This is a genomic window from Mycolicibacterium gadium (assembly GCF_010728925.1).
Classification (GTDB): domain Bacteria; phylum Actinomycetota; class Actinomycetes; order Mycobacteriales; family Mycobacteriaceae; genus Mycobacterium; species Mycobacterium gadium.
Genome location: NZ_AP022608.1, coordinates 5582766 through 5639778, shown reverse-complemented (window position 1 = coordinate 5639778; position 57013 = coordinate 5582766). Strand labels below are relative to the sequence as shown.

Genomic DNA, 57013 nt, shown 5'->3' with positions numbered 1-57013 from the left:
ACTGGCGCACCGACCTGGTGTCGTTCCTCCTGGGGTGCTCGTTCACCTTCGAATGGGCCCTGGCCGCGGCCGGGTTGCCGATTGCGCACCAGTTGCAGGGCGTCAACGTCCCGATGTACGTCACCAACCGACGGTGCACTCCTGCCGGTCGTTTCGACGGGCCGCTTGTGGTGTCCATGCGGCCGTTCCCTCCCGATGCCGTCCCGCTGGCCGTCGAGATCTCCGCCCGCTTTCCCACCATGCACGGCGCTCCGGTGCACATCGGCGACCCGGCCGAGATCGGAATCCGCGACCTCGCGACACCGGACTTCGGCGACGCGGTCCGGGTGGGCGCGGACGAGGTGCCGGTCTTCTGGGCCTGCGGCGTGACTCCGCAGGCCGTCGCCATCGAGGCCCGGCCGTCGCTCGCGATCTTCCACGCGCCGGGCCACATGTTCGTCACCGACCGACGCCACGACACCTTCGATTCTCCAGGAGCGTCATGACCACACATGAAGCGCTCGACCGGCGCGACACCGACCCGGCAGCAGTGCGTAAAGCGGTGCGCGGCGCCGCGATCGGGAACACCGTGGAGTGGTACGACTTCGCGATATACAGCACCCTCGCGACCTACATCGCCGACAAGTTCTTCCCGTCCGGCGACGAGACAGCGGCACTGCTCAGCACCTTCGCCGTCTTCGCCGCGGCATTCTTCATGCGCCCGCTCGGCGGATTCTTCTTCGGCCCGCTCGGTGATCGGATCGGCAGGCAACGGGTACTCGCCCTCGTCATCCTCTTGATGTCGGCATCGACATTCATGATCGGCCTGGTGCCGAGCTACGAGTCGATCGGGGTCATCGCACCGCTGGCGCTGTTGCTTCTGCGCTGTGTCCAAGGGTTTTCGGCCGGAGGCGAATACGGCAGCGGTGCATGCTATTTGGCTGAGTTCGCTCCCGACAAGCACCGCGGCTTCGTGGTGTCCTTCCTGGTGTGGTCGGTGGTCGTCGGGTTCCTGCTGGGCTCACTGACGGTCACCGGTCTCGAAACGCTGCTCTCGGAGAGCGCGATGGACTCCTACGGATGGCGGATCCCCTTCCTCATCGCCGGCGTGCTGGGTGTGGTCGGTCTCTACATTCGGCTGCGGCTCGGCGACACGCCGGAGTTCGAGGATCTGCGCGAGAAGGGCGAGGTCGCGTCCTCTCCGCTGAAGGAAGCCCTCACGACGTCGTGGCGGCCGATTCTGCAGATCGCCGGCCTTGTGGTGATCCACAACGTCGGCTTCTACATTGTCTTCACCTATCTGCCAACGTATTTCACCAAGACGCTCGAGTTCACGAAGACCAATGCGTTCATCTCGATCACCATCGCAAGCATTGTCGCGATCATTCTCATCCCGCCGTTGGGCGCGCTGTCGGATCGGATCGGCCGAAGACCCTTGCTCATCGCGGGTGCGGTCGGATTTGCGGTGTTCGCCTATCCGTTGTTCTTGCTGCTCAATACCGGATCGCTGGCCGCGGCGATCACTGCGCACGCCGCCCTGGCCGCCATTGAATCGGTCTTCGTCTCGGCGTCGCTGGCGGCCGGAGCGGAACTGTTCGCCACCCGCGTTCGCTCCAGCGGATACTCCATCGGTTACAACGTGTCGGTCGCGATCTTCGGTGGCACGGCCCCGTATGTGGCGACCTGGTTGGTGGCCAGGACCGGTAACGAAATCGCGCCCGCCTACTACGTGATCGCGGCGGCGATCATCACTCTCGCCACCATCATGACCATGCGCGAGACCGCCGCTCGGCCGCTGCGGCAGAAGGTGGGCACATAGCGCACACCGATCGAGCGCCAGACCCTCTGCAAGGGACGCCATTAGCGCAGACTCGACGGCATGTCGCCGACACAACCGCCGGAAGCGTCGGGCCGGGTCACCTCTCCCCTACGCGTCGCGATGGCGAGTTTCATCGGCACGACGGTCGAGTTCTACGACTTCCTCATCTACGGCACCGCGGCCGCACTGGTGTTTCCGAAACTGTTCTTTCCCAACGTGTCACCGGCGTCGGGACTGTTGTTGTCGTTCGCGACGTTCGGCGTCGGCTTCGTCGCCAGGCCGCTCGGCGGAATCGTGTTCGGTCACTTCGGCGACCGACTGGGCCGCAAGCGCATGCTCGTCTACTCCCTGCTCATCATGGGCGGCGCGACGGTTCTCATGGGCCTGCTGCCCACCTACTCTCACATCGGCTTGGTCGCACCGATTCTGTTGACGGTGTTGCGTCTTGCGCAGGGCTTTGCCGTCGGGGGCGAATGGGGCGGTGCCACGCTGATGGCCGTCGAGCACGCGTCGGCTGACCGCAAGGGGTTGTACGGGGCGTTCCCACAGATGGGCGCTCCGGCAGGCACCGCGACCGCGACACTGGCCTTCTACCTTGCATCCCTGCTGTCCGACGAGCAGTTCACGGCGTGGGGGTGGCGCATCCCGTTTCTCGCGAGCGCCGTGCTGATCGCCATCGGTCTGGTGATCCGATTGTCGATCTCCGAGAGTCCGGACTTCGACGCGCTACGGCACCGGTCGGCAGTCGCGCGGGTGCCGGCCGCCGCCGCGGTCCGCAAGCATTGGAAGCAGATTCTGCTCGTCGCCGGTGCGTATCTGTCGCAGGGCGTGTTCGCGTACATCTGCGTGGCCTATCTCGTGTCGTACGGCACGACGGTCGCCGGAATCGACCGGACTGAGGCACTTCTGGGAGTCTTCATCGCCGCTGTGGTGGCCGTCGCGACGTATCCGTTGTTCGGCGCGCTGTCAGACACCTATGGCCGCAAGCCTGTCTTCCTGACCGGCGTGGTGCTGATGGGCATATCGGTGGCGCCGGCGTTCGCGTTGATCAACACCGGCAACCCGACGCTGTTTCTCGCTGCGCTGCTGCTGGTGTTCGGGCTCGCGATGGCGCCGGCGGCCGGGGTGACCGGTTCCTTGTTCAGCCTCGCGTTCGACACCGATGTTCGCTATAGCGGCGTATCGATCGGCTACACCCTGTCCCAGGTGCTCGGCTCGGCATTCGCACCGACGATCGCGACCGCTCTGTACGCGGCGACGAAGACGAGCAACGCGATCGTCGCCTATTTGGTTGCGGTGTCGGTGATCTCAGCGGTATCGGCGTGCTTCCTGCCGGGGCGTTGGAGGCGAGACTTCTAAGCCTTGGTTAACTGTTTCTCGGCGTAGAGCCGGGCCCACTCCCTGCGGGGCCGAATCGACACGTCGACATCGGTTGCCTTCGCGCGCAACGCCCCGACGCTCGCCTGCTCCCTTGGGGTGAGTGCGAACGGATCCCAATTGAAGAAGTTGCACGCGTTCTGCCACGTGATCTTGTTGATGTCCGTGTCGTCAGCGCCCGCGGCGTTCAGCTCGGCGAGCACCTGCTCCGGCGCGTCGGGCCAGAAGCAGTCGGAATGCGGATAGTCGCACTCCCACGCGATGTTGTCGATGCCGATCTCATGGCGCAGCTTCAGCGACGTCTTGTCGGTGACGTAGCACGCGAGTGAGTGCTCGCGGAACACATCACTCGGCAGCTTGTCGCCGAAGTCGCGCCGCAACCACTTCTGGTTGGTGTAGTGCCGGTCGCTGCGATCGAGATAGAAAGGAATCCAACCGATTCCGCCTTCGGAGAACGCGAACTTGAGATCCGGGTAGCCGCGCATCGCGGGGCCCCACAGCAGATCCTGGGCACACATCGCCGACACCTGAGTGGCCAGGATGATCAAGTTGTCGATCGGCGCGTTCGGCGCCATGCTGATTGCGCCGAAACCGGTGCCGATGTGCAGGCACATGACCACGTTCTCTTCGGACAGCGTGGTGAACACCGGGCCCCAGTAGTCGTCGTCGTGGTAGCTCGGAAGTCCTTCCAGGTGCGGCAGTTCCGGCATGGTGACCGCCCGGCAGCCCTTCGCGGCAACCCGGCGGATCTCGGCGCACATCGCCTGCGGGTTCCACGTCGGCAGCACGGCGATCGGAATGAAGCGGTCCGGGTAGCTGCCCGCCCACTCGTCGATGTGCCAGTCGTTGTACGCCGACACCATCACCAGCGTGACTTCTTCGCGGTGCATGTTGAGGTGCCTAGCCGAGAAGCCGGTGAAGGTCGGGAAATTCATCGACGCCAGGATGCCGTTGCGGTTCATGTCCCGGACGCGCTCGTGGACGTCGTACACCCCGGGTCGCATCTCGGCGAAACCGGCGGGGTCGCGTCCCCACTCCTCGGCCGGCCAGGACACCACCGCATTGAGCCCACTGACACCCTGCGGCCTGCCCTGGTACATCCACTGATCGACACCCTTTTCGTCGGTGACGACGATGGGTGCCTCGTCCTTGTACTTGGCGGGGACGTGGTTGAGGAACATGTCGGGCGGTTCCACCACGTGGTCGTCGATGCTCACCAGGATCAGGTCGTCGGTCTGCATAACCAACTAGTACCGTCTATTGACATGACCGGCTCTGCGACTTCGGACAGAGATTTAGCCCAAACGGCCAAAGTCCCCCGCCGAGTCATCGAACTCCGTCGCGGCGGCAAGGCGCTCGGCGGCAGCTATCTCTATGAGGGTGACGGCCTGATCACTGGATGGCACTCCCATGAGGTGCACCAGATCGAGTACGCGCTGCACGGGGTCGTCGAGGTCGAGACCGATTCGGCGCACTACCTTCTCCCCCCTCAGCAGGCGGCGTGGATCCCCGCGGGCCTCGAACATCAGGCCGTGATGAACCCCGATGTGAAGACCGTCGCGGTGATGTTCGATCCCGCGCTGGTGGCCGACCCGGGCGATCGCGCACGCATCCTCGCGGTGTCGCCGTTGATCCGGGAGATGATGATCTACGCGCTGCGGTGGCAGATCGACCGTGCCGACGTTGACGCCCAATCAGACGGCTTCTTCCGCACCCTCGCCGATCTGGTCGCCGAAGCCCTCGACCATGAGGCCCCGCTGAGCCTGCCGACGTCCGAGCACCCGATTGTCGCCGCAGCGATGGCATACACGAAGGCACACCTCGCTTCAGTGAGCGCTGACGAGGTGAGCCGCGCGGTATCGGTGTCCGAACGTACGTTGCGGCGACTGTTCGGCGACACGCTCGGGTTGTCATGGCGCACATATCTCTTGCACGCGCGGATGTTGCGCGCGATGGCGTTGCTGGCCGCGCCGGGGCAGTCGGTTCAGGCGACCGCGTCGGCCGTCGGCTTCGACAACCTCAGCTCATTCACGCGTGCCTTTGCGCAGTTCAGCGGAGAAACGCCGAGCGCCTATCGCAAAAGGGTTGCGGACGAATAGGTTCGAGTACGCTCACTCGTCGTCGCGAGGATGCGGAAACAGACCCTCGCGCAGCAGGGTGTTCACCGATTTCTGCCACCTGTCGACCTGCTCGGGCGATTTGAACGCGTCTGGAATCTGCCGCTCGATGTGCCCTCGCACGATGAGGGTGCCGAGCGCCAGGACGAGCGAGTTCAGCGCCGCCCAGGTGACGTCGATGTCGTCGCGAGCTTCGCCGCTCTCCTTGCGCGCGGTCCAGCGCGCCATACCGAAGGCGGAGAGCGTGTCCCAGATCGTGATCCCCAGCTGGCTGCCGTCGATGAGCGCGCGACCGAAGTAGTCGACGACGTCGGGATGCTCGAGCAGAAGTGTGGTGACCCGGCTGCCCATGTCGGCGATCGAGTCTTTTGCGTGCGGCGCAGTCACTGGCCGAGCGACCACGGCGATCACGACACCCATCACGTAGTCGTCGACGGCCTTGATGAGACCGGCCTTCGTTTCGAAGTGATGCTGCACCAATCCGAGGGAGACACCGGCTTCAGCTGCGACCGAACGCAGCGACGTCCCCGCAGCGCCCTTCGTCGCGAAACTCTTCAACGCCGCCTGGCGGATCCGCTCGAGTTTCTTGAGTTCGTCGCCGCCGAGGTGGTCGCGCTCCGTCACCGCGGTCATCGAGAGGTGCTCTCCGTACTCACGGGCCCAGATTAGACAATACGAACGTATTGTGTCTACCATACAAACGTATTGTTCGCGATCGATGCAGACGGGGAGGCCAGAGCAGTGCACGTCCAGGCACAGCTGCGCGCTGTCAATGCGCCCCGGGCACCAGCCGTCCTCGATGACTCGGTGATGGCGCCCTGTACGCAAGACCCGGATCGATGGACGACGACCGCCGATGAGGGCGCCAAGGCGCTGTGCCGCGCCTGTCCCCTGCGGTGGAGATGCGCTCAGGAAGCATGTTCGACACCGGGCGCCGAGGGAGTGTGGGCCGGCATCCTGATCCCCGAAGCGGGCCGCGCCCGCCGCTTCGCGCTCAAGCAGCTGCGGTCGCTGGCGGAGCAGAACGGTTACCCGGTACGAAAGACGGGTTAGCTGGCCGAGTGCGAGGATGGTCATTCATGACCCGCTGGCACCCGCTCGAACCCGCCGACGCCGATTTCCTGACCTCGGCACCGCACATCTTCCGCTATCAGAAGCGATTCGCCGCCTCACCTGAAAAGGTCTGGGAATCACTGGTTTCCGATGAGTCACTGGCCGCCTGGGGGCCGATGATCAAAGACGGCACGTGGACGTCGCCGCGTCCATTCGGCGTGGGTACCACCCGTGACGTCACCGCTCCCGGTGGGTCCGTCATGCGGGAGCGCTTCTTCCGTTGGGAGGACGGTTGCCGCAAGTCGTTCTATGTCTACGAATGCGCGATTCCCTTCTTCAAGCGCTTCGCCGAGGACTACCTGGTCGAGCCCGCCGGAGGCGAGACAATGTTCACCTGGACGCTTGCGATTGAACCCAAGCCCGCGTTCAAGTTGCCGGTCGCGGTGTTGGCACCGGTGCTGAAGGCCGGCTTCGGGCGAATTCCGGCAGGCGGCCAGACGTACTTCGCGAAGCACGGCTGAGCCAGCGATGAGTGCGCTGTCCGAACAGACCCGGTGGATGGACGCGACCGATCAGGCGGCGCTCGTCGCATCCGGAGAGGTGTCGCCGGTCGAGCTGTTGGAAGCGGCGATCGAGCGCATCGAACGCATCGACCCCCAGCTCAACGCGGTCGTGATCCGCTGGTTCGACCACGCCCGGGAGGTCGCCGCCGCCGATCTCCCCGACGGTCCGTTCCGCGGCGTGCCGTTCCTGATCAAGGACCTGTTCGCCGACTACGCCGGGCAGCGGATCAGCAACGGCAACGTCGCCTTCAAAGAGGCGCACGTCATCGCCGACGCGGACACGACGCTCGTCAGCCGCTACCGCGCGGCGGGACTGGTGATCGCGGGCCGCACGAACAGCCCGGAGCTGGGCAGTGTGCCGACCACCGAGCCGGTCGCCTGGGGTGCGACGCACAACCCGTGGGATACGACGCGCACGCCCGGTGGGTCGAGCGGTGGCGCGGCCGCGGCGGTGGCATCGGGAATGGTGCCGTTCGCGCATGCCAGCGACGGCGGCGGGTCGATTCGCATTCCCGCGTCGTGCTGCGGGCTGGTCGGGCTCAAGCCGAGTCAGGGTCGGATCACGCTCGGGCCGGTCCGTGACGAGAGCGGTTTGGCGGTCGAGCACTGCGTCAGCCGCACCGTGCGCGACACCGCCGCCCTGCTCGACGCGACGCGCGGTCCTGGTGTCGGCGACACCGTGATCGCGCCGGCGCCCGCGCGTCCTTACGTCGAGGAGCTGGGCACAGATCCGGGCCGGCTGCGGATCGGCATCCTCGATCACCACGCGCAGGGCGGGCGGGTGGATGCCGAAGTCACCGCCGCGACGCAGGCCGTCGGTCGGCTGCTCGAATCGTTGGGTCACCACGTCGAGGTGGCGTGGCCGAAGGCGTTGGAGGACGAGACCCTCGGCTCGAAGTTCGGCGCGATGTGGAGCACGAATATGGGCATGTCGCGGCTGCGGTTCGAAGGACTGCTCGGCCGTCCGCTCGAAGATCATGAGCTGGAGCCGATGAATCAGGCCCAAGCCGATTTCGCGAAACACTTCGGTGCCATTGATTACGCGCTGGCCCTCGCCGGTGTCTCCCAGTTCCGCCGCGCGATGCAGTCGTGGTGGCATGAGGGGTGGGATCTGCTGCTCACGCCGACGGTTGCCGAACTGCCGCTGAAGCTCGGCACGATCGTCAACGATTCCGACAACCCGATGGCACCGATGCGGCGCGCGGGCGAGTTCGTACCGTTCACTCCCCCGTTCAACACCAGCGGCCAGCCGGCGATCAGCCTTCCGCTCGAATGGACGGACGAAGGCCTACCGGTCGGCGTGCAGCTCGTTGCGGCGTACGGGCGTGAGGACGTCTTGATTCGCGTGGCAAGTCAGCTCGAACAGGCGCAGCCCTGGGCGCACCGCACGCCAGAGATCTGAGCGAAAGAGTGCGGGCGGGGGGACTCGAACCCCCAAGCTCTTCCGAGCAATGGCACCTAAAGCCATCATGTTTGCCAATTTCATCACGCCCGCGATGTGCCGATCGTATCCAATCCGCCGCAGCGGACTTGTCGGACGTCAGGCCTAGCTTGGTAGCAAGTCCGACGAAAGTGGCAGGTCGTGCGATCTGCCGAAGAGTTCCACGCTGCGCAGCGCCTCATCGCAGACGGCGTCAACGACTGCGCAATCGCGCGCCAGCTCGGCATCCCGCGCACAACTGTGCGGGATTGGCGATGCAGACCACAGGTCTGGCGCAGGCTCAAAAGCGGACCTGGTTGCGGCGTCGACCACGACTTCTCCGCGCTTCCGGTTGCCGCGTACTGCTACGTCCTGGCGATGTATTTGGGTGACGGCTCGATCTCGCGAGCAACTCGCGTGTGGCGTATACGCATCACGCTCGACCAGAAGTACCCCGCAATCATCGAGCGCTGCTGCCAGGCCATCGAGATTCTCATGCCGGGCCAACGGGCGGGGATTGTGAAACGCGTCGGCTGCGTTGACGTTTCCCTCTTCTCGAAGCACTGGCCGTGCCTACTCCCCCAACACGGCCCCGGAGTCAAGCACAAGCGACGCATAGCCCTCGAACCGTGGCAACAAGCGCTCGTCGACCAAGCCACCGAAGAATTCGTCCTCGGACTGATCCACAGCGACGGCTGCCGGGTCGTCGCGAATGACCGCGGCGTCGCCAGCGTGCGCTACCACTTCTCGAACCGATCCGAAGACATCCTCGGGTTGTTCACCGCCGCACTCGACAAGCTCGGTATTCACTGGACGCGGTCGACCAAGCACATCGTGTCGATCTACCGAAAGGCCGATACCGCCCGATTGGACGAGTTCATCGGCCCGAAGACGCGCGCGGTACCGTTGGAAGGTGTCCACTACGCGGCGTAGCAGGCCGGCGCTCGTCGCGTTGGCGGTGCTCGGCGCCGCCGGCTGCCTGGCCCTGGCCTGGTGGCAGTGGACCCGCTTCGAGTCCGCGTCGGGCACCTTCGTCAACCTCGGCTACGCCCTGCAGTGGCCGCTGTTCGCCGGCTTCGTCGTCTACGCGTACTACAAGTTCGTGCGCTACGAGGAAGCGCCGCCGGAGCCGAAGCGGCACGATGAGATCACCGAGATACCCGCGGGCCTGCTGCCCGAACGACCTACCGCGGCGACCCGACCCGACGACGACCCCGTGTTGAGCGAGTACAACGCATACCTCGCCGACCTCGCCAAGGAAGACAAGGAACGACCGACGACATGACGGAGACCACCGGCACCCCCGTTGAAAGCATCCGCAAGGCGCTGATGGGCTACCGCGTCACCGCGTGGATCACCGGCATCTGGCTCATCGCGCTCTGCTACGAGATGGTGATGAAGTACGGCTTCGGCGTGGAGGGCCTGAACTGGATCGCGGTCGTCCACGGGTGGGTGTACTTCGTATACCTGCTCTTCACCGCCAACCTTGCGGTGAAGGTGCGCTGGCCGATCGCCAAGACCATCGGCATCCTGCTGGCGGGCACCATTCCACTGGTCGGCATCATCGTCGAGCAGATTCAAACCAGAGAGATCAAGCAGAAGCACGGTCTGTAACCGTCAGGTCAGGTGCTTGAGCACCTCTTCGGCCAGTCGCTCACCACGATCCTCCTGCAGGAAGTGTGACGCGCCCTCGATCCTCACCTGCTCAGTCGCGCCGGGAATCAGATCGCAAAACGCTTGCCCCGCTTTCGGGTACGGGAAGATCGGATCCTGATCGGAGAACGCGACCAACGCCGGCTTCTGCCACCGCGACAGCTCATCGGCCACCGCACTCATGACCAGTGCTCCCGGTGCGTCTTCGGTAAGCGGCACCAGTAGCGGGAACTGCGCCGCACCGGCCTTCGACTCAACCGTCGGGAACGGCGCATCGTAAGCAGCGACGACATCCTCGGGAAGCTCTGTGGCCGTAGCGCCCTGGATCACGAAGCCGACCGGCAGATCCGGGTTCTTCTCGGCAAAGTCTCGCCACGCCATGAACCCCTTCGAGACCCGCCCGGTGAACAGCCCGGTGTTGAAGATCGCCAGCGCACCAACACGATCGGCGTTCTCCACGGCCCAACGCAGTCCGATCGCGCCGCCCCAGTCCTGCACCACCACGATGGCGTCACTCAGATCCAGACCCGCCAGCACGCGCGACGTCAGCTCCGTGTGGCGGTCGTAGGTGTACCAACCGCGATCGGTGGGCTTGTCCGAACGTCCGAAACCCGCGTAGTCCGGCACGACCACGCGGTGGCCGGCCTCCACGAGAGGACCGACCATCTTGCGATAGAGGTACGCCCAGCTCGGCTCTCCGTGAAAGCACACGATCGGCCTGCCGCCGCGCGGCCCCTCGTCGAGGTAGTGCATGCGAAGGCCGTCGACATCGACGTAGTTGGGCGCGAAGTCGTAGCCCGGCAGATTCTCAAAGCGTTCGTCCGGCGTCCGGAAGACCTCAGTCATGCAGACAACGTAGACCCGAGTTGACCGACCGGTCAACTATGTAGAATCAGCGCATGGCACGTACGTCGGACGCGCGCGAGCGGATAGTCGCGACGGCCGCACGGCTGTTTCTCGAACGCAGCTACCAGGCCGTCGGCGTCGACGAACTGTGCCAGGCCGCCGACGTCCGCAAGGGCAGCTTCTACCACTACTTCTCGTCGAAATCGGAGCTGGCGAAGGCGGTGATCGACCTGCATGCCGAGGTCTTCGCACGACGGTTGTCCGGCTCACCCGCCGCGACGCCGGCGCAGAAACTACATGCGATCCCCGACGCGATCGGCACGATCCAGGCCGCGCTGCAAGCTCAGTTCGGGCGGGCGGTCGGCTGCCCGTTCGGGAACTTCGCCGCCGAACTATCGACCACCGACGACGATCTGAGAACGCATCTCGCCGGCGTGCTGGGCGCGATGGAGCGCCACCTCGCCAGAGCGTGCCACGACGCGTCCGATGCGGGCGTACTGCGCGACGGCACCGACCCCGACCGGCTCGCGCACGCACTGCTGGCGCAGTACCAGGGAATCATCCTGCTCGCCAAGCTCAACGACTCCGGCGTCGACACGCTGGCGCCCGCACTGCACGACTTCATCGATGGCTACCTCGTCGATGCGCCCACTTCTGCAGGCACGCGGTCCTGATCGGCATCGGTCACTGGGATCAACGCTGCGAGGACGCCCGCGAGTATCGCCATTCCTGCTGCGATCAGCAGACTGATCCGAAACGCCGTCAACGACGGAAACTCCTGACCCGCAATGGAAATCGTCAATCCGGTCAGGACCGCACCGACCACGGCGCTCGAGATCGACGTTCCCAGCGCTCGCGCCAGCGCATTGATGCCGTTCGCTGCGGCCGTCTCCGACATCGGTACCGCGGCGTTGATGAGCGCGGGCAGCGACGAGTAGGCGAACCCCACGCCGACACTGACCAGCACGTTGAACAGGCACAGCTGCCATGCACCACCGAGCAACACGAAACCCGCCAAGTACGAGGCCGCGATGATCGCGCAGCCGAGCACCAGCGTGAACCTCGGCCCTCGGGCGGCGGCGATCCTGGACGCGACCGGCGAGGCCACCATCATGGCCAGGCCGCCCGGCGCCAGCCACAGCCCCGCTTCAACCATCGAGAGCCCCAGCCCGTAACCGGTGGTGACGGGCACCTCGAGGACCTGCGGGCCGATCAACGCGAGCGCGAACATCGCGAAACCGACCGCCACGGAAGCGACATTCGTCATCAGCACCGGCCGCTTGACCGTGGTCCGCAGGTCGACCATCGGCGAGTCGATGCGCAGCTGCCACCACCCGAACATCGCGAAGATGACGATCGATGCGGCGAACATCCCCAGCGTGGTCGCGCTACCCCAGCCCCAGTTGCCGCCCTTCGATATTCCGAGCAACAGCGTCACCAGACCGGCCGCAAGGCCGAGCGCGCCGAGCGGATCGAGCCGGTCGGACGACGCCGCCGCCGGAATTCGCGGCACCAGCACCGCGAACAGAACTCCGGACATCGCACCCAAGATCGCCGCGAACCAGAACACCGCGTGCCAGTCGAAGTGATCGGCGATGATCGCCGCCAATGGCAATCCGAGTGCCGCACCCACGCCGAGCGATGCGCTCATCAATCCCATTGCGGTGCCGACGCGGTGGGCGGGTACGCACGTCCGCAGCACACTGATTCCGAGCGGGACGATCGGCACACCGAAGCCCTGCAGCGCGCGGCCGATGACCACCGGCACCCACGCGCTGGTCGACGCCGCGATCAGGGAACCGAGGGTCATCAGGATGGCGCAGGCGATCAGCAGGCGTTTGGGGCCGTACATGTCGCCGAGCCTGCCGACCACCGGTGTCGCCACGGCCGCGACGAGCAGCGTCGCCGTGATCACCCACGATGCATTGGACGCGCTGGTGTTGAGCAGCTTCGGCAGCTCGGGAATCAGCGGGATGACCAGTGTCTGCATCAACGACATGCAGGTACCGGTTGTCGCCAGCACAGCGACCACTACGGCGGGATGACGAGTGCGCCCGACGTCCGGCGTAGTGAGGCGGCGCATCACCGGGATGCTACCGATTAGGCTGGCTATACAAAATTTGCGTGCTGCTAGCCGGCCAACTCCCGCAGCGCGGGCACCAGTAGCGCCAGGGCCCGGCCGCGGTGCGACGCGGCATCCTTCTCGGCGGGGCTGAGCTCCGCTGCCGTGCGCGTGGATCCCGACGGCAGGAACACCGGGTCGTACCCGAATCCGCCGTCACCGCGTGGTTCTCGCACGATGGCGCCGGGCCATTCACCACGCACGACAACTTCACCCACGCCGGACACCAACGCGCACGCCGACACGAACGCCGCGCCCCGGCGCGAGTCCGGCACATCTGCCAATTGCCCCAACATCAGGGCGGTGTTGGCGGCATCGTCGCCGTGACGGCCGGACCACCGCGCCGACAACACGCCGGGCATTCCATTCAACGCCGCCACCTCGAGACCCGAATCATCGGCGACCGACGCGATCCCGGTAGCCCGAAACGCGTCACGCGCCTTCGCCAACGCGTTCTCCTCGAACGTCGCGCCGGTCTCCGGCGCCTCGTCGAACGGCGCGACGTCATCGAGCGACAACAGCGTCAGTTCCGAGAGACCCGCCCCCTCGAGCACGCGGTGCAGCTCCGCCAACTTCTTGCGGTTGCGGGTGGCGACGAGTAGATCCGTCACGGCTTGATCCCGAACACCAGACCACCGTAGACGCCCGCTTTTGTGAGTCCGCTAACAGTCTGCTTGCAACAGCTAGCAGTGGGGGTACCGCTAACTCATCACGGCACGGACAACACGGTCGGTCGTGAACAAGCGAAGGGGAACCAAGTGGCTGAGAACAACAGCGGACCCATTGAGGCCGTGCGCGGCATCGTTTCGGGCGCGATCGGATTCACCAAGCAGGTCATAGGACTGATTTTGAGCCGAAGCGAGCTTCAGGAAGAGGGTCGCGCCCAGGTCGAGAAGGCCTCGCACCAGCTCGATGCAGCGCGTGCAGAGGCCGAAGCCGAGGCCGCTCGCACCAAGGCCAAGGCACAGGAATCGCGCCAGAAGGCCGCCAGCAACTCGAAGTAATCGACGCGGAGAAGCACCCTCGGCTCGCATGAGCCGGGGGTGCTTACTCGTTCTCGAGTCCGGTCAGCTGCCGAACGCTTTCTTCGCCGGCTCGCCGGACTCCGGCAGCTCACCCGGATAAGGCAGTTCCAATGCCTCGCGCTGGATGTCGAAGATCTGCTCACAGGCGGCCATCGCGGCGTCCAGCATCTTGTCCAGCGTCGAGCGCGGGAACGTCGCGCCCTCGCCAGTGCCCTGGATCTCCACGAGCGTTCCGGTGTCGGTGGCGACGACGTTCATGTCCACCTCGGCGCGCGAGTCCTCCGTGTAGGGCAGGTCGACGCGGACGCGGCCGTCGACCACTCCGACACTGACCGCCGCGATCGCACACGACAACGGCCGCGGATCCGACAGCTTGCCGCCCGCACCCAGGTACGTCACCGCATCGGCCAGCGCGACGTACGCCCCGGTGATGGCCGCGGTGCGGGTGCCTCCGTCGGCCTGCAGCACATCGCAGTCGATAGCGATGGTGTTTTCACCGAGCGCACCGAGGTCGATGCACGCACGCAGCGACCGCCCGACGAGCCGGCTGATCTCCTGCGTACGGCCACCGACGCGGCCCTTGACCGACTCACGGTCGGAACGGTCGTGGGTGGCGGCGGGCAGCATCGCGTACTCGGCGGTCAGCCAGCCCTGTCCCGAACCCTTACGCCAGCGCGGCACACCTTCGGTGACGCTCGCCGTGCACATGACCCGGGTTTGGCCGAACTCCACGAGTACCGAACCGGCGGGGTGAGTGGTGAAGCCGCGGGTGATGCGGACCGGTCGCAGCTCGTCGTCAAGCCGACCATCTTCTCGTCTGGACACGGGGCAACCCTATCGGGTGGGCCCGACGCCCCGGCCAAGCCGGCAACGCGGGTCTGAAGCTAGGACTTGGCGATCTCGAATGACTCCCCGCACACCACGGCGTGCACCGGACCGTCGAACTCGGCCTTGGCCTCGCTGATGACATCCTCACGGGACGTCCAGGGCGGGATGTGCGTCAGCAGCAGTTCGCCGACGCCCGCATTGGCTGCGGCCCGGCCGGCTTCTGTTCCCGACAGGTGCAGCCTCGGCGGCCGCTCCGGGGAATGCGTCCACGACGCCTCGCACAGAAACACGTCGGCTCCCCGGGCGAGGTCGATCAGCGCATCGCAGTAGCCGGTGTCACCGCTGTACACCAACGTGGCACCCGCCGGGTCGGTGATCCGGAAGCCGTAAGACTCGGTGGGATGGCAGACGAGGCGAGGCACGACGTTCAGCGTCCCGAGGTCTACCGCCCGGTTGTCCACCCAGTGCCGGATGTCGAAGATGTCCGAGAAGTCGTCGATCTCTCCGCCCTCGGGCGACGACGCGGCGCCCAGCCGAGCCCACGTATTGGCCGGCCCGTACATCACGCCGCGCTCCTGCGCCGGCGACGGGTGATAGCGCCGCCATACGAACAGGCCCGGCAGGTCAAGACAATGGTTTGCGTGCAGATGCGAGAGGAGCACGTACACGGAGTTGGGATCGGCGTACCGCTGCAGCGCACCGAGCACGCCGCCACCGAAATCGAGGACTAGCGGTGGGGTGTCCGGAGCGGTGACCAGGTAGCCGGACGCTGGCGAATCAGGCCCGACAACACTGCCGGAGCAACCGAGTACGGTGATTCGCACACTCACTAGCTTGCCATGCCCACCATCCGCAAGACGAAAACATCGCTGGTTTGCGTGACCGAATTCATTTTTGGACTTTGACAGTGTGCTGAACAGGGCGAACACCGTCGATTGTCGGCCCGAGGAACCGACCCGCGAGTGTGGTGAACGCCTCAGGATCGCCGGTAGCCTCGAAACGACGTCGAACCGCGGGCCCCGCCTCGCCCGAATGCGGATGCAGCAAATCTGATTGGCTGAGTACGCGCAGCAAGTCCTTGGCGGTCTCTTCGGCGCTGGACACCAGTGTCACGTGGTCGCCCATCGCGAGTTGGATCAGACCCGACAGCATCGGGTAGTGCGTGCACCCCAGCACCAGCGTGTCCACCTCAGCGCGCTGGAGGGGCTCGAGATACGCCTCCGCAAGGCCGAGCACCTGGCGTCCACTTGTCACTCCCCGCTCGACGAAGTCGACGAATCGGGGGCACGCCACCCCGATCACCTCGGTGTCGCGCGCCGCCGCGAACGCGTCGTGGTAGGCGCCCGACGCGATGGTCGCCTCCGTCCCGATGACGCCGATGCGGCCGTTGCGGGTAGCGGCCACGGCACGACGGACCGCGGGCAGGATCACCTCGACCACGGGCACCGGCGCGTAGCGCTCCCTGGCGTCGCGCAGGCATGCCGACGACGCCGTATTGCACGCGATCACAAGCGCTTTGACACCGCGGGACACCAGATCGTCGCCGATCGCCAGCGCATGCCCGCGGATCTCTGGAATGGTGAGCGGACCGTAGGGACCGTTGGCGGTGTCCCCGACGTAGATGATGTCTTCGTCCGGTAGCTGGTCGATGATCGCGCGGGCGACCGTCAACCCGCCGACACCGGAGTCGAAGATCCCGACGGGCGCGGTTGCAGAATTCACGGCGTCAGGTTGTACGGGTTCTTCGCGGTGACCTTGCGACGTTCACGCGCCTTGCGTTCAGGCCCGGACAGCAGGTACGCCGCGACGACGCCGGCGATCGCACCGCACAGGTGGCCCTGCCACGAAACGCCGGGGGTGCCCGGCAGGACCCCGAACAGCACGCTGCCGTAGACCAACAGGACCACGACGCCGACGACGATCTCCCACATCTTGCGCGTGAAGAATCCGAATACGATCAGGAAGGCCAGCCAGCCGAAAATGAGCCCCGAGGCGCCAATGTGGTTGGTCTCGCAGCGCACGCCGACGTATGGGCAGTGCGCACCGATGTTGCCGAGCAGCCACGTGCCGAGGCCGCCGAGAATCCAGACGATGGCCGTAGCGAAGATGAACCGCGACAACCCCGCGAGCGTCATCAGGAAGCCGAGGATGAGCGCCGGAACGGTGTTGGCGATCAGGTGATTCCAGTCCGAGTGCAGCAGCGGCGCCCAGATGATCCCCCATAGCCCGTCGCTCTCCAATGGCCGAATGCCGTTGCTGTCCAGGCGATGACTGGTCAACGAGTCCCACAACTCGATGACCCACAGCAGCACGACGAAGCTGATGATGGTCACACCGCCGACGATCCAGGCGGGCCGCTTCTTCGGCTCCGCCGGCGTCCCCGGGTATCCCGAACCTGTCAAGCCCATAACTGCCCTTCCAACGCGACCTCCGCGTCATCCAGGCTACCGGCGTACGCGCCGGTCGACAGATACTTCCACCCGGCGTCGGCGACGACGAACGCGATGTCGGCCTGTTCCCCCGCTTTGAGCGCCTTGGTCGCCATGCCGAGCGCGGCGTGCAGCACGGCACCGGTGGAGATGCCGGCGAAGATGCCTTCCACCTGGACGAGCTCGCGCGTGCGCTTGACCGCGTCGTAGGAACCGACGGAGAACCGGGTGGTCAGCACCTCGGCGTCGTACAGCTCGGGGATGAACCCCTCGTCGATGTTGCGCAGGGCGTACACACCCTCGCCGTAGCGCGGCTCGGCGGCCACGATCTGCACATCGGGCTTCTGCTCGCGCAGAAATCGTCCGGTGCCCATCAATGTGCCGGTGGTCCCGAGGCCCGCCACGAAGTGCGTGATCTCCGGAAGGTCGGCCAACAATTCGGGGCCGGTGCCCTCGTAATGCGCAAGGGAGTTGGACTCGTTGCCGTACTGATACAGCATGGTCCACGAAGGATTCTGCAGCGCAAGCTCTTTCGCGTGAGCGACGGCAGTGTTCGACCCGCCCTCGGCCGGGGAGTAGATGATCCGCGCTCCGTAGAGCTCCAGCAGTTGCCGTCGTTCTATCGACGTGTTCTCGGGCATCACGCAGATCATCTGGTAGCCCTTGAGCAGCGCCGCCATTGCGAGCGATATGCCGGTGTTGCCACTGGTCGGCTCGAGAATCGTTGCGCCGGGCTGTAATTCACCCCGCCGCTCGGCATCCTCGATCATCCGTAGCGCGGGCCGGTCCTTGATGGAGCCGGTCGGGTTGCGGTCCTCGAGCTTCGCCCACAACCGCACGTGCGGAGCGCCGTCCTCGTCACTCCAGCGGGGCGACAACCGCTGCAGGCCCACCAGCGGCGTATTGCCCAGCGCCTGGATCAGGGAGTCGTGTCGGGTCACTCAGCCACCTGCGACGGCGGGCAGGATCGTCACCGAGTCGCCGTCGGAGATCGCGGTGTCCAGCCCTCCGGAGAACCGCACGTCCTCGTCGTTGACGTAGATGTTGACGAACCGGTTCAGCTTGCCGGGATTGGCACTGTCCATCAGGCGATCGGAGATGCCCGAGTAGTTCGCTTCGAGATCGCTGATCACCGCGCTCAGGGTGGCGCCGTCCGCGGCGACGCGCTTCTCGCCGCCGGTGTGGGTGCGCAGGATGGTCGGGATCGACACGGTGACAGACATGGGCCGGTCACTCCTTTCAGAGTTCTAGTACTGCTCGACGATCTTGACGGGTTCCTCGGTGACGACGCCGTCGAGGATGCGGTAGCTGCGCAACTCGTGCTCGTCGGGGTCGCGCGTCGACACCAGGACGTAGTGGGCGTCCGGTTCGGACGCGTAGGAGATATCGGTGCGGCTCGGGTACGCCTCGGTGGCGGTATGCGAGTGATAGATGATGACCGGCGCCTCGTCTGCGTCGTCCATCTCTCGCCACACCTTGAGCTGCTCGCCGGAGTCGAACCGGTAGAAGGTCGGCGAACGCTCGGCGTTGGTCATCGCGATGAACCGCTCCGGGCGATCGGAGCCCTCCGGTCCCGCGATCACTCCGCAGGCCTCGTCGGGGTGGTCAGCGCGGGCGTGGGCGACCATGGCGTCGACCAGATCCGCTCGGATCACCAGCACGTTCACTCCTCCCTGCTAGCCGCGGCCGACCGGCACCCGGGTCCGTTCATTCGAACGCTCCGGGCAACATGTCCCGGTACGTCGGTATTCCGGCGACCGACTCGGCTGCCAGCACGCCGACCAGCACCGCGCGGGCCAGGCAGTCCGCCGCGGCCGCCCCGAGCGCGGTGATCAGGGGCACCTCCGGCGACATCGACGCGGGTGTCGCCGGATCGGGCGGTACCTCGATGGCTCCGGTGGCCAGCGCAAACACCGTATCTCCATCGAGCGGGGTGTGACACGGCCGGATGGTGCGAGCCAGGCCGTCCTGGGCGGCGACGGCCATCCGGCGGCACCCAGCCTTGCTGAGGACCGCATCGGTCGCGACCACGGCGATGGTGGTGTTGAGCGGGCTGAGCTCGGTGTGGCGGTCGGCGTATGCCGCGATCTGATCGGCCGGCGGGGACACCAGACCGAACTCCTCGATCTGGTCGGCGAGCCACGGCAGCCCGGTCGCGGGGTCCACGGCGTCACCGGCGGCGTTGACGACCACGATCGCTCCTACCGTCGCGCCGGACTCGAGCGTCACCGACGCGGTGCCGACACCACCTTTGAGCACCCCGACGCGTGCCCCTACGCCGGCGCCGACGGTGCCGATGGCCACGTCGGTGCCCGCGCTCTCGGCGGCGGCGCGACCGAACTCGGCGTCCGGTCGGCACTTCCAGCCGCCGACCGGAAGATCAAAAATCACTGCGGACGGAACGATGGGTACGACGCCGCCCTCGATCGCCACCCCGCGATCCTGCCCCTCCAGCCACTCCATCACCCCGTGCGCCGCGGCCAAGCCGAACGCGCTGCCACCACTGAGCACGACGGCATCGACGTGACGCACCGAGTTGATGGGGTCGAGCAGGTCGGTCTCGCGGGTGCCGGGTGCACCACCGCGGCAGTCGACGGCGCCGATGGTCCCCGGTGGTGTCAGAACGACGGTTGTTCCGGTGGCCCACCCCGAACCGAGCTCCGCGTCGGAATCGATCCGGTGGTGATGGCCGACGCGGATTCCGGCGACATCCGTGATCGCACCCATGGTCACGACCTGCCCATGATTCCGAGCACCAGATACTCCTGCAGCACCGTCAGCCACTGATACACGTCGAGATGTCCCGCCATCGGATGTTCAGGCGGCAGTTCGGCAGGGCCATCCTGCGCGACGCCGAGCATGGTGCCAAGTGCGAGCCGCATGTCGTTGACGGCTGCCGCCCAGGCGTGCGCGTCATCTTCGCTGAGTTCGAATTTGCCGCCGTGCTGCGGCACCGTGTCCAACAATCGTTGTGCCGCTTCACGTTTAGCTTCGATGATCTCCGGCTCGTGCAGGCTGCGCAGCGCACTGTTGAGGCTCTCGGCGGGGCCGGAACCCGCCGGATGGTCGGTTTGCGGGCGGAAGAAGTCCGGCAGCAGCCGCTTCATCGTCTCATCCTGCGGAGGCGACGAGTGGCCGGTGCGCATCCCGGTTATCTCCTGGAGTTCATCAGCGGGAGAAGATGATTCGCGGTCGTTGAGCATTCCGACCATCGACGTCGCGAGGTTCTGCAGCAGCGATACCTCGTGAGCGGCCAGGGCCGACCGGAAGCGCGGGCCGTCGGCGGTGTCGACCCGTTTCCATTTGCGCACAGTCGGATCAGCGGTCCTGCTGCAGGGTCGCCCACAAACCTGCGGCATGCAGCTTGGACACGTCGACCTCCATCGACTCCCGGCTGCCCGCCGACACCACGGCCTTACCCTCGGTGTGCACCTGCATCATGAGTTTGGTCGCGTGCGGCTCGCTGTAGCCGAAGAGCTTCTGGAAGACGTACGTCACGTAAGTCATCAGATTGACCGGGTCGTCCCAGACCAGGGTCACCCACGGGCTATCCGTCGCATCCAGAGTGGCGACGTCCCGTTCCTCGCGAGTTCCCGGTCGGGCCTTCGCCGGCGTAACCATGTGGACAAGGATAGCGAGACAGTCGGGTCACACGTTCGCCGGATCGTGCTGATCGCCCCGCGGGGGGCCGCAACACGCGTGCTCGAGGAGATCAAGTCGAGGCCAGCGGCCGCTCAGCCGATACGGTTGCGGTGTGGTCCCGGGTTCTACGGCGTTACTCACCGACAAGTACGAGTTGACGATGCTCGCCGCCGCCCTGCGCGACGGGACCGCACACCGCCGGACGACGTTCGAGGTGTTCGCCCGCAGGCTTCCCGAAGGGCGTCGCTACGGCGTCGTCGCCGGAACGGCCCGATTCGTGGAAGCGTTGGCACAGTTCACGTTCGACGAATCCGCGTTGACGGCGATTTCGGATTTCTGCGATCGCGAGACGCTCGCGTTCCTCGCCGACTACCGGTTCCGCGGCGACATCGACGGCTACTGCGAGGGTGAGCTCTACTTCCCGGGTTCCCCGGTATTGAGCGTGCACGGCGCGTTCGGCGAGTGTGTCGTCCTGGAGACCCTCGCATTGTCGATCCTCAACCACGACACTGCGATCGCCTCGGCCGCAGCCCGCATGGTCAGCGCCGCCGACGGCCGAACGATGATCGAGATGGGTTCGCGGCGGACCCACGAACTTGCCGCCGTCGCCGCCGCTCGCGCCGCCTACATCGCCGGTTTCACCGGCACGTCGAACCTGGAGGCGCAGCGCACCTACGGTGTGCCTGCACTGGGCACGAGCGCGCACGCGTTCACGCTGCTGCACACCGATCGCAACGGCCCGGACGAGAGGGCGGCGTTCAAGGCCCAGGTCGAAGCCCTCGGGGTGGGCACCACGCTGCTCGTCGACACCTACGACATCACGCAGGGCGTGGCCAATGCCGTCGAGGTGGCGGGCCAGGACCTCGGCGCGGTCCGCATCGACTCGGGCGATCTCGGGGTGCTCGCCCGGCAGGTGCGGGCACAGCTCGACGGCATCGGCGCACGCAACACCCGCATCGTGGTGTCCGGCGACCTGGATGAGTACGCCATCGCCGCACTGCGCGTCGAGCCCGTCGACATCTACGGTGTCGGCACATCGGTGGTGACCGGGTCGGGCGCGCCGACCGCCGGCATGGTCTACAAGCTGGTCGAGGTGGACGGTCTGCCGGTGGAGAAACGGAGCAGCCACAAGGAATCTCACGGCGGCCGCAAGCAAGCGATGCGGACATGCAAGGACACCGGAACGATCCTCGAGGAGGTCGTGTACCCCTACGGTCGTCGACCCCAGGGCGAGTCGGGACGCGACCTCACGGTCGACATCATGCGCAACGGCGAACCGACGGCCGAATTCGATCTCGCGGCCGCGCGCGAACGCGTCAAGGAGGGTCTGCTGAGCTTGCCCTGGACCGGCCTGAAACTCTCCCGCGGCGAACCGGCCATCCCCACCCGCATAATCTCTCCCCCGAGTCACCAGGAGTAGTCACGGGCGAGACCGGAAACGTCACCGAACTGCTGGCAACGGCGGTCGCCGCACTCGGCGGTGCAGAACGCCCCGGCCAGATCGAGATGGCCGAGGCGGTGGCACATGCCTTCGAAAGCGGCGAACACCTCGCCGTCCAGGCCGGCACGGGTACCGGGAAATCCCTCGCGTACCTGGTTCCCGCGATCGCGCGCGCGGTCGCCACCGACGAGCCGGTCGTCATATCGACAGCGACCATCGCGCTGCAGCGCCAGCTGGTCGATCGGGATCTGCCACGGCTTGCCGAATCGTTGACCGGCGCGCTGCCGCGTAGCCCCGAGTTCGCATTGCTGAAGGGCCGGGGAAACTATCTGTGTCTCAACAAGATTCACAACGGATCGATGACCGAGCCAGATGAACAGCCACAGGACGAGCTGTTCGAGCCGGTTGCGGCGTCAGCCCTCGGCCGCGATGTGCAGCGGCTGGTCGCGTGGTCCTCGGATACCGAGACAGGCGATCGCGACGAACTGACCCCGGGAGTGCCCGACCGGTCGTGGTCACAGGTCAGCGTCTCGGCGCGCGAATGCATCGGGGTCTCCCGCTGCCCGTTCGGCACCGACTGTTTTGCCGAGAAAGCCCGCGACAAGGCCGGCCATGCCGATGTCGTCGTCACCAACCACGCCCTGTTGGCCATTGACGCCGTATCGGATGCGGCCGTGCTCCCTGAACACCAGCTGCTCGTGGTCGACGAAGCACACGAACTCGTCGACCGCGTCACCGGCGTGGCCACCGGTGAACTCTCGGCGACGTCGATGGCGGTCGCGCATCGACGTTCTTCTAGGCTGGTCGATCAGGAACTGGCGCAACGGTTGGAGGCCGCCACCGCCACGCTGTCGTCGGTCATCCACGACGCCACGCCCGGACGTATCGACACGCTCGACGACGAAATGGCGACCTACCTGACCGCGCTGCGCGACGCCGCCCATCGGGTTCGATCGGCGATCGACACCAGCCCGAGCGACCCGAAAGCCGCCTCCGCGCGCGCCGAGGCGGTCACCGCGCTGACCGATATGGGAGACACCGCGTCGCGCATCCTGGACTCCTTCGTGCCGGCTATTCCGGACCGCACCGACGTCGTGTGGCTCGATCGAGAGGAGAACCGCGGCAATACGCGAGTGGTCCTGCGCGTCGCCCCGCTGTCGGTGTCAGGCCTGTTGCGAGCCCGACTGTTCGAGCAGACGACGGCCGTCCTCACCTCGGCCACTCTGACCATCGGCGGCAGGTTCGATGCCATGGCGTCGGCGTGGGGGCTGGCCGGTGACGACGACAAGGTCCGGTGGCGCGGCATCGACGTCGGATCACCGTTCCAGCACGAGAAGTCGGGCATCCTCTACGTCGCCGCCCATCTCCCGCCACCGGGGCGCGACGGCACCGGATCGGCCGAACAGCTCGACGAGATCGGCGGGCTCATCACCGCCGCGGGCGGCCGCACACTCGGCCTGTTCTCGTCGATGCGCGCCGCGAAGGCCGCCGCTGAGATCATGCGCGACCGTCTCGAAACCCCCGTCCTGTGTCAAGGTGACGACACCACGTCGGCGCTGGTGACGCGCTTCGCCGAGGACGCGGAGACGTCGCTGTTCGGGACCCTGTCGCTCTGGCAGGGCGTCGATGTTCCCGGACCGTCACTGTCGCTGGTGCTCATCGACCGCATTCCGTTCCCCCGGCCCGACGATCCGCTGCTGACGGCACGCCAGCGGGCGATCGCTTCCCGCGGTGGCAACGGATTCATGGCCGTCGCCGCCAGCCACGCGGCGCTGCTGCTGGCTCAGGGCGCCGGTCGACTCCTGCGGCGCATCGACGATCGGGGTGTCGTCGCGGTACTGGACTCGCGGATGGCGACCGCGCGGTACAGCGGGTTTCTGCGGGCGTCGCTGCCCCCGTTCTGGGCGACCACCGACTCGGTCAGGGTCCGCGAGGCACTCGAACGCCTACGCGCGGGCTGATGCCTTTCACTATCGTGTCGGCTAATTCCCCGTGCGGGCCGCCCGGGCCGCCGGCAGACCCCCGAAAGGCGGCGTCGATGCCTCGACAGTTGGCGGTCGCCGTGATCGCGGTGTCCTCGGCGCTGCTCGTCACGTCGTGCAGCACGACTCTGCAGGGCAGCGCCGTGTCGGTCTTCGACGACCCGTTCAGCGTCGCGGGTATGCCCGCCACCGATGGCCCGAGCGGCCTGCGGTCAAGCGCTCCAGAGCCCACACGCGACGTCGAGGGCACCGACGACGGCGCTATCGATCAACTGGCCCGCCAGGCGATCAGCGACATCGAGGAATACTGGGAAGGCGCATACAACGAATCCTTCGGTGGTGAGTTTCGACCCGTAAGGGAACTGATCTCCTGGGACGCCAATGGTTTCGACGACACTGAATTCTGCGGTGACAGCACATTCGGAATCGTCAACGCCGGCTATTGCTTCCCCGACAAGAACATCGGGTGGGACCGTGGCGAATTCCTACCTGCACTCGCAAAGGAGTTCGGCGACGTCAGCGTGCTAGACGTGCTCGGACACGAATACGGCCATGCCGTTCAAGACCAAGCCGGTTTGGTCGATGACGACACCCCGGTCCTGGTGAGCGAACAACAGGCGGACTGCTTCGAGGGGGCCTACCTGCGATGGGTGGCCGAGGGCAATTCGGCGCGTTTCACAGTGTCCACCGGTGACGGCCTGAACAATGTGCTGGCCGCGGTCATCGCGTCTCGCGATCCTGTGTTGAGCGAGGACGACCCCAATGTTGGCTACGACGAACACGGTTCGGCCTTCGAACGCGTTTCGGCATTTCAATTCGGATTCACCGACGGCGTGCAGGCCTGCGCGTCGATCGACATGCAGGAGATCGAACAGCGCCGTGGCGACCTGCCCGTGTTACTCCCCGAGGATCAGACGGGTGAGCTGGCGATCACCGAAAAGTCCGTGCGGGACGTCATCGGAGCAATGGACAACTTATTCAGCCCCAGGAACCCACCGCAGCTGAATTTCGAAGCCGCCGACTGTCCCGACGCGCGACCGAGCCCACCGGTGTCGTTCTGCCCGGCGACCAACACGATCGCCGTCGATCTGCCCGCGCTCGCGGAGATGGGTACTCCGGGCGAGGTCGAAGAGGAAGTCACCCACGCAAGGGGTGACAACTCCGCGTATTCGGTCCTGATGTCGCGGTACATGCAGGCGATCCAGCTTGAGCATGGTGGCGTAGCGCTGGACAACGCAGAGGCCGCGTTGCGCACCGCATGTTTGACCGGTGTCGCGACCGCCAAACTGTCGAAGGACAGCAGCACACCCGACGGAAACACCATCACCCTGACCGCCGGTGATGTGGACGAGGCGGTGTCGGGGATGCTCACCAACGGATTGGCTGCCAGCGATGTCAACGGCGAATCGGTGCCGTCGGGCTTCTCACGGATCGATGCATTCCGCGTTGGCGTGCTCGGCGATCAGGAGCGCTGCTTCACGCGGTTCGACTAGATCTTCTTCGTCACGCCGTACCAGGCCAGCACCGCTTCAGACTGTTCAGTCGACCTGGTGAGGAACGCATACGAGCGAATGAACGACTCACCGACGCAACCGTCGATCTTGACGCGGAACTTGCTGACCATCACCCATGGGTCGGCGCCCGTGTACTCCTTCTTCGTCACCGGGATGATGTTGATCAGGCCGGGCTTGAGTCCCACGGTGATGCCGCCGCCGATGTTTCCGCCCAACCCGGGCAGAACACCGTCGATACCCGGCGAGATGACGTCGATGCCAATGAGGCCGATGGATGGGTTGAGGCCCAGCGTGCCGGTCAGCGAGACGCCGTTAGAGGTGCTCATGTCGATGCCGCAGCCGATCTCATAGCCCACCTCGAGGGTGCCCCCGTTCTCCGCACCGTCGTCTGGGCCCCTCAGCGAGCCGCTGAACGTTCCGCCGACGACGTACTCCCGCGACGACAGCGCGGTGGTGAGCGGCGGGATGGGGGCCTGTGTCTCGTCCTTGGCTGAGAGCGTGAGCTGCCAGCCGTCGGGCGCTTCGGTCACCGCGGGCGGGGTCGACTCGACGCGTCCTTCGTCGACGGGCGGGGGTGGCGGCACGCCTACCGCCGGGGCCGCCGCATCGACCGCGACGGGCTGAGGCTCCGGCTGTGGCTGGGCGGCGGCAATTCCGATTGACGCGCTGCTCAGCAGTCCACTGATGGCTAACACCGTGGTGCCGCGCCGCAGCACATCCCCAACCGTCACAGCAGAGCCCCTTCCCAGGGCGACAGCAATTGCCGCTCTGTCCCCGGACCCTAACCCGAGCGCGATACGCGCCGAGCAGGTGTTGGCGAGATACTTTAAATAACTGGCTCTAACAGGGCATCCGCAACACGAGGCCGGCTTCCATCGCCACCCACAGCCCGCCTTCGGGACCGATCGCCAGGCCGTGTGGCTCGCTGCCCGGTGGGAGGTCGATCGTGACGATCTCTCCATCACCGCTCACGCGGGCCAGCTGACTCGACCCCCACAGGCTCACCCACACCCCGTCGGCCGGGTCAGCGACCACGGCGTGCGGTTTACCCGGCAGGTCGATCTCCTGAATCGCCTCGTCCATCGGGATCCGGCCGAGCCGCTCGGCGAGGATTTCGGTGAACCAGATCGCGTCGTCGTGCGTCGCGGCGATACCAACCGGACCGGCTGCATCAGTGGGTAATTCGCGCACGGCCAGGTCACCCGACAGCGACAGCCGACCGACAGCGTTGCGATGGTTGAGCGTGAACCACAGCGCGTTGTCGGGCCCGGTGACGATCATGGACGGCGCGCCTCCGACGGGACGCGGGTCGGAAAGCTCGCCGTCGACCGAGATTCGGCGGACCTCGCCCGCCGCCATCGTCGTGAACCACAGCCCGCGGTCGGGTCCGACGGTGATCCCGTAGGGTGCGCTGCCGTCACCCAGCTCGAACTCGGACAGCTCCCCCGCAGTGCTGATGCGCCCGATGCGGTCGTCGCCGTTGCGGGTGAACCACAACGCACCGTCCGGTCCCGAGGTGATGATCGACGGCCGGCTGGCGGGCGCGACAGGAAAAACCTCGACGTCGCCGCCCGACGACACGCGTGCGATCGCGCCGCTGTGAACCAGCGTCACCCACATCGCGCCGTCCGGACCGGCAGCCAACGCATACGGCCCGCCGTCGATCGCGACCGTGAGAGCAGTCACGCGAGCGTGACGAGCCCTAGTTCGTTGTCGCCGGCCAACAGCGGGTGGTGAGGCAACACACGCACGGTGTAACCCACTGGCCCCGCGACCGGCAGCGGTGTTGTCGTGGTGAAGATCTCGTTGCCGCCGTCGGCGGTACCGGTGTGCTGCATAGGCACGGTCACCGGTCCCACCAGCGTGTCCCCGGCGTCGACGCGACCCAGTACCGCCTGCACGGACACCTCATCTGGTGTCAGATCCGCCAGGTCGACCGTCGCGGTCAGCGTCAGTTCGGAACCGAGCACCGGAGTGTCCGGTAGGCCGTAGCTGTCGACGTCGGTGATCTGGATCTTCGGCCACGCCTCAGCGGCACGTTCCCGGTAGTCCGCCAATTCCCTTGCCGCACCGAACGGTTCACCGTCAGCTCCGGCCTCGACGGTCTTGCGCAGCGACTGGGCGGCTGGCGCGTAGTACTTCTCGGTGTAGTCACGCACCATCCGCGACGCCAGCACCTTCGGCCCGAGCGCGATCAACGTGTGGCGCACCATCTCCACCCATCGTTCGGGTACGCCCTGTTCGTTGCGGTCGTAGAACTTCGGGGCGACGGACTTCTCCATCAGGTCGTACAGAGCCGCCGCCTCGAGATCGTCGCGCCGCCCTTCGTCGGCCAGCCCGTCGGCAGTCGGAATCTCCCAACCGTTTTCGCCGTCATACCACTCATCCCACCAACCATCGCGGATCGACAGGTTCAGTCCGCCGTTGAGTGCGCTCTTCATGCCCGAGGTACCGCACGCTTCCAGCGGCCGCAGCGGATTGTTCAGCCACACGTCACAGCCCCAATACAGTTGGCGCGCCATCGACATGTCGTAGTCGGGCAGGAACGCGATCCGGTGTCGGACCTCTGGCCTGTCGGCGAACTTCACCACCTGCTGTATCAACGCTTTTCCGCCGTCGTCGGCCGGATGCGACTTGCCTGCGACGATCAACTGCAGCGGTCGATCCTTGTCGAGCAACAGCTTCTCCAGCCGTTCCGGATCGCGCAGCATCAACGTCAACCGCTTGTATGTCGGGACGCGACGAGCGAACCCGATGGTCAACACATCCGGATCGAAAGCCGTCGCGATCCAACGTAATTCGGCCTCCGACGCACCGCGCTCCAGCCAAGACCGTCGCAACCGGGCGCGAACGTCGGAGACCAGCTTCGCACGCAGCTGGGAGCGGATCCACCACATGTGACCTGGATCGACCTCGTGCAGCCGGCCCCACACCTCGGGCTCGCGCAGCATGCCGAGGTCGTCGTTGCCGATGAGTTCGCGGCCCAACTCAAGCCATTCGGGGGCCGCCCAGGTGGGGGCGTGCACGCCGTTGGTGATCGAGCCGATCGGCACCTCGCCCGGGTCGAAGCCGGGCCACAACTCGTTGAACATGCCGCGGCTGACCTTGCCGTGCAGCAGGGAGACGCCGTTGGCCCGCTGGGCCAGTCTCAGACCCATGTGCGCCATGTTGAACTTCGACGGGTCATCCTCGGCCCCGAACCAGATGATGCGGTCCAGCGAGACTCCGGGCAGCAACCGCGAGTCGGCCCCCGACGGGTCGCCGGGCGGGCTGCCGAAGTACCTCTTGACCATCTCCACCGGAAAGCGGTCGATTCCAGCGGGAACGGGCGTGTGGGTAGTGAACACCGTCGACGAGCGCACCACGGTCAGGGCGGTGTCGAAATCCAGGCCGGCGTCGATCAGCTCACGGATGCGCTCGACACCAAGGAACCCGGCGTGCCCCTCGTTCATGTGGAACACCTCGGGCGAAGCCAGCCCCTCGACCTCGATGAAGGCCCGGATCGCGCGGACACCGCCGATGCCGGCGAGGATCTCCTGCTTTATCCGGTGCTCCTGGTCACCGCCGTAGAGCCGGTCGGTCACGCCGCGCAGATCGTGGTCGTTCTCCGGAATGTCAGAATCCAACAGCAACAACGGAATTCGGCCGACCTGGGCGATCCAGACGCGGGCCCGCAGTTCGTTGCCCTCGGGCATCGCGAGTTCGACCAGCACTGGGTTGTCATCGGCAGCGGTGAGCAGGCGCAGCGGCAGCCCCTGCGGATCCAGCGACGGGTAACTCTCGTGCTGCCAGCCATCGGCGGTCAGCGACTGCCGGAAGTAACCCGACCGGTAGAGCAGTCCGACCGCGATCAGTGGCAGACCGAGGTCGGAGGCGGATTTCAGATGGTCGCCCGCCAGAATGCCCAGACCACCGGAGTAGTTGGGCAACACCTCGGCGACGCCGAACTCCATCGAGAAGTACGCGATGCCGTTGGGCAGCTGTGCACCGTGCTCGAGTTGCTGCTGGTACCAAAGCGGCCGCGATAGGTAATCGTCCAGCTCGGCGACCAGTTCACCGAGCCGACGGACAAACGATTCGTCGGCGGCGAGCTCATCGAGCCGTTTGGGGCTGACCTGTCCCAGCAACGCGACCGGATCGCATCCGACCTGCTGCCAGAGCTCTGGGTCGATCGTCGCGAACAAGTCCTGGGTCGGCTTGTCCCATGACCACCGCAGGTTGATCGAAAGCCGTTCGAGAGCCTCCATGCGATCGGGCAGATGGGCGCGGACGGTGAACCTTCTCAGAGCTTTCATGGGGCCATCACGCGACTCAACATTACTGATGTTTCGCCGTCCCGCAGGCCGGTATCCATACCGCTTCACCTCCGCCTGGTTGGGCAGCGCACTACCGTGGGTATAGGCGCAACGAGGCGATTGATGAGCGCGGTTAACGCAGCGTGAAGGAGTGGTAGGAAGTGGTCGGTCGGATCGAGATCGATGACGTCGCCCCCGTCGTATCCGGTGGCCGTTTCCCGGCGAAGGCGGTCGTCGGCGAGATCGTGCCGGTACGCGCGACCGTATGGCGAGAAGGCCATGACGCCGTCGCGGCGACTCTTGTCGTCCGATGCCATGGTTCGGACTATCCCCAGCTCGTCACGGGACCGGCCGGTGCGAGCCCGGTCGCCGAGCCGGTACCCATCGAGACGGTCGTCAATCCGCGCGCGCGCATCACCCGGCATCACCTGCCGATGGCATTGGGCGTTACGCCGGATGTCTTTCACGGCCAGTTCGCCCCCGACAGCGTCGGGCTGTGGACCTTCCGGGTGGAGGCGTGGAGCGATCCGATCACAACGTGGCGCAAGGCCGTCATCGCGAAGCTGGATGCGGGACAGGGCGAAGAGGAACTGTCCAACGACCTTCTGGTGGGGTCGCGGCTGCTCGAACGGGCTGCCACGGGCATTCCGCGCAAGCTGCGGGACCCGATCATCGAGGCGGCGGAGCTGTTGCGAAAGCCCGGTGACCCGTTCACCAGGGCAGGCGCGGCGCTGGCCGACGAGGTGACCGAGTTGCTAGGCGAGTATCCGCTGCGCGAATTGGTCACGCGCGGAGAGTCATTCGGCGTGTGGGTGGATCGTCCGCTGGCCCGGTTCAGTTCCTGGTACGAATTCTTTCCGCGATCGACCGGTGGGTGGGACAAGAAGGGCAAGCCCGTACACGGGACGTTCGCGACGGCGACCAAGGCGCTTCCCCGCATCGCGGCGATGGGCTTCGACGTGGTCTACCTTCCGCCGATTCACCCGATTGGCAAGGTACATCGCAAGGGTCGCAACAATTCGGTTGCCGCCGCGCCCGGCGACGTGGGCTCACCGTGGGCCATCGGCAGCGACAAGGGCGGCCACGACGCGGTCCATCCCAAGTTGGGCACGATCGAGGACTTCGACGAGTTCGTTTCCGCCACACGCGATCACGGTATGGAGGTCGCGCTGGACCTGGCTCTGCAATGCGCACCCGATCACCCGTGGGCGAAAGACCACCCGGAGTGGTTCACCGTACTGCCCGACGGCACCATCGCCTATGCCGAAAATCCGCCCAAGAAATACCAGGACATCTACCCGATCAACTTCGACAACGACCCCGCGGGAATCTACGAAGAGGTACTGCGTGTAGTCCGGTTCTGGGTGTCGCACGGAATCAAGGTGTTTCGGGTGGACAACCCGCACACCAAGCCCCCCGATTTTTGGGCGTGGCTGATCGGCAGGGTCAAGAGTGAAGATCCCGACGTCCTGTTCCTTGCCGAGGCCTTCACCCGGCCCGCGCGTCTCTATGGTCTGGCCAAACTCGGCTTCACGCAGTCGTACACATACTTCACATGGCGCACGGCGAAGTGGGAACTCACCGAGTTCGGTGAACAGATCGCGGAGCACGCCGACTACGCGCGCCCCAATCTGTTCGTGAACACGCCGGATATCCTCCACGAGAGCCTGCAACACGGCGGGCCCGGCATGTTCGCCATCCGCGCGGTGCTCGCCGCAACGATGAGCTCGGCCTGGGGCGTGTACTCGGGCTATGAGCTGTACGAGCACCGGCCGGTCCGCGAAGGTAGCGAGGAGTACCTCAACTCCGAGAAGTACGAGTTGAGGCCCCGCGATTTCGAAGCCGCCCTGGCGGACGGGGAATCACTCGAGCCTTTCTTGGCGCGGCTCAACGAGATCCGCCGCGTCCATCCCGCGCTGCACCAACTGCGCACCATCAAGTTCCACCACGTCGACAACGACGCGTTGTTGGCCTACAGCAAGTTCGATCCTGTGACGGGCGATCAGGTGCTGGTGGTGGTGACGCTCAACCCGTTCGGCCCCGAAGAAGCGACGCTCTGGCTCGACATGGGCGCATTAGGGATGGAACCCTACGACCGCTTCTGGGTACGCGACGAAATCACCGGCAACGAATTTCAATGGGGACAGGCCAACTACGTGCGTCTCGATCCGGTTAACGCCGTGTCGCACGTACTGAACATGCCCCAGGTGCCGGCCGAACAACGACTCAATCTGCTGCGTAGGGAGTGACGAAATGACGCAGACCAATCAACGCACGAGCCCGCACCTGCGGCCGCACACGGCCGATCTGAACCGCCTGCTGGCTGGCGAACACCACGACCCCCATTCGATTCTCGGGGCACATGAGTACGACGGGGATCACACGGTGTTACGGGCCTACCGGCCGCATGCCGTCGAGGTGGTGGCCCTCGTGGGTGGCCAACGATATCCGTTCGAGCACGTCGAGGGCGGCCTGTTCGCGGTAGCCCTGCCGATGACCAATCTGGCGGACTACCGACTCGAGGTCAGCTACGGCGCGGGCGACGAGGTGCACACCACCGCCGATGCGTACCGGTTCCTGCCGACTCTCGGCGAAATCGACCTGCACCTGTTCGCCGAGGGGCGCCATGAGCGGCTGTGGGAGATCCTGGGCGCCCATCCCCGCAGTTTCACGACGCCCGACGGCGTTGTCGACGGTGTGTCCTTCGCGGTGTGGGCACCGAATGCCAAGGGCGTCAGCCTGATCGGCGAGTTCAACCATTGGGACGGCAACGAAGCACAGCTGCGCGTGCTCGGCTCGACGGGTGTGTGGGAGCTGTTCTGGCCCGGTTTCGAGATCGGCGGCCTGTACAAGTTCCGCGTGCACGGCGCCGACGGCTCGGTGAGTGACCGCGCCGACCCGATGGCGTTCGCCACCGAGGTTCCGCCGCAGACGGCGTCGAAGGTCACCAGGAGCGAATACACCTGGGAAGACCGGGACTGGATGGCCAAGCGAGCGAACGAGAATCCGGTCTTCGAACCGATGAGCACCTACGAGGTGCACCTGATGTCCTGGCGGCCGGGTCTGACCTACCGCGAATTGGCCACCGAACTCACCGAATACGTAGTCGCAAACGGCTTCACCCACGTTGAGTTGATGCCGGTCGCCGAGCATCCGTTCGGCGGCTCGTGGGGGTACCAGGTGACGTCGTACTATGCGCCGACGTCACGTCTTGGTACACCCGACGAGTTCCGCCACGTGGTGGACACGCTGCACCAGGCCGGTATCGGCGTGATCATGGATTGGGTTCCCGCGCACTTCCCGAAGGACGCGTGGGCGCTGGGCCGCTTCGACGGCACCGCACTGTACGAACACTCCGACCCACGGCGCGGCGAGCAACTCGACTGGGGCACATACGTGTTCGACTTCGGCCGCGCGGAAGTCCGCAACTTCCTCGTCGCCAACGCGCTGTATTGGCTGCAGGAGTATCACATCGACGGCCTGCGCGTGGACGCCGTCGCATCGATGCTCTACCTGGACTACTCGCGGCCCGAGGGCGGCTGGACGCCGAACGTCTACGGTGGCCGCGAGAACCTCGAAGCCGTGCAGTTCCTGCAGGAGATGAACGCCACGGTGCACAAGCTGGCACCCGGCGTCGTCACCGTCGCCGAGGAGTCCACGTCATGGCCAGGGGTGACTCGGCCGACAAACCTTGGCGGCCTTGGCTTCTCGATGAAGTGGAATATGGGCTGGATGAACGACACGTTGGAGTTCATCAAGCGCGATCCCATCCACCGCAGCTACCACCACCACGAGATCACGTTCTCGATGCTGTACGCGTTCAGCGAGAACTTCGTCCTGCCCATCAGCCACGACGAGGTGGTGCACGGTAAGGGCACCTTGTGGGGCCGCATGCCGGGTGACGACCACACCAAAGCCGCTGGGTTGCGCGGCCTGCTGGCCTACCAATGGGCCCACCCCGGGAAGCAATTGCTGTTCATGGGCCAGGAGATCGCTCAGCGCGCCGAGTGGTCCGAGGAGCGCGGTGTCGACTGGTACCAGCTCGACGAGGACAGCTTCTCCACCGGTGTTCAGCGGTTCGTGCACGACATGAACGGCATCTACCGCAGCCGTCGTGCGCTGTGGTCGCAGGACACCAAGCCCGAGGGCTATTCGTGGATCGACGCCAACGACTCGGCCAACAACGTGCTGAGTTTCATGCGGTTCGGCGACGACGGTTCGATGCTGGCGTGCGTGTTCAACTTCTCCGGTTCGGAGCACTCCCGCTACCGGCTCGGCCTGCCGCATGCGGGCACGTGGCGGGAAGTGCTCAACTCTGACGCCGACATCTACAACGGTTCGGGCATCGGCAACTACGGCGTCGTCGAGGCGACCGACGAGCCTTGGCACGGCCGTCCGGCATCAGCGGTCATGGTGCTGCCACCCCTGGCAGCGCTGTGGTTCGAACCCGTGGCCCCGGAGTAGCCCTTCGCGCGAACGGCCGACTCAGTACAACGCGTTGGCCAGTTTGCGTCGGCCCGCGATCACCTCGGGATCGGCCGGGTCGAAGAGGTCGAACAGCTCGACCAGCCGGGTCCGCACCTTGGTGCGGTCGTCATCGGTCTTGCGCTTGAACAACGCGATCAGCCGGTCGAACGCGGCCGCAATGTTCTGCTGCAGAATTTCCACATCGGCTGCGGCGAACACGGCGTCGATGTCATCGGGTGCGGCGTCGGCCGCGGCCACCGCATCGGGACGATGTGCCGATGCGCGCTGCAGGAACGAGATCTGACGCACCGCACCTTTGGCCTCGGGGTCGTTCGGCCTGGCGTCGAGGATCGCCTGATACGCGGCGCGCGCGGCGTCGAAGTCGCCGGCATCCAGATGCGCCCGTGCCTGGGCCAGTTCGGGATCGACCTGTTCGGGATCCTCGCCCCCGCCGCTGAGTTTCCCCGCGGTCGCGTCCAGCAGCGAGTCGATCCATCCGCGCAACTGCTCGGGCGGCTGCATGCCCTGGAAGCTCGAGAGCGGTTGTCCCCCGCCCAATGCCACGACGGTCGGGATCGCCTGGACGCCGAACATCTGCGCTACCCGCGGGACGACGTCGACGTTGACCGTCGCGAGCGACCACTTGCCGCCGTCGGCGGCGGCGAGACTGGCCAGCACGTCACCCAGCTGCAGGCTGGCGTCGCTGCGCGGAGACCACAGCAGGACCACGACGGGGACCTGACTGGAGCGGACCAGGACCTCGGCTTCGAGGTTGGCCTCGGTGACCTCTACACCGCCGGACGGTTTGGCGGCGGCGCCGCCTGCGGCGGCACTGGCCGGCTGTTTGAGCGCCGAAAGGTCGATCGCACCTGCCATGGAGGCCGCGACGGGACGTGGACGAGTCACGCCGTCAAGTTTGTCACGTCGCTTCGGGAACCGGCTGACCCGGTTGCATGACCGCCGCGGCCGGAACCGCGGCACCCATTTTGCCGGTCCGATCAGCCCATATGAGGAAGATCACACTGCCTAGCGGCACGATGCTCGCGATCAGCGCCAGCGACCACGTCCCGAAGGACCATTTGAACGCGATTCCGGCCAGCAGTGCGGCCGCCACGAAGGCGACGAAGATCAGTCCGTGGGCCATGCCGAACACCTTGACGCCGATCTCGGTCGGCGAGCTGGCCAGGTACTTGAAATACATCCCGGCCAGCAGGCCGACCCAACTGACGGCCTCTAGCAGAGCAACCAGTCGGAACCACCCAGCAATGGATCGAAGATCAAGAGCGCCTGTCATGCCGCCATTCTGCCCGAACACCACGCCGATTACTACGTTACGTCGTAGATGTTCAGCCTGCCCTCAGCACGAGGGCGTCGCCCTGGCCGCCGGCGCCGCACAGCGCCGCGACCGCATAACCGGAACCGCGTCGTGACAGCTCAAGCGCGGCGTGCAGGGCGATCCGGGCGCCGGACATACCGATCGGATGCCCGACGGCGATCGCGCCGCCGTTCACATTGACCTTCTCCGGGTCGACGCCCAACTCCTTCATCGACGCGAGCGCCACCGCGGAGAACGCCTCGTTGATCTCGATGACGTCCAGCTGATCGACCGAAATACCCTCGCGGGCAATGGCCTTCTTGATGGCGTTGGCTGGCTGCGACTGCAGGGTCGAATCCGGGCCCGCCACCACGCCGTGAGCGCCGATCTCGCACAGCCAGGTCAGCCCCATCTCCTGGGCCTTCTCTTTGCTCATCACGACGACTGCTGCCGCGCCGTCGGAGATCTGCGACGCTGACCCCGCCGTGATGGTGCCGTCCTTGCGGAACGCCGGCTTGAGTCCGGCCAGGGACTCGGCGGTGGTATTGGCGCGGATGCCCTCGTCCTCGGTGAACTCGATCGGGTCACCCTTGCGCTGCGGGATCTTCACCGGCACGACCTCGTCGGCGAAGACTCCGTCCTTCCATGCCGCAGCGGCCTTTTGGTGCGAACGTGCCGCAAACTCGTCCTGCTCGGCCCGGGTGAACTGGTCGGCGTCGTTGCGCTGTTCGGTCAGCGCGCCCATCGGCTGATCGGTGAAGACGTCGTGCAATCCGTCGTAGGCCATGTGATCGAGAACGGTGACATCGCCGTACTTGTAGCCCGCGCGGCTGTCCATGAGTAGGTGGGGCGCCTTGGTCATCGATTCCTGGCCGCCCGCGACCACGACGTCGAACTCGCCCGCGCGGATCAGTTGATCGGCCAGCGCGATCGCGTCGATTCCGGACAGGCACATCTTGTTGATGGTCAGCGAGGGCACATCCCAGCCGATGCCCGCGGCGACCGCAGCCTGCCTGGCGGGCATTTGCCCAGCACCGGCGGTCAGGACCTGCCCCATGATGACGTAGTCGACGGCGGACGCCGGGACCTTGGCCTTGTCCAGCGCACCTGCGATCGCGACGGCGCCCAGGTCACTACCCGAGAAATCCTTCAACGAGCCCATCAATTTGCCGATTGGCGTACGCGCTCCAGCAACGATCACCGACGTCGTCATTTGTTTCCTCCAGGAACTGGGTATTCGAAGATGTGGCACATGACACATTCCGCAAACATCTGTCTCAAGGTTACCGTTACGTGATGACCACTGAACACGTAGACGCACGTCCGGCGCTCGCGAGCGCCCTCGTGACGGCTATCGATCATGTCGGCATCGCGGTCCCCGATCTCGACGCCGCCATCAAGTGGTACCACGACCACCTCGGCATGATCGTCCTGCACGAAGAGATCAACGAGGACCAGGGTGTGCGCGAGGCCATGCTCTCGGTGCGCGGCGCGCCCGTCGGCAGCGCGCAGATTCAGCTCATGGCGCCACTCGACGAGACCTCGACGATCGCGAAGTTCCTCGACAAGCGCGGACCCGGCCTGCAGCAGCTGGCGTATCGCACCAGCGACATCGACGCGCTCAGCGAGCGGCTTCGCGCCGAGGGTATGCGCCTGCTCTACGACGAGCCTCGTCGCGGCACGGCCGATTCACGGATCAACTTCATCCATCCCAAGGATGCCGGCGGCGTCCTCATCGAGCTCGTCGAGCCTGCCGCCGATCACTGACGCCGGCTTCGGTACCGAGTTCGTCACGACCACTTGCGAGTAGGACCCCGGGTAGCCCGGTGAGTCCAGCACGGCGTATGCCAATGACGCCGGTCTTCTGACGCCTGTTCTCCGCGATCTGCCGGCCATACGAGTACATGCGCAGTGCCAGAGCGTATTTCGTGGTCGCACCCGGGGCAGCGGTAGGTCTTCGTCGCCCGCGCGGCCGAGACCGGACGGACTTCGTACTCATATCCGTCCGGCCCCGTCTCGATCCGCCTGCTCTGCGGTAGCGGCGGTACGGCGCGTTGCTTACGCGGCGAAGGACGGCGCCGGGGCATGGGTCAGAAAAGCCGGAACTCGTCGCTGTCCATGCCGCGCATCTGGTCGTAGTCCAAAGTCACGCAACGGATCCCACGGTCGGTCGCCAGCGTCCGAGCCTGGGGCTTGATCTGCTGGGCGGCGAACACTCCCGCGACGGGCGCCAGCACGGTGTCGCGGTTGAGGAGTTCGAGGTAACGGGTGAGCTGTTCGACGCCGTCGATCTCGCCCCGCCGTTTGATCTCGACGGCGACCGAGCCGCCCTTCTCGTCGCGACACAGCAAGTCCACCGGCCCGATAGCGGTCATGTATTCGCGGCGCACCAGTGAGTAGCCCGCGCCCAGCAGCTCGACGTGTTCGGCGAGCAGCTCCTGCAGATGCGCCTCGACACCGTCCTTCACCAATCCGGGATCGACACCGAGTTCGTGGCTGGAGTCATGTTCGACGGCCTCTACGGTGATCCGCAGCTGCTCTCCCGCCTTGTTCTCGACCACCCAGACCGGCGCGGGCCCGTCGGGTTCCTCGGTGAGCCAGCAGGGCGGGCTCATCCAGTTGAGCGGCTTGTAGGCGCGATCGTCGGCGTGGACACTCACCGAGCCGTCGGCTTTGATGAGGAGCAGCCGGCGGGCCGACGGCAGATGAGCTGTCAGGCGCCCGACGTAGTCGACGGTGCACTGGGCGATGACGAGACGCACCCGAACCACCTTAAGGGGCCGGACGGCAACCTAGGCTTTAGCCACGATGACGGCCAACAAGAGCGTGCCCCAGCGGGTGGGCCGAGTCCTGGAGAAGGTGACACGGCAGAGCGGCCGACTGCCCGATACACCGGAGTTCGGCTCCTGGCTGCTCGGCAAGCCGTCGGAAAGTCAGCGCCGCCGCCGCGTTCGCATCCAGCTGATCCTCACGTTCTTCATCTTGTTCACGAACATGCTCGGCATCGGCGTCGCGCTGCTGATGATCGTGGTCGCCATCCCCGTGCCCAGCATCTTCACCGATGCTCCGGCATGGCTGACGTGGGCCGTGGCGCCCGGGTACATGGCGTTGGCATTGCTGGTGGGCACCTTCTGGATCACGTCGCGAATCGTCAACTCGCTGCGATGGGCGATGGAGGAACGCCCTCCCACGCGGGCCGATCAGCGCAACGTGTTCTTCGCGCCGTGGCGGGTGGCGAAAATGATCTTGTTGCTGTGGGGTGGCGGCGCAGCATTGCTGACCACCTGGTACGGGATCTACGACACCGCGTTCATCCCGCGGTTCCTGTTCGCCGTGGGCTTCTCCGGCATCGTCGTCGCCACCGGGTGCTATCTGATCACGGAGTTCGCACTGCGCCCCGTCGCAGCCCAGGCGCTGGAGGCCGGTCGGCCACCCCGCCGGTTGGCACACGGTGTCATGGGGCGCACGATGACCGTCTGGTTGCTGAGCTCTGGCGTACCCGTGCTCGGCATCCTGCTGCTCGCGGTCTTCGCGCTGTCGCTGCAGAATCTCACCTCCACTCAGGTCGCAATCGCCGTCGGAATTCTGGCCGTGGTGGCGTTGACCTTCGGCTGGGTTCTCATGCTGCTGTTGTCGTGGCTGACGGCGACTCCGGTGCGGGTGGTGCGCGCCGCGCTGCAGCGGGTGGAGCAGGGCGATCTGGACACGAATCTGGTGGTGTTCGACGGCACCGAGCTCGGCGAGTTGCAACGCGGGTTCAACTCGATGGTCGAAGGCCTCAAGGAGCGGGAACGCGTGCGCGACCTTTTCGGTCGACACGTGGGCCGCGAGGTTGCCGCCGCGGCCGAGAAGGAACGGCCGAAATTGGGTGGCGAAGAACGGCACGTCGCGGTCATCTTTGTTGACATCATCGGCTCGACACAGCTGGTAACCGGCAGGCCCGCAACCGAAGTCGTCGATCTGCTCAATCGGTTCTTCGCGGTGATCGTGGAGGAAGTCGATCGCCACCACGGTTTCGTGAACAAATTCGAGGGCGACGCGGCCCTCGCCGTCTTCGGCGCGCCCGTACACCTCGACAGCCCGGAGGACGAAGCCCTCGCCGCCGCGCGGGCGATCGCGCGGCGCATCCGTGACGAGGTACCCGAATGTGAAGCCGGCATCGGCGTTGCGGCCGGTACGGCCGTCGCCGGAAATGTCGGTGCCAAGGAGCGCTTCGAGTACACCGTGATCGGTGAGCCGGTCAACGAGGCCGCACGGCTGTGCGAGCTGGCGAAGGACACACCCGGTCACCTGCTCGCGTCCTCTGATGCGGTGTCGAACTCCAACGAGGAAGAGCGTGCGCACTGGACGCTCGGCGATTCGGTGACGCTGCGCGGCCACGACGAACCCACCCGTCTCGCGCTTCCGGTCTGAACATCAGCTGCGCTCTTCGTCACATCGACGGCAAAGGTAAGTGATACCAAGCGTCACAGTAATTAGAATCGTGGGTGTGGACGGTTCGACTGCCCCCGAGGGTCTGTTGAGGATCGAGGACTGCCTCGATGCCGACGGCGGCATCGTGCTGCCACCCGGTACGACCCTGATATCGCTGATCGATCGCAACATCGCCAGCGTCGGCGACACCGTCGCCTACCGCTATCTGGATTTCGCCGGCTCATCCGACGGCCGCCCGATCGAATTGACCTGGAACCAGCTGGGCCGTCGAATGCAGGCGATCGGGGCGCACGTCCAGAGTGTCGCGGCGCGGGGTGACCGCGTGGCGATCCTGGCCCCGCAGGGCCTCGATTACGTCGCGGCATTCTTCGCCGCAGTGAAAGCGGGAACGGTCGCGGTGCCGCTTTTCGCCCCCGAACTCCAGGGTCACGCCGAACGTCTCGAAACGGCACTGACGGACGCCCGTCCGTCGGCGATCCTGACGACCGCCGCGGCGGCCGGCGCCGTGCGCGAGTTCCTCGCTGGCTTCGCTCTCGCGCCCGATGTGCCGGTCATCGCCGTCGATGACATCCCTAACTCGGCCGCCGAGACATTCGGTCCCGTCGATCTCGACGTCGATGACGTCTCACACCTGCAATACACCTCGGGCTCGACGAGGCCACCGGTCGGGGTGGAGATCACCCACCGCGCGGTCGGGACGAATCTGCTGCAGATGATCTTGTCCATCGATCTGCTCGACCGAAACACCCACGGCGTCAGCTGGTTACCGCTGTACCACGACATGGGGTTGTCGATGATCGGCTTCCCGGCGGTATACGGCGGCCACTCCACGCTGATGTCGCCGACCGCGTTCATCCGTCGCCCGCAGCGCTGGATCCGGGCCTTGTCGGACGGATCACGGGAGGGACGAGTGGTCACCGCCGCGCCGAACTTCGCCTACGAGTACACCGCGCAGCGGGGCGTGCCCGCGACGGGCGAGGACGTCGACCTCGCCAACGTGGTGATGATCATCGGCTCCGAGCCGGTCAGCATCGACGCGATCACGGCGTTCAACGACGCGTTCGCGCCGTTCGGGTTGCCGGCCGCGGCGATCAAGCCGTCGTACGGAATCGCCGAAGCGACGCTCTTCGTGTCGACCATCGCCCCTTCCGCCCGTGCCACGGTTACGTATTTCGACCGACGTCGACTCGCCGAAGGTGTGGCGGTGCGGGTCGCGGCAGATTCTGACAACGCGATCGCCCACGTGTCGTGTGGCCAGATCGCTCGCAGCCAGTGGGCAGTCATCGTCGAACCCGAAGCGCACACCGAACTGGCCGACGGCCAGGTAGGCGAGATCTGGTTGCACGGAGACAACACCGCTCGGCGGTACTGGGGGCAGCCCGAGGCGTCGCGGCTGACGTTCGACGCCTCGTTACGGTCACGCCGGCTGCCGCGGAGTCACGCCGACGGCGCGCCGGTCGACGGGACATGGTTACGCACCGGCGATCTCGGGGTCTACCTCGATGGCGAGCTGTATGTGACCGGCAGACGTGCGGACGCGATCCGCGTCGACGGGCTCCACCACTACCCGCAGGACGTCGAGGCAACCGCGCAGTCCGCTTCGCCGATCGTGCGCCGGGGGTACGTCGCGGCATTTGCCACCGACTCCGGCGTCGTCATCGTCGCCGAACGCGCGTCAGGCACCCGCGGCGCCGATCCTGACACCGCGGCCGAGGCGATCCGCGCAGCCGTCACGCACATCCACGGACTCTCGATTGCCGAGGTCCGCTTCGTACCGGCCGGCACGATTCCGCGCACGACGAGCGGCAAGGTGGCCCGCCGTGCATGCCGCGCCGAGTACCTCAGCGGCGCACTACGGGGGTAGTCGGCCGGTCAGCTCTCGCTGCCGCCTACTTCCGCGGGCAGCGGTGGCGGCAACGGCGTTGTGGGCGTTGATGTCTCAGCCGGTGCCGGCGATCCGCCCACGCCGGATTGCTGCGGAGAATTGAAGTCCACCATCGTCTCGTCGCGGATCACCTTGTTGCCCGCGCTGACGACCAACGAGTCTTCAGTCACCCAATCGGTGATGCCATAATTTTCAGCGGTGTACCCGTCGGTGGACTTGGCCGCGGGGACGATCAGTTTGGCGCCGTCGCTCAATCGCACTCCGCGATATTCGTACTCGCCGTCGGCCTCGCAGATGGCCACCCGAGACGTTGCGGTGCTGCCGAAGACGACGGCCTGACTCGACGAGGGGCACCGAGCGGTCGAGTCGATGTAGCCCTGATCATCTGCGGTGGGTGCCGCGGTAGCCGGACCCAATCCGATGATGGCCAGCGTTGAGCACGCCGCCGCAGCGGCGGCCACGCGAAGGGCGGTCAGCCCGGGAGTCGACATCACTCCATCCACCAGAGCACGATCTGGTCGGCAATGCGAGGACAGATGCCGACATTTGACGAGATCGTTAGCGCCTCGAAATCGGCGCCCCACGACGATGTCGGTTTTCCGCCAGTGATGTCGGTGGGCACGTGTAATCGTTGACCTGTGCACGAAGATTTCGACCGGTGTTACCGAGCCGTCCAGTCCAAGGACGCGCGGTTCGACGGCTGGTTCGTCACCGCCGTGCTGACCACGAAGATCTACTGCAGGCCCAGCTGTCCGGTGCGCCCGCCGTATGCCCGCAACATGCGGTTTTACCCCACTGCCGCCGCCGCTCAGAAAGCCGGCTTTCGCGCTTGCAAGCGATGCCGGCCAGACGCCTCACCGGGGTCGCCGGAGTGGAACGTGCGTGGCGACGTTGTAGCGCGGGCGATGCGACTCATCACGGATGGCACAGTCGACCGTGAGGGCGTCGCGGGCCTGGCTGCTCGCGTCGGATACACCACGCGTCAGCTCGAACGGCTGCTGCAGGCCGAGGTTGGGGCGAATCCTCTTGCGCTCGCTCGAGCGCAGCGCGCTCAGACCGCTCGTGTGCTGATCGAAACGACCGAATTGCCGTTCAGCGACGTCGCATTCGCGGCGGGCTTCTCCAGCATCCGCCAGTTCAACGACACGGTGCGTGCGGTATGCGACCTGACGCCGACCGCGCTACGACAGCGGGCATGTTCGAGGTTCGGGCGCGGGGAGAGCGCGACGGGCGCGTTGTCACTGCGCCTACCGGTGCGCATGCCGTTCGCATACGAGGGGCTGTTCGGCCACCTGGCGGCGAGCGCAGTGCCGGGCGTCGAGGAGGTGCGTGCGGGCAGCTACCGGCGGACGCTGCGATTGGCGAATGGCAACGGAATCGTCAGTCTCACACCACAACCCGATCATGTGAAGTGCGAGATCAGGTTGGACGACTTTCGGGATCTCGCCGCGGCGATAGCACGATGCCGGCGTCTGCTGGACTTGGACGCCGATCCGGAGGCGGTCGTCGACGCACTCGGCGCCGACGCGGACCTCAGTGCGTTGGTCGCCAAGGCGCCGGGGCAGCGAATCCCGCGGACAGTCGACGAGCAGGAGCTGGCACTACGGGTCGTGCTCGGCCAGCAGGTGTCCGTCAAGGCCGCACGCACCCACGCCGCCCGTCTCGTGACCGCCTACGGTCAGCCCGTCGCCGATGCGGATGGCGGCCTCACGCATGTGTTCCCCGCGGTCGAGGATCTCGCTGAGATCGACCCGGCGCACCTGGCCTTTCCGAAGTCCCGCAAGCGGACGCTGACCACGCTGATCAGGGCGTTGGCCACGCGGGATGTGGTGCTCGACGCCGGATGCGACTGGGATCGTGCGCGCGCGCAACTCCTGGAACTGCCCGGCATCGGCCCATGGACCGCCGAGGTCATCGCGATGCGCGGCCTCGGCGACCCAGACGCCTTTCCCTCCAGTGACCTCGGAGTGCGGATCGCGGCAGAGCAGTTGGGCATACCGACAGAGCCGCGTCCGCTCACTGAACACAGCATGCAATGGCGACCGTGGCGGTCCTATGCCACCCAGCATTTGTGGACAGCACTGGATCACGCGGTCAACGAATGGCCGCCGAAGGAGAAGTGATGGAAACCCTGCAATTCCGCGCCGTCGATAGTCCCGTCGGCCTGCTCACCCTGGCTGGCAGGGGCGGACGGTTGCGGCACTTGCGGATGGTCGATCAGACCTATGAGCCGAGCCGCGACGGATGGGAAAACGACGACACGGCGTTCTCCGATGCCGTGGAGCAGCTCGAGGCGTACTTCGCCCGGGAGAGAACCGATTTCGATCTGAGCCTCGATCTCATCGGCACCGCTTTCCAGCGCCGGGTGTGGGCTGCTCTGCTCACGATTCCCTATGGCGAGACTCGGACGTACGGCGAGATCGCAAGGCAGATCGGCACACCCGGTGCGTTTCGGGCGGTCGGCCTGGCCAATGGCCACAACCCGATCGGCATCATCGTGCCCTGCCATCGGGTAATCGGATCCAACGGCAGTCTCACCGGATACGGCGGCGGATTGGACCGCAAGCGCGCACTGCTCGACATGGAGAAGGCGCACAATGGCACGGCGCAGACGTTGTTCCAACTCACGCTACCCCCACAAATGCCTATGCCCCCCAACAGAATTGGGGGGCATAGGGCTTAATTTGTGTTCGGCGGTGTCCTACTTTTCCACCCGGGTTGGGTAGTATCATCGGCGCTGGCAGGCTTAGCTTCCGGGTTCGGGATGGGTCCGGGCGTTTCCCTGCCGCTATTGACCGCCGTAACTGTATTCACTTGTCAAAGTGACCCACTGGTGGTGGGAGTTCTTGTGTCCCCGTGGTTATTTGGTGGTGGGGTGGGTGTGGTTTGTGGTTGGGTGTGGTTGCGAGTGTGTGTAAGTTTTCGGCCGGTTAGTGCCAGTTCCCTGCATTCATTGCTGAACTTGTAGGTCTGGTCTATTGATCCCGTGGTCTGCGGGGGGCCTTATCCCACTTGATGGGTGAGAAGCCTGGTCTTGGAGGGGGTTTCCCGCTTAGATGCTTTCAGCGGTTATCCTGTCCGAACGTGGCTATCCAGCGGTGCCCCTGGTGGGACAACTGGTGGACCAGAGGTTCGTCCGTCCCGGTCCTCTCGTACTAGGGACAGGTTTCCTCAAGCTTCTGACGCGCGCGGCGGATAGAGACCGAACTGTCTCACGACGTTCTAAACCCAGCTCGCGTGCCGCTTTAATGGGCGAACAGCCCAACCCTTGGGACCTGCTCCAGCCCCAGGATGCGACGAGCCGACATCGAGGTGCCAAACCATCCCGTCGATATGGACTCTTGGGGAAGATCAGCCTGTTATCCCCGGGGTACCTTTTATCCGTTGAGCGACACCCCTTCCACTCGGGGGTGCCGGATCACTAGTCCCGACTTTCGTCCCTGCTTGACATGTACGTCTCGCAGTCAAGCTCCCTTGTGCACTTACACTCAACACCTGATTGCCGTCCAGGTTGAGGGAACCTTTGGGCGCCTCCGTTACATTTTAGGAGGCAACCGCCCCAGTTAAACTACCCACCAGGCACTGTCCCTGAACCGGATATACGGTTCGAGGTTAGAGGCCCAATACGATCAGAGTGGTATTTCAACAACGACTCCACACACACTGGCGTGCGTGTTTCACAGTCTCCCACCTATCCTACACAAACCGTATCGAGCACCAATACCAAGTTGTAGTGAAGGTCCCGGGGTCTTTTCGTCCTGCCGCGCGTAACGAGCATCTTTACTCGTAATGCAATTTCGCCGAGTCTATGGTTGAGACAGCTGAGAAGTCGTTACGCCATTCGTGCAGGTCGGAACTTACCCGACAAGGAATTTCGCTACCTTAGGATGGTTATAGTTACCACCGCCGTTTACTGGGGCTTAAATTCTCCGCTTCACCCCCGAGGGGGTTAACGGGTCCTCTTAACCTTCCAGCACCGGGCAGGCGTCAGTCCGTATACATCGTCTTGCGACTTCGCACGGACCTGTGTTTTTAGTAAACAGTCGCTTCTCACTGGTTTGTGCCACCCCCTCCCGCTGCCCCGGGCAAGCCGGTTGACGGTGTGGGGGTCCCCCTTCTCCCGAAGTTACGGGGGCATTTTGCCGAGTTCCTTAACCATAGTTCACTCGTACGCCTTGGTATTCTCTACCTGACCACCTGTGTTGGTTTGGGGTACGGGCCGTGTATACGCTCGCTAGAGGCTTTTCTCGACAGCATAGGATCACCGAATTCGCCTCACTCGGCTATGCATCACCTCTCAGGGAATACGACATCCGGATTTGCCTAGATGTCCCCCTACGGGTTTGCCCCAGTATTACCACTGACTGGTACGGCTGCCTTCCTGCGTCACCCCATCGCTTGACTACTACCACCGAAGGTTCCACGCAGCCGGCACACCCCATCACCCCGAAGGGATCTGGTGGTCTGCCATTTGGGTGGTTAGTACCGGTGATTCATCAGGGACGCTTATACACGGGTACGGGAATATCAACCCGTTGTCCATCGACTACGCCTGTCGGCCTCGCCTTAGGTCCCGACTCACCCTGGGCGGACTGGCCTGGCCCAGGAACCCTTGGTCTTTCGGCGGGCAAGGTTCTCACTTGCCTTATCGCTACTCATGCCTGCATTCTCACTCCCACACCCTCCACCACAAGATCACTCTGTGGCTTCACCGGATGCAGGACGCTCCCCTACCCAACGTCACCCCCAAAGGGGGTGGTCGTTGCCGCGGCTTCGGCGGTGTGCTTGAGCCCCGCTACATTATCGGCGCACAATCACTTGACCAGTGAGCTATTACGCACTCTTTCAAGGGTGGCTGCTTCTAAGCCAACCTCCTGGTTGTCTTCGCGACTGCACATCCTTTTCCACTTAGCACACGCTTAGGGGCCTTAGCCGGCGATCTGGGCTGTTTCCCTCTCGACGCACGGAGCTTATCCCCCGCCGTCTCACTGCCACACTCTTTGACTTGTCGGCATTCGGAGTTTGGCTGACGTCAGTAACCTAGTAGGGCCCATCGGCCATCCAGTAGCTCTACCTCCAACAAGAAACGTGTAACGCTGCACCTAAATGCATTTCGGGGAGAACCAGCTATCACGGAGTTTGATTGGCCTTTCACCCCTACCCACAACTCATCCCCTCAGTCTTCAACCTAAGTGGGTTCGGGCCTCCACAACATCTTACTGCTGCTTCACCCTGGCCATGGGTAGATCACTCCGCTTCGGGTCCAGAACACACCACTACACCAATTCCTATGAATTGGATACGCCCTATTCAGACTCGCTTTCGCTGCGGCTACCCCACCCGGGTTAACCTCGCGACATGTCCCTGACTCGCAGGCTCATTCTTCAAAAGGCACGCCATCACCCCACACATAAAGCGAGGGCTCTGACGGATTGTAGGCACACGGTTTCAGGTACTCTTTCACTCCTCCCGGGTACTTTTCACCATTCCCTCACGGTACTAATCCGCTATCGGTCACTGGGAAGTATTCAGGCTTACCGGGTGGTCCCGGCAGATTCACAGCAGATTCCACGGGCCCGCTGCTACTCGGGGACAGTTCCACGAAAGCCATCAAGTTTTCGGTTACGGGGCTCTCACCCTCTACGACAGGCCATCCCAGACCACTTCACCTAACCCAATGGTTTATCACTTTCGCCCTGGCCGGCGGACCAGAGAAGAAACGCCCCACAACACCGCACACACAACCCCCGCCGGGTATCACATGCACACGGTTTAGCCATCCTCCGCTTTCGCTCGCCACTACTCACGGAATCACACTTGTTTTCTCTTCCTACGGGTACTGAGATGTTTCACTTCCCCGCGTTCCCCCCCGTTACCTATGTATTCAGTAACGGGTGACACGACATCACTCGTGCCGGGTTTCCCCATTCGGACATCCTCGGATCAACGCTCGGTTGACAGCTCCCCGAGGCATAACGCAGCCTCCCACGTCCTTCATCGGCTCCCAGTGCCAAGGCATCCACCATGCGCCCTTAAACACTTACAACACAAAACAGTTAAAAATTCTCGGAAGAATCAAAAATTGCATTATCAAACCCAACAGCCCAAAAGACTGCCGGATCGATGCTCGCAACCACTATCCACAAATCAAACACCACACCCCACCACCAAAGCAGGGCGACAACCACGCCGCTACCCCCGGTTTCCCACACTCGGGACGAAGAGATAGACGGGCCTGTTGCCTCAAAGCCCAATAGTGTGTCTGATGATTTCGGCCATGACTCAATTCCCTTAAGCCACAACACTTTTGTCGTGCACCGACCGGAACCCCACTACAGGGCCCGGCACTGTCTCCCAACCGCACTGATCCCACAGACGTGAGGACGGGGGAATGAAAATGGTGCTCCTTAGAAAGGAGGTGATCCAGCCGCACCTTCCGGTACGGCTACCTTGTTACGACTTCGTCCCAATCGCCGATCCCACCTTCGACGGCTCCCTCCCACAAGGGGTTAGGCCACCGGCTTCGGGTGTTACCGACTTTCATGACGTGACGGGCGGTGTGTACAAGGCCCGGGAACGTATTCACCGCAGCGTTGCTGATCTGCGATTACTAGCGACTCCGACTTCACGGGGTCGAGTTGCAGACCCCGATCCGAACTGAGACCGGCTTTGAAAGGATTCGCTCCACCTCACGGCATCGCAGCCCTTTGTACCGGCCATTGTAGCATGTGTGAAGCCCTGGACATAAGGGGCATGATGACTTGACGTCATCCCCACCTTCCTCCGAGTTGACCCCGGCAGTCTCTCACGAGTCCCCGGCATTACCCGCTGGCAACATGAGACAAGGGTTGCGCTCGTTGCGGGACTTAACCCAACATCTCACGACACGAGCTGACGACAGCCATGCACCACCTGCACACAGGCCACAAGGGAACCGACATCTCTGCCGGCGTCCTGTGCATGTCAAACCCAGGTAAGGTTCTTCGCGTTGCATCGAATTAATCCACATGCTCCGCCGCTTGTGCGGGCCCCCGTCAATTTCTTTGAGTTTTAGCCTTGCGGCCGTACTCCCCAGGCGGGGTACTTAATGCGTTAGCTACGGCACGGATCCCAAGGAAGGAAACCCACACCTAGTACCCACCGTTTACGGCGTGGACTACCAGGGTATCTAATCCTGTTCGCTCCCCACGCTTTCGCTCCTCAGCGTCAGTTACTGCCCAGAGACCCGCCTTCGCCACCGGTGTTCCTCCTGATATCTGCGCATTCCACCGCTACACCAGGAATTCCAGTCTCCCCTGCAGTACTCAAGTCTGCCCGTATCGCCCGCACGCCCACAGTTGAGCTGTGAGTTTTCACGAACAACGCGACAAACCACCTACGAGCTCTTTACGCCCAGTAATTCCGGACAACGCTCGGACCCTACGTATTACCGCGGCTGCTGGCACGTAGTTGGCCGGTCCTTCTTCTATGCCTACCGTCACTTGCGCTTCGTCGGCACTGAAAGAGGTTTACAACCCGAAGGCCGTCATCCCTCACGCGGCGTCGCTGCATCAGGCTTGCGCCCATTGTGCAATATTCCCCACTGCTGCCTCCCGTAGGAGTCTGGGCCGTATCTCAGTCCCAGTGTGGCCGGTCACCCTCTCAGGCCGGCTACCCGTCGTCGCCTTGGTAGGCCATCACCCCACCAACAAGCTGATAGGCCGCGGGCCCATCCCACACCGCAAAAGCTTTCCACCACACGACATGCATCGCGTAGTCCTATCCGGTATTAGACCCAGTTTCCCAGGCTTATCCCAAAGTGCAGGGCAGATCACCCACGTGTTACTCACCCGTTCGCCACTCGAGTACCCCCGAAAGGGCCTTTCCGTTCGACTTGCATGTGTTAAGCACGCCGCCAGCGTTCGTCCTGAGCCAGAATCAAACTCTCCAAACAAAAACAACCCATCAACAGACAGGTGAATTCGAATCAGAACAAGCCTGACACTCAAACACGACACCAAAAACTGGCATCAAAAAAACAGCCCACCCCTAAACGGGAAAAAGAGGCAGACCAAAAACAACAACAAACAAAAACCACCAAACACACTATTGAGTTCTCAAACAACACACCCGGTTTTCAGGCAACCCTGCCACTGTACTCCATGTGGTCAGAGAGGTCAAACCCGGTCCGCCGATCCATTTGGACTGGGGCCCTTGGCTTCTGGACAAAATAGTACGCCTTCAACGACCCAGTCCCAAACCCGGGCCTCCGAGCCCTACGCGATGCGCTCGATCTCCGCCCCAAGGCTGGTCAAATTCTCCACGAACAGCGGGTAACCGCGGTCGATGTGGAACACGTCGTGGACTTCGGTGTCGCCGTCGGCGACCAGCCCGGCCAGGACCAACCCGGCGCCTGCGCGGATGTCCGACGACCACACCGGGGCACTGGACAACTGCGGAATCCCCCGTATCACCGCGTGGTGACCGTCTGTGCGGGCGTCGGCGCCCAGCCGGATCATTTCCTCGACAAAGCGGAACCGCGCCTCGAAGACGTTCTCGGTGATCATCGAGGTGCCGTCGGCGATGGCCGCCAAGCCGATTGCCATCGGCTGCAGGTCCGTCGGGAAGCCCGGGAACGGCAGCGTGGCGACGTTGACCGCCTTCGGCCGCTCGTACTGGACCACCCGGAACCCATTGTCGTCCTGGGTGACGGTCGCGCCGGCATCGTGAAGCTTGTGCAGCACCAACTGCAGATGCTGTGGGTCGACACCAGTGACGGAGATGTCCCCGCGGGTCATGGCGGCCGCGATACCCCACGTCGCCGCCACGATGCGGTCACCGATGACCCGGTGCTCGGTCGGATGCAGGCGGTCGACCCCCGTGATCGTCATGGTCGATGTGCCTGCACCCGAGATCTGTGCGCCCATCTGGCTGAGCATCGTGCACAGATCGACGACGTCGGGCTCACGCGCGGCGTTGTGAATGGTCGTGACACCCTCGGCGACGACCGCCGCCATCAAGATGTTCTCGGTGGCACCCACCGACGGAAACTCCAGCTGAATCTCTGCGCCTCGCAGGTGATCCGCCTCGGCGACAACGCAACCGTGTTCGATATTGCATCGCGCGCCCAGCTGACGAAGTCCGGCCTGATGCATATCCAGCGGCCGCGACCCGATCGCATCACCGCCGGGCAGGGCGACCTTCGCGCGTTTGCAGCGCCCAACCAGCGGGCCGAGCACACACACTGATGCACGGAACTGACGAACCGCGGCGAAATCCGCGTCGTACTTGGGTTCATCGGGCGAGGTGATCCGCACGACGTCGCCATCGAGCTCGACGGTCGCGCCGAGGCCGCGCAGTACCTCGGCCATTAGCGGCACATCAAGAATGTCGGGACAGTTCGTGATCGTGCTGGTGCCCTCTGCCAGCAGCGATGCCGCCATCAGCTTCAGAACACTATTCTTTGCCCCCCCGACGGCAACTTCGCCTGCTAACCGGTTTCCACCGGTCACCACGAATCGCTCGCTCACGCGGGCCAGTGTAAACAGCGGCGTGGGCCGTGTCAGTTTCCCGACAGCTTTCCAGCCACCTTCTCCGGTACGGTTTCCACATGGCAGTTCATCTGACCCGTATCTACACGCGGACGGGTGATGACGGGACCACTGGACTCAGCGATTTCAGTCGGGTGTCAAAGAATGACGCCCGGCTCGCGGCCTACGCCGACTGTGACGAAACCAATGCAGCCATCGGCGTGGCGGTCGCGATAGGGAACCCCAGCGACCAGGTTCTGAAGGTTCTCAGGCAGATTCAGAACGATCTCTTCGACGCAGGTGCAGACCTGTCCACGCCGGTGGTCGAGAACCCCGAACATCCACCGCTGCGGATCTCGCAGAGCTATATAGACCGGCTCGAGGCGTGGTGCGACGAGTTCAACGCGGATTTACCTGCGTTGAATTCCTTTGTACTGCCTGGCGGTTCACCGCTATCTGCGTTACTGCACGTCGCCCGAACCGTGACGCGGCGGGCCGAACGGTCGGCATGGGTTGCGGTCGAAACGCACGGTGAAGCCGTCAGCGTGCTACCGGCCAAGTACCTCAACCGGCTCTCGGACCTGCTGTTCATTCTGTCTAGGGTGGCCAACCCCGACGGCGACGTGTTGTGGCAACCAGGCGGCCCCGCAACAGGTTAAGACGTGCGACGTCGCGCGCGTGGCGACGGTCTCGACTCGACCCACGACAAGAAGGCCGTCAACGCGCCGCGATCCAATGCCACCTCATAGCCGCGTCGGCGCTCGGGGCTCGAGTCTCGCAGCTCGAGGACCACGATTTCGTCTGTCATGATGTCGAACTCGTCACCCCGGGGCGCACGCCGTGACACGATCTCCAACCCTCGCCGGCTCAGCGTGCGATCGGGCCACCACCGGATGCTGGACAGTCGATAGAAGCCGGCTTCCCCACCGCGATACCGCATTACGCCGTGCCGCCATCCGTGCCCACCGACGGCAGGAACATCTCGCAGGATCGCGGCTGTACCGCCGACCTGCCGAAGCTTCCACAGCCGGTAGCACATCATGGCAACGGCCGCCAGCAGGACGCCAATCAGCGCGACCATGACGAACATGGACACGCTCATCGGCTGGCTAGTCGATCTGGCCTAGAGCGCGCAGCCTGGCGCGCCCCCTGGCGGCGGTACCAGCGTCGTCGGATTCGGAGTCGCTCTTGGCCGCATCGGCATCGATCTCCGACTCGAGCTCTGCGGACTCGGCCAGAATGATCACGCCTTCGTCGGTCACCGACATGAAGCCGCCGTCAACCGCGATTCTCAGATCGTCTTCGCCTTCGCGTTCAACGCGCACCATGGCGTCATCGACCAACTGCGCCACCAAAGGAATGTGATGGGGCAGAATGCCGATCTCGCCTGCGGTCGTGCGGGTGAACAGGAACGTCGCCTTGCCCGACCAGATCTCACGCTCGACGGCGACGATGTCGACCTCCAGTTCGGCTTCGGCCATCGCTATTCGTCCTTATCGGCGTCGTCGTCCTTGTCGCCCTGGTCGTCACTATTGGCCTGGTCAGTCGGTGCCGGAGCGCCATCGCCCCCACCGTCTTCCATCTTGGCGCCGAGACTCTCCGCCTTCTTCTGCAGATCCTCGAGGCCGCCGATGAGGAAGAACGCCTGCTCGGGCAAGTGGTCGAAGTCGCCCTTGCTGAGCTTGTCGAACGCCTCGATTGTTTCCTTCAGCGGAACCGTCGAACCCGGCTGCCCGGTGAATTGCTCTGCCGCCATCATGTTCTGCGAGAGGAAGCGCTCAATACGACGCGCCCGCTGCACGAGCTGCTTGTCCTCTTCGGCCAGCTCATCGATGCCAAGAATGGCAATGATGTCCTGAAGATCCTTGTAGCGCTGCAGGATTCGGATGACTTCCTGGGCAACGCGATAGTGCTCGTCACCCACGACGCTGGGATCCAGGATCGTCGAGCTGGATGCCAGCGGGTCCACCGCCGGGAAAATACCCTTGGAGAACACCGCTCGGCTCAACTCAGTAGTGGCATCCAGGTGCGCGAAGGTCGTCGCAGGCGCCGGGTCGGTGTAGTCGTCGGCCGGCACGTACACCGCCTGCATCGAGGTGATGGAGTGACCGCGGGTGGACGTGATGCGCTCCTGCAGTTCACCCATCTCGTCGGCCAGGGTGGGCTGGTAACCCACCGCAGAAGGCATGCGGCCAAGCAGAGTGGACACCTCGGAACCTGCCTGCGTGAACCGGAAGATGTTGTCGATGAACAGCAGCACGTCCTGCTCCTGCTCGTCGCGGAAGTACTCGGCCATGGTGAGCGCCGACAGCGCAACCCGCATACGGGTGCCGGGCGGCTCGTCCATCTGACCGAACACCAGCGCGGTGTCCTTGAGAACGTCCGCGTCGGCCAGCTCAACCCAGAGGTCGTTGCCCTCGCGGGTGCGCTCGCCCACGCCGGCGAACACCGAAGTGCCACCGAAGTTTCGAGCGATACGGTTGATCATCTCCTGGATCAAGACCGTCTTACCAACACCGGCGCCGCCGAAGAGTGCGATCTTGCCACCGCGGACGTAAGGCGTGAGGAGGTCGACGACCTTCAGGCCGGTCTCCAGCATTTCGGTACGGGGTTCCAGTTCGTCGAACGCCGGTGGCTTGCGGTGGATCGACCACTTTTCGAAGTCCTTGCCGTAGCCCGGATCGTCGAGGCAGTCGCCAAGCGCGTTGAACACGTGCCCCTTGACGCCGTCACCCACGGGCACCGAGATCGAAGCGCCGGTATCGATCACCTCGACTCCACGGACGAGGCCGTCGGTGGGCTGCAGCGAGATGCAGCGGACCAGGTTGTCACCGAGGTGTTGGGCGACTTCGAGTGTCAACGTCTTCGCGAGGTCTTTGTAGTCGATCTCTGCATGCAAGGCGTTGAACAACTCCGGCACAGCGCCGCGCGGGAACTCGACGTCCACGACTGGGCCCGTCACGCGGACCACGCGCCCCTTGGTGTCGGTGCTCGTCTCTCGGTCTGTCTTCTCGATAGCAGCAGTCATTCGTCTCTTCGCTTTCCTACGGGCTACTTGGCGGCGTCCGCGAGCGCGTTCGCGCCACCGACGATTTCGCTGATTTCCTGGGTGATTTGAGATTGCCGTTCGCGGTTGGCCATCAGGGTCAGGTCCTTGATGAGGTCGTCGGCGTTGTCGGTTGCCGACTTCATCGCGCGCCGTCGCGACGCCGACTCCGACGCGGCCGCCTCGAGAAGCGCGGCGAATATCCGGGTGGAGATGTAACGCGGCAACAGCGCACCAAAGAGGGCCTCGGCATCCGGCTCAAAGGAGAACAGGGTGTGCAGTCCGGTGTCCTCCTCCTCGTACTCGACCACCATCGGCGCGATCCGTCGGGCGATCGCCGACTGCGACAGCATCGACTTGAATTCCGTGAACACGATGTGCAATTCGTCGACGCCGAGGATGTCATCCGCCCCGGGGTCGTCCCCCTCGTCGTCCATACCGGCGGTGAAGGCATCGACCAACGTTGACGCGATCTCCTGGGCGTTCTCGTAATCTGGGCGTTCAGAGAAGCCCGTCCACGACTCGGTCACATCCCAGTTACGGAAGCTGTAATAGCCCAGGGCCTTTCGGCCGACCACGTACAGCACTGGGTCCTTGCCCTCGGAGCGCAAGAGCGAGAACAGCTCTTCGGACCGCCGGAAGATGTTGGCGTTGTAGGCACCGCATAGCCCACGATCCGATGTGACTACCAGCACCGCTGCCCGGCGCGGGTTCTCACGTGCGACCAGCAGCGGGTGGTCCAGCGCACTGGCACTCGCAAGCTCGGTGAGCATGTTGGTGATCTCGCGGTCATAAGGCCGAGCCGCCTCGACTCGGGCCTGCGCCTTGGCGATACGCGAGGTCGCGATCAGCTCCTGGGCCTTGGTGATCTTCTTGATCGACCCCGCGGAACGAATGCGGCCGCGCAGTTCGCGCAGTGTGGCAGCCATCTCTTGTTGCCTTACTTCTTCTTCGGCTTGGGCTTGCGCACCTTCACCGATTCCTTTTCGACGTCGCCCTCATCCATCGCGTCGACATGCTCATCGGGAACGACCGAACTGCCATCGGTGGTGTCGAAGCCCTTCTTGAACTCGTTCACCACATTCTCGAGATTGCTTTCCAGCTCCTCCGAGAGCTTCTTACTTTCTCGGATCTCCTTGAGAATCTCTTCGTGTGAACCCTTGACGTGCTCGAGGAACTCCCGCTCGAACTTCTGGACATCCTGAATGGGCACTGAATCGAGGTGACCCCGTGTGCCCAGGAAGATGGCCACAACCTGCTCTTCGACCGGCATGGGACTGTTCTGCGGTTGCTTGAGCAACTCGACCAGCCGGGCGCCGCGATCCAACTGATTCTTGGACGTCTCGTCTAGGTCGGAGGCGAACGCCGCAAACGACTCCAGCTCGCGGTACTGCGACAGGTCTAGGCGGAGACTTCCTGCTACCTCTTTCATTGCCTTGATCTGTGCGGCGCCACCCACACGCGACACCGATACGCCGACGTTGATGGCCGGACGCACGCCCTGGTTGAACAGGTCCGTCTCGAGGAAGCACTGACCATCGGTGATCGAGATGACGTTGGTCGGGATGTAGGCAGAGATGTCGTTGGCTTTGGTCTCGATGATCGGCAGACCGGTCAGCGAACCACCGCCGAGTTCATCAGACAGCTTGGCGCAGCGTTCCAGCAGCCGCGAGTGCAGATAGAACACGTCGCCCGGATACGCCTCACGACCGGGTGGCCGGCGCAGCAGCAGCGAGATGGCGCGGTAGGCCTCGGCTTGCTTGGTCAGATCGTCGAACACAATCAGCACATGCTTGCCCTGATACATCCAGTGTTGGGCAATGGACGAACCGGTATAGGGCGCCAGCCATTTGAAGCCTGCGGAATCGGACGCCGGTGAGGCGACGATCGTCGTGTAGTCCATCGCGCCGCCCTCTTCGAGCGTTTGACGCACGCTGGCGATCGTGGTGCCCTTCTGGCCGATCGCCACGTAGACGCACCGGACCTGCAGGTCGGGGTCACCGGACTCCCAGTTCTGCCGCTGGTTCAGGATCGTGTCCACACACACTGCGGTCTTACCGGTCTTGCGGTCACCGATGATCAGCTGTCGCTGACCGCGGCCGATCGGCGTCTGCGAATCGATGGCCTTGATGCCGGTCTGCAGTGGCTCACTCACGCCTTGGCGTTGCACCACCGACGGCGCCTGCAGCTCGAGGGCGCGGCGCTCGTCTGTGTCGATCTCGCCGCGACCATCGATCGGCTGGCCCAACGGG

At 64.7% G+C, this 57013-nt stretch carries 54 protein-coding genes, 1 tRNA gene and 3 rRNA genes (2 of these 58 only partly in view); 23 read left to right on the top strand and 35 right to left on the bottom strand.

From position 1 onward, the window contains the following. The 3 genes in view from G6N36_RS27805 to G6N36_RS27795 are tightly spaced (at most 60 nt apart) and all read left to right on the top strand, a layout consistent with a single transcriptional unit that may run on beyond the window. On the top strand, window positions 1–485 hold the 3' portion of the coding sequence (locus tag G6N36_RS27805; RefSeq protein WP_163690009.1) for a putative hydro-lyase. It extends 316 nt beyond the left edge of the window; the window shows 485 of its 801 coding nt (coding positions 317–801); its start codon lies off the left edge, out of view; its stop codon occupies window positions 483–485. Beyond that, on the top strand, window positions 482–1798 hold the full coding sequence (locus G6N36_RS27800; protein WP_163690007.1) for an MFS transporter: 1317 nt from the start codon (window positions 482–484) through the stop codon (window positions 1796–1798). Before G6N36_RS27805 ends, G6N36_RS27800 begins: the two co-directional genes overlap by 4 nt. A 60-nt stretch (window positions 1799–1858) precedes the next feature. Next, window positions 1859–3157, top strand: a complete 1299-nt coding sequence (locus G6N36_RS27795; protein ID WP_163690005.1) for an MFS transporter — start codon at window positions 1859–1861, stop codon at window positions 3155–3157. Here G6N36_RS27795 and G6N36_RS27790 read toward each other — a convergent pair. Continuing rightward, entirely contained in the window at window positions 3154–4416 is a 1263-nt protein-coding gene (locus G6N36_RS27790) for an amidohydrolase family protein (protein ID WP_163690003.1), read from the bottom strand. The two genes, G6N36_RS27795 and G6N36_RS27790, sit on opposite strands and share 4 nt — an antisense overlap. 24 nt (window positions 4417–4440) lie before the next feature. Between G6N36_RS27790 and G6N36_RS27785 the strand changes: the two genes are divergently transcribed. Next, window positions 4441–5274 carry an AraC family transcriptional regulator gene (locus tag G6N36_RS27785; protein WP_163690001.1) on the top strand — a complete coding sequence of 278 codons (834 nt, stop codon included), beginning with the start codon at window positions 4441–4443 and terminating at the stop codon, window positions 5272–5274. A 12-nt stretch (window positions 5275–5286) separates the two neighbouring features. Here the strand turns inward: G6N36_RS27785 and G6N36_RS27780 are convergent, their stop codons facing one another. Then, window positions 5287–5925 (bottom strand): TetR/AcrR family transcriptional regulator, encoded by a 639-nt coding sequence (locus G6N36_RS27780; protein ID WP_163689999.1) that lies wholly within the window; start codon window positions 5923–5925, stop codon window positions 5287–5289. Window positions 5926–6102: 177 nt separating this feature from the next. Between G6N36_RS27780 and G6N36_RS27775 the strand changes: the two genes are divergently transcribed. Genes G6N36_RS27775 through G6N36_RS27765 form a run of 3 tightly spaced genes read left to right on the top strand, consistent with a single transcriptional unit; the run spans window position 6103 to window position 8310 of the window. After that, window positions 6103–6345, top strand: a complete 243-nt coding sequence (locus G6N36_RS27775) for a WhiB family transcriptional regulator (protein WP_163690953.1) — start codon at window positions 6103–6105, stop codon at window positions 6343–6345. Between the two features lie 26 nt (window positions 6346–6371). Then, complete coding sequence (locus G6N36_RS27770) at window positions 6372–6866, top strand: SRPBCC family protein (protein ID WP_163689997.1); 495 nt, start codon at window positions 6372–6374, stop codon at window positions 6864–6866. Between the two features lie 7 nt (window positions 6867–6873). Continuing rightward, window positions 6874–8310 carry an amidase gene (locus G6N36_RS27765; RefSeq protein ID WP_163689996.1) on the top strand — a complete coding sequence of 479 codons (1437 nt, stop codon included), beginning with the start codon at window positions 6874–6876 and terminating at the stop codon, window positions 8308–8310. A 9-nt stretch (window positions 8311–8319) separates the two neighbouring features. On the opposite strand, the gene G6N36_RS27760 is transcribed toward G6N36_RS27765, so the two are convergent. After that, a tRNA-Leu gene (locus tag G6N36_RS27760) sits at window positions 8320–8403 on the bottom strand. 87 nt (window positions 8404–8490) lie between these two features. Here G6N36_RS27760 and G6N36_RS27755 point away from each other — a divergent pair. From G6N36_RS27755 to G6N36_RS27745, 3 genes are read left to right on the top strand one after another with little or no spacing between them, the layout of a single operon-like run. Beyond that, window positions 8491–9261 (top strand): LAGLIDADG family homing endonuclease, encoded by a 771-nt coding sequence (locus tag G6N36_RS27755; protein ID WP_163689993.1) that lies wholly within the window; start codon window positions 8491–8493, stop codon window positions 9259–9261. After that, complete coding sequence (locus G6N36_RS27750) at window positions 9242–9613, top strand: hypothetical protein (RefSeq protein ID WP_163689991.1); 372 nt, start codon at window positions 9242–9244, stop codon at window positions 9611–9613. The genes G6N36_RS27755 and G6N36_RS27750 overlap by 20 nt, the downstream gene beginning before the upstream one ends. Beyond that, window positions 9610–9942 carry a DUF3817 domain-containing protein gene (locus G6N36_RS27745; protein ID WP_083125583.1) on the top strand — a complete coding sequence of 111 codons (333 nt, stop codon included), beginning with the start codon at window positions 9610–9612 and terminating at the stop codon, window positions 9940–9942. The genes G6N36_RS27750 and G6N36_RS27745 overlap by 4 nt, the downstream gene beginning before the upstream one ends. A 3-nt stretch (window positions 9943–9945) precedes the next feature. On the opposite strand, the gene G6N36_RS27740 is transcribed toward G6N36_RS27745, so the two are convergent. After that, the gene (locus G6N36_RS27740; RefSeq protein WP_163689989.1) at window positions 9946–10827 is read right to left on the bottom strand and encodes a haloalkane dehalogenase; all 882 of its coding nucleotides are present in this window, start codon (window positions 10825–10827) and stop codon (window positions 9946–9948) included. Between the two features lie 53 nt (window positions 10828–10880). Between G6N36_RS27740 and G6N36_RS27735 the strand changes: the two genes are divergently transcribed. Continuing rightward, on the top strand, window positions 10881–11501 hold the full coding sequence (locus G6N36_RS27735; protein WP_163689987.1) for a TetR/AcrR family transcriptional regulator: 621 nt from the start codon (window positions 10881–10883) through the stop codon (window positions 11499–11501). Here the strand turns inward: G6N36_RS27735 and G6N36_RS27730 are convergent. Then, window positions 11459–12910, bottom strand: coding sequence for an MFS transporter (locus G6N36_RS27730; protein WP_163689985.1), 1452 nt, complete (start codon window positions 12908–12910; stop codon window positions 11459–11461). The two genes, G6N36_RS27735 and G6N36_RS27730, sit on opposite strands and share 43 nt — an antisense overlap. A gap of 47 nt (window positions 12911–12957) precedes the next feature. After that, window positions 12958–13560 carry an RdgB/HAM1 family non-canonical purine NTP pyrophosphatase gene (gene rdgB, locus G6N36_RS27725; protein ID WP_163689983.1) on the bottom strand — a complete coding sequence of 201 codons (603 nt, stop codon included), beginning with the start codon at window positions 13558–13560 and terminating at the stop codon, window positions 12958–12960. A 147-nt stretch (window positions 13561–13707) separates the two neighbouring features. Here rdgB and mbp1 point away from each other — a divergent pair, with 147 nt between their 5' ends. Next, entirely contained in the window at window positions 13708–13953 is a 246-nt protein-coding gene (mbp1, locus tag G6N36_RS27720) for a microaggregate-binding protein 1 (RefSeq protein ID WP_163689981.1), read from the top strand. A gap of 63 nt (window positions 13954–14016) precedes the next feature. On the opposite strand, the gene rph is transcribed toward mbp1, so the two are convergent. Genes rph through clpS form a run of 10 tightly spaced genes read right to left on the bottom strand, consistent with a single transcriptional unit; the run spans window position 14017 to window position 20852 of the window. Next, complete coding sequence (gene rph / locus G6N36_RS27715) at window positions 14017–14799, bottom strand: ribonuclease PH (RefSeq protein WP_163689979.1); 783 nt, start codon at window positions 14797–14799, stop codon at window positions 14017–14019. 59 nt (window positions 14800–14858) lie between these two features. Further along, window positions 14859–15632 carry a cyclic nucleotide-degrading phosphodiesterase gene (locus tag G6N36_RS27710; RefSeq protein ID WP_163689977.1) on the bottom strand — a complete coding sequence of 258 codons (774 nt, stop codon included), beginning with the start codon at window positions 15630–15632 and terminating at the stop codon, window positions 14859–14861. A gap of 58 nt (window positions 15633–15690) precedes the next feature. Further along, window positions 15691–16524, bottom strand: a complete 834-nt coding sequence (murI, locus tag G6N36_RS27705) for a glutamate racemase (RefSeq protein WP_163689975.1) — start codon at window positions 16522–16524, stop codon at window positions 15691–15693. Then, window positions 16521–17210 (bottom strand): rhomboid family intramembrane serine protease, encoded by a 690-nt coding sequence (locus G6N36_RS27700; RefSeq protein ID WP_163689973.1) that lies wholly within the window; start codon window positions 17208–17210, stop codon window positions 16521–16523. The genes murI and G6N36_RS27700 overlap by 4 nt, the downstream gene beginning before the upstream one ends. Further along, window positions 17201–18172, bottom strand: coding sequence for a cysteine synthase (locus G6N36_RS27695; protein ID WP_163689971.1), 972 nt, complete (start codon window positions 18170–18172; stop codon window positions 17201–17203). Before G6N36_RS27695 ends, G6N36_RS27700 begins: the two co-directional genes overlap by 10 nt. Then, window positions 18173–18454, bottom strand: coding sequence for a MoaD/ThiS family protein (locus G6N36_RS27690; RefSeq protein ID WP_163689969.1), 282 nt, complete (start codon window positions 18452–18454; stop codon window positions 18173–18175). Window positions 18455–18478: 24 nt separating this feature from the next. After that, window positions 18479–18892: a M67 family metallopeptidase gene (locus G6N36_RS27685; RefSeq protein ID WP_163689967.1), complete on the bottom strand. Its 414-nt coding sequence runs from the start codon at window positions 18890–18892 to the stop codon at window positions 18479–18481. A 46-nt stretch (window positions 18893–18938) separates the two neighbouring features. Then, the gene (locus tag G6N36_RS27680; protein WP_163689965.1) at window positions 18939–19958 is read right to left on the bottom strand and encodes a P1 family peptidase; all 1020 of its coding nucleotides are present in this window, start codon (window positions 19956–19958) and stop codon (window positions 18939–18941) included. Between the two features lie 2 nt (window positions 19959–19960). Continuing rightward, on the bottom strand, window positions 19961–20542 hold the full coding sequence (gene aosR, locus G6N36_RS27675; protein ID WP_163689963.1) for an oxidative stress transcriptional regulator AosR: 582 nt from the start codon (window positions 20540–20542) through the stop codon (window positions 19961–19963). A 7-nt stretch (window positions 20543–20549) separates the two neighbouring features. Next, window positions 20550–20852, bottom strand: a complete 303-nt coding sequence (gene clpS, locus G6N36_RS27670; protein WP_083125570.1) for an ATP-dependent Clp protease adapter ClpS — start codon at window positions 20850–20852, stop codon at window positions 20550–20552. Between the two features lie 181 nt (window positions 20853–21033). Here clpS and G6N36_RS27665 point away from each other — a divergent pair, with 181 nt between their 5' ends. From G6N36_RS27665 to G6N36_RS27655, 3 genes are all read left to right on the top strand, one after another. Beyond that, complete coding sequence (locus G6N36_RS27665; RefSeq protein WP_235690331.1) at window positions 21034–22293, top strand: nicotinate phosphoribosyltransferase; 1260 nt, start codon at window positions 21034–21036, stop codon at window positions 22291–22293. An 86-nt stretch (window positions 22294–22379) separates the two neighbouring features. Further along, a complete protein-coding gene (locus G6N36_RS27660; RefSeq protein WP_276067876.1) occupies window positions 22380–24275 on the top strand; it encodes an ATP-dependent DNA helicase in 1896 nt (631 codons plus the stop codon). A 77-nt stretch (window positions 24276–24352) separates the two neighbouring features. Next, window positions 24353–25789: a neutral zinc metallopeptidase gene (locus G6N36_RS27655; protein WP_163689960.1), complete on the top strand. Its 1437-nt coding sequence runs from the start codon at window positions 24353–24355 to the stop codon at window positions 25787–25789. Here the strand turns inward: G6N36_RS27655 and G6N36_RS27650 are convergent. The 3 genes from G6N36_RS27650 to G6N36_RS27640 form a co-directional block, all read right to left on the bottom strand. Further along, window positions 25786–26541 (bottom strand): MspA family porin, encoded by a 756-nt coding sequence (locus tag G6N36_RS27650; RefSeq protein ID WP_235690196.1) that lies wholly within the window; start codon window positions 26539–26541, stop codon window positions 25786–25788. The genes G6N36_RS27655 and G6N36_RS27650 overlap by 4 nt on opposite strands. 109 nt (window positions 26542–26650) lie before the next feature. Then, complete coding sequence (locus G6N36_RS27645) at window positions 26651–27496, bottom strand: Vgb family protein (protein WP_163689958.1); 846 nt, start codon at window positions 27494–27496, stop codon at window positions 26651–26653. After that, window positions 27493–30105 carry a glycosyltransferase family 1 protein gene (locus tag G6N36_RS27640; RefSeq protein ID WP_163689956.1) on the bottom strand — a complete coding sequence of 871 codons (2613 nt, stop codon included), beginning with the start codon at window positions 30103–30105 and terminating at the stop codon, window positions 27493–27495. The genes G6N36_RS27645 and G6N36_RS27640 overlap by 4 nt, the downstream gene beginning before the upstream one ends. 161 nt (window positions 30106–30266) lie before the next feature. Here G6N36_RS27640 and G6N36_RS27635 point away from each other — a divergent pair, with 161 nt between their 5' ends. Together G6N36_RS27635 and glgB are read left to right on the top strand one after the other, a co-directional pair. Next, window positions 30267–32354, top strand: coding sequence for an alpha-1,4-glucan--maltose-1-phosphate maltosyltransferase (locus tag G6N36_RS27635; protein ID WP_163689954.1), 2088 nt, complete (start codon window positions 30267–30269; stop codon window positions 32352–32354). Window positions 32355–32358: 4 nt separating this feature from the next. Then, a complete protein-coding gene (glgB, locus tag G6N36_RS27630) occupies window positions 32359–34569 on the top strand; it encodes a 1,4-alpha-glucan branching protein GlgB (protein ID WP_163689952.1) in 2211 nt (736 codons plus the stop codon). Between the two features lie 21 nt (window positions 34570–34590). On the opposite strand, the gene G6N36_RS27625 is transcribed toward glgB, so the two are convergent. Genes G6N36_RS27625 through G6N36_RS27615 form a run of 3 tightly spaced genes read right to left on the bottom strand, consistent with a single transcriptional unit; the run spans window position 34591 to window position 37100 of the window. Next, a complete protein-coding gene (locus G6N36_RS27625) occupies window positions 34591–35478 on the bottom strand; it encodes a co-chaperone YbbN (protein ID WP_179964883.1) in 888 nt (295 codons plus the stop codon). 13 nt (window positions 35479–35491) lie between these two features. Continuing rightward, on the bottom strand, window positions 35492–35866 hold the full coding sequence (locus G6N36_RS27620) for a DUF3817 domain-containing protein (RefSeq protein ID WP_163689950.1): 375 nt from the start codon (window positions 35864–35866) through the stop codon (window positions 35492–35494). A gap of 52 nt (window positions 35867–35918) precedes the next feature. After that, window positions 35919–37100, bottom strand: coding sequence for an acetyl-CoA C-acetyltransferase (locus G6N36_RS27615; protein ID WP_163689948.1), 1182 nt, complete (start codon window positions 37098–37100; stop codon window positions 35919–35921). Window positions 37101–37183: 83 nt separating this feature from the next. Here G6N36_RS27615 and mce point away from each other — a divergent pair, with 83 nt between their 5' ends. Then, window positions 37184–37654, top strand: coding sequence for a methylmalonyl-CoA epimerase (gene mce, locus G6N36_RS27610; RefSeq protein WP_163689946.1), 471 nt, complete (start codon window positions 37184–37186; stop codon window positions 37652–37654). A gap of 23 nt (window positions 37655–37677) precedes the next feature. Here mce and G6N36_RS30030 read toward each other — a convergent pair whose 3' ends face one another. Continuing rightward, complete coding sequence (locus G6N36_RS30030; RefSeq protein WP_163689943.1) at window positions 37678–37974, bottom strand: Rv1322 family protein; 297 nt, start codon at window positions 37972–37974, stop codon at window positions 37678–37680. Between the two features lie 3 nt (window positions 37975–37977). Further along, window positions 37978–38649: an endonuclease NucS gene (gene nucS, locus G6N36_RS27600; protein ID WP_163689941.1), complete on the bottom strand. Its 672-nt coding sequence runs from the start codon at window positions 38647–38649 to the stop codon at window positions 37978–37980. A gap of 46 nt (window positions 38650–38695) precedes the next feature. Between nucS and G6N36_RS27595 the strand changes: the two genes are divergently transcribed. Then, entirely contained in the window at window positions 38696–40300 is a 1605-nt protein-coding gene (locus tag G6N36_RS27595) for an adenylate/guanylate cyclase domain-containing protein (protein ID WP_163689939.1), read from the top strand. A 76-nt stretch (window positions 40301–40376) separates the two neighbouring features. Then, entirely contained in the window at window positions 40377–42185 is a 1809-nt protein-coding gene (locus G6N36_RS27590) for a fatty acyl-AMP ligase (protein ID WP_163689937.1), read from the top strand. An 8-nt stretch (window positions 42186–42193) separates the two neighbouring features. Here G6N36_RS27590 and G6N36_RS27585 read toward each other — a convergent pair whose 3' ends face one another. Together G6N36_RS27585 and G6N36_RS30170 are read right to left on the bottom strand one after the other, a co-directional pair. Further along, a complete protein-coding gene (locus G6N36_RS27585) occupies window positions 42194–42697 on the bottom strand; it encodes a hypothetical protein (protein WP_163689936.1) in 504 nt (167 codons plus the stop codon). Next, window positions 42697–42828: a hypothetical protein gene (locus tag G6N36_RS30170; RefSeq protein WP_264001712.1), complete on the bottom strand. Its 132-nt coding sequence runs from the start codon at window positions 42826–42828 to the stop codon at window positions 42697–42699. The genes G6N36_RS27585 and G6N36_RS30170 overlap by 1 nt, the downstream gene beginning before the upstream one ends. Window positions 42829–42844: 16 nt before the next feature. On the opposite strand from G6N36_RS30170, the gene G6N36_RS27580 reads away from it, so the two are divergent. After that, the gene (locus G6N36_RS27580; RefSeq protein ID WP_163689935.1) at window positions 42845–44329 is read left to right on the top strand and encodes a DNA-3-methyladenine glycosylase 2 family protein; all 1485 of its coding nucleotides are present in this window, start codon (window positions 42845–42847) and stop codon (window positions 44327–44329) included. After that, the gene (locus G6N36_RS27575) at window positions 44329–44889 is read left to right on the top strand and encodes a methylated-DNA--[protein]-cysteine S-methyltransferase (protein ID WP_235690195.1); all 561 of its coding nucleotides are present in this window, start codon (window positions 44329–44331) and stop codon (window positions 44887–44889) included. The genes G6N36_RS27580 and G6N36_RS27575 overlap by 1 nt, the downstream gene beginning before the upstream one ends. Before the next feature lie 5 nt (window positions 44890–44894). Here G6N36_RS27575 and rrf read toward each other — a convergent pair. The 4 genes from rrf to murA form a co-directional block, all read right to left on the bottom strand. Further along, window positions 44895–45009: ribosomal RNA gene (gene rrf, locus G6N36_RS27570) — 5S ribosomal RNA — on the bottom strand. Window positions 45010–45116: 107 nt separating this feature from the next. Beyond that, window positions 45117–48252 (bottom strand): 23S ribosomal RNA (locus tag G6N36_RS27565). A 365-nt stretch (window positions 48253–48617) separates the two neighbouring features. Beyond that, a 16S ribosomal RNA gene (locus tag G6N36_RS27560) occupies window positions 48618–50139 on the bottom strand. Together the 16S, 23S and 5S rRNA genes form the textbook arrangement of a ribosomal RNA operon. A gap of 322 nt (window positions 50140–50461) precedes the next feature. Further along, window positions 50462–51715 (bottom strand): UDP-N-acetylglucosamine 1-carboxyvinyltransferase, encoded by a 1254-nt coding sequence (gene murA, locus G6N36_RS27555; RefSeq protein ID WP_163689934.1) that lies wholly within the window; start codon window positions 51713–51715, stop codon window positions 50462–50464. An 80-nt stretch (window positions 51716–51795) separates the two neighbouring features. On the opposite strand from murA, the gene G6N36_RS27550 reads away from it, so the two are divergent. Then, complete coding sequence (locus G6N36_RS27550) at window positions 51796–52374, top strand: cob(I)yrinic acid a,c-diamide adenosyltransferase (protein WP_163689933.1); 579 nt, start codon at window positions 51796–51798, stop codon at window positions 52372–52374. Here the strand turns inward: G6N36_RS27550 and G6N36_RS27545 are convergent. The 5 genes in view from G6N36_RS27545 to atpA are tightly spaced (at most 23 nt apart) and all read right to left on the bottom strand, a layout consistent with a single transcriptional unit that may run on beyond the window. Further along, window positions 52371–52817 (bottom strand): DUF2550 domain-containing protein, encoded by a 447-nt coding sequence (locus tag G6N36_RS27545; protein ID WP_083123770.1) that lies wholly within the window; start codon window positions 52815–52817, stop codon window positions 52371–52373. The two genes, G6N36_RS27550 and G6N36_RS27545, sit on opposite strands and share 4 nt — an antisense overlap. Before the next feature lie 7 nt (window positions 52818–52824). Beyond that, on the bottom strand, window positions 52825–53196 hold the full coding sequence (locus G6N36_RS27540) for a F0F1 ATP synthase subunit epsilon (protein WP_163689932.1): 372 nt from the start codon (window positions 53194–53196) through the stop codon (window positions 52825–52827). Between the two features lie 2 nt (window positions 53197–53198). Beyond that, window positions 53199–54743 carry a F0F1 ATP synthase subunit beta gene (gene atpD / locus G6N36_RS27535; protein ID WP_163689931.1) on the bottom strand — a complete coding sequence of 515 codons (1545 nt, stop codon included), beginning with the start codon at window positions 54741–54743 and terminating at the stop codon, window positions 53199–53201. A gap of 23 nt (window positions 54744–54766) precedes the next feature. Continuing rightward, window positions 54767–55690: a F0F1 ATP synthase subunit gamma gene (locus tag G6N36_RS27530; RefSeq protein WP_163689930.1), complete on the bottom strand. Its 924-nt coding sequence runs from the start codon at window positions 55688–55690 to the stop codon at window positions 54767–54769. 11 nt (window positions 55691–55701) lie between these two features. Next, window positions 55702–57013, bottom strand: the 3' portion of a protein-coding gene (gene atpA, locus G6N36_RS27525; RefSeq protein WP_163689929.1) for a F0F1 ATP synthase subunit alpha. 335 nt of this gene lie beyond the right edge of the window; the window shows 1312 of its 1647 coding nt (coding positions 336–1647); the start codon falls outside the window, past its right edge — the gene reads right to left on this strand; it ends in the stop codon at window positions 55702–55704.

Coding starts and splice junctions, on each gene's coding strand:
- G6N36_RS27800 (WP_163690007.1), top strand. CDS start 482: ATGACCACACATGAAGCGCTCGACCGGCGCGACACCGACCCGGCAGCA.
- G6N36_RS27795 (WP_163690005.1), top strand. CDS start 1,859: ATGTCGCCGACACAACCGCCGGAAGCGTCGGGCCGGGTCACCTCTCCC.
- G6N36_RS27790 (WP_163690003.1), bottom strand. CDS start 4,416: ATGCAGACCGACGACCTGATCCTGGTGAGCATCGACGACCACGTGGTG.
- G6N36_RS27785 (WP_163690001.1), top strand. CDS start 4,441: ATGACCGGCTCTGCGACTTCGGACAGAGATTTAGCCCAAACGGCCAAA.
- G6N36_RS27780 (WP_163689999.1), bottom strand. CDS start 5,925: ATGACCGCGGTGACGGAGCGCGACCACCTCGGCGGCGACGAACTCAAG.
- G6N36_RS27775 (WP_163690953.1), top strand. CDS start 6,103: ATGGCGCCCTGTACGCAAGACCCGGATCGATGGACGACGACCGCCGAT.
- G6N36_RS27770 (WP_163689997.1), top strand. CDS start 6,372: ATGACCCGCTGGCACCCGCTCGAACCCGCCGACGCCGATTTCCTGACC.
- G6N36_RS27765 (WP_163689996.1), top strand. CDS start 6,874: ATGAGTGCGCTGTCCGAACAGACCCGGTGGATGGACGCGACCGATCAG.
- G6N36_RS27745 (WP_083125583.1), top strand. CDS start 9,610: ATGACGGAGACCACCGGCACCCCCGTTGAAAGCATCCGCAAGGCGCTG.
- G6N36_RS27740 (WP_163689989.1), bottom strand. CDS start 10,827: ATGACTGAGGTCTTCCGGACGCCGGACGAACGCTTTGAGAATCTGCCG.
- G6N36_RS27735 (WP_163689987.1), top strand. CDS start 10,881: ATGGCACGTACGTCGGACGCGCGCGAGCGGATAGTCGCGACGGCCGCA.
- G6N36_RS27730 (WP_163689985.1), bottom strand. CDS start 12,910: ATGCGCCGCCTCACTACGCCGGACGTCGGGCGCACTCGTCATCCCGCC.
- G6N36_RS27700 (WP_163689973.1), bottom strand. CDS start 17,210: ATGGGCTTGACAGGTTCGGGATACCCGGGGACGCCGGCGGAGCCGAAG.
- G6N36_RS27690 (WP_163689969.1), bottom strand. CDS start 18,454: ATGTCTGTCACCGTGTCGATCCCGACCATCCTGCGCACCCACACCGGC.
- G6N36_RS27680 (WP_163689965.1), bottom strand. CDS start 19,958: ATGGGTGCGATCACGGATGTCGCCGGAATCCGCGTCGGCCATCACCAC.
- clpS (WP_083125570.1), bottom strand. CDS start 20,852: ATGGTTACGCCGGCGAAGGCCCGACCGGGAACTCGCGAGGAACGGGAC.
- G6N36_RS27665 (WP_235690331.1), top strand. CDS start 21,034: ATGCTCGCCGCCGCCCTGCGCGACGGGACCGCACACCGCCGGACGACG.
- G6N36_RS27660 (WP_276067876.1), top strand. CDS start 22,380: ATGGCCGAGGCGGTGGCACATGCCTTCGAAAGCGGCGAACACCTCGCC.
- G6N36_RS27655 (WP_163689960.1), top strand. CDS start 24,353: ATGCCTCGACAGTTGGCGGTCGCCGTGATCGCGGTGTCCTCGGCGCTG.
- G6N36_RS27640 (WP_163689956.1), bottom strand. CDS start 30,105: ATGAAAGCTCTGAGAAGGTTCACCGTCCGCGCCCATCTGCCCGATCGC.
- glgB (WP_163689952.1), top strand. CDS start 32,359: ATGACGCAGACCAATCAACGCACGAGCCCGCACCTGCGGCCGCACACG.
- G6N36_RS27620 (WP_163689950.1), bottom strand. CDS start 35,866: ATGACAGGCGCTCTTGATCTTCGATCCATTGCTGGGTGGTTCCGACTG.
- G6N36_RS27615 (WP_163689948.1), bottom strand. CDS start 37,100: ATGACGACGTCGGTGATCGTTGCTGGAGCGCGTACGCCAATCGGCAAA.
- mce (WP_163689946.1), top strand. CDS start 37,184: ATGACCACTGAACACGTAGACGCACGTCCGGCGCTCGCGAGCGCCCTC.
- G6N36_RS30030 (WP_163689943.1), bottom strand. CDS start 37,974: ATGCCCCGGCGCCGTCCTTCGCCGCGTAAGCAACGCGCCGTACCGCCG.
- G6N36_RS27595 (WP_163689939.1), top strand. CDS start 38,696: ATGACGGCCAACAAGAGCGTGCCCCAGCGGGTGGGCCGAGTCCTGGAG.
- G6N36_RS27585 (WP_163689936.1), bottom strand. CDS start 42,697: ATGTCGACTCCCGGGCTGACCGCCCTTCGCGTGGCCGCCGCTGCGGCG.
- G6N36_RS27575 (WP_235690195.1), top strand. CDS start 44,329: ATGGAAACCCTGCAATTCCGCGCCGTCGATAGTCCCGTCGGCCTGCTC.
- G6N36_RS27550 (WP_163689933.1), top strand. CDS start 51,796: ATGGCAGTTCATCTGACCCGTATCTACACGCGGACGGGTGATGACGGG.
- G6N36_RS27545 (WP_083123770.1), bottom strand. CDS start 52,817: ATGAGCGTGTCCATGTTCGTCATGGTCGCGCTGATTGGCGTCCTGCTG.
- G6N36_RS27540 (WP_163689932.1), bottom strand. CDS start 53,196: ATGGCCGAAGCCGAACTGGAGGTCGACATCGTCGCCGTCGAGCGTGAG.
- atpD (WP_163689931.1), bottom strand. CDS start 54,743: ATGACTGCTGCTATCGAGAAGACAGACCGAGAGACGAGCACCGACACC.
- G6N36_RS27530 (WP_163689930.1), bottom strand. CDS start 55,690: ATGGCTGCCACACTGCGCGAACTGCGCGGCCGCATTCGTTCCGCGGGG.